Here is a 57,671-nt window from a genome sequence, read left to right as displayed (position 1 = left end):
TGAGGCCGAGGGCGTCGAGATCGACCTTGACCGGCTGACCCTGCCGCAGACCGATGGCCCGCTGGTGATCGAAGGGGCAGGGGGCGTCATGGTGCCGCTGACCCGGCAGGCCTATTACCTTGACCTGTTCGCCCGCTGGCAGGCGCCGGTGATCCTGGTGGCCAGGACGGCCCTCGGCACGATCAACCACACGACCCTGTCGCTGATGGCGCTGCGCGGGGTCGGTTGCCCGGTGGTTGGCGTTGCCTTCATCGGCGACCCCGAACCCGAGGTCGAACAGACCATCATCCAGATGTCGCAGGTGCCCCACCTGGGACGCCTCGGCCAGATCGAGAATCTGACACCCGACACCCTGCGCCATGCCTTCGAGGCGATCGACATGGACACGATCCGAGGTGCCCTGTGACCCCGCTGGAATTTGACGCCCGCCACCTGTGGCACCCCTACACGAACGTGGCCGACCCGGGCCCGATGCATCTGATCGACCGGGCCGAGGGCGTGTATCTGTTCCGCGAGGATGGGGTGAAGATGATCGACGCCATGTCCTCCTGGTGGTGCGCCATCCATGGACACCGTCACCCGGCGATCACCGCCGCCATGCAGCAGCAGCTGGACCGGATGCCCCATGTCATGTTCGGCGGTCTGACCCACCGGCCCGCCATTGATCTTGGCCGCAAGATGGTGGCCTTGCTGCCCGAGGGGCTGGACCGGATTTTCTATTGCGACAGCGGCTCGGTCTCGATCGAGGTGGCGATGAAGATGGCGGTGCAGTTCCAGATGGCCCATGGCCGCACCGACAAGGTCGAGTTCGCGACGATCCGCGGCGGCTATCACGGCGACACCTGGAAGGCGATGAGCGTCTGCGACCCCGTCAACGGCATGCACGGGCTGTTCCGCGGTGCGCTGTCGATCCAGCATTTCCTGCCGCGCCCGTCCGTTCGTCTGGGCGATGACTGGCCAGGGGACCCGGCGCAGAACGGACTCGACGCTCTGGAACAGTTGCTGCGGGACAAGGCGCACAGGCTGGCTGCGCTGGTGCTTGAACCGGTCGTGCAGGGCGCGGGCGGCATGTATTTCTATCACCCCGAGTGGCTGCGCCGGGCCAAGGCATTGTGTCAGGCCCACGACGTTCTGGTGATCTTCGATGAAATCGCCACGGGGTTCGGCCGGACCGGAGAGTTGTTTGCCGCCACCCATGCGGTGGTGACGCCGGACATCATCTGCCTGGGCAAGGCGTTGACGGGGGGGCATATCTCGTTTGCCGCAACGGTGACCACCGAACAGGTGGCTTATGGCATCGGCAACAGCGAGGCCGGCGTGTTCATGCACGGCCCAACCTACATGGCCAATCCGCTGGCCTGTGCGGCTGGCATCGCCAGCCTGGGGCTGCTTGAAGACGGCGACTGGCAGTCCCGTGTACGGGCCATCGAGACGCAGATGAAGGCCGAACTGGAACCGGCGCGCAGCCTGCCCGGCGTCGCCGATGTACGGGTGCTGGGCGCCATCGGCGTGATCGAGATGACGGACACCGTCGATCCTCGTATCGCGCATCGGCGGGCGCCGGAAACCGGGGTCTGGCTGCGTCCCTTCGCGCGAAACATCTACTGCATGCCGCCCTATGTGATCTCGGGCGACGCGCTGAGCCGGGTGACGGCGGCCATGGTCGAACTGGCGCGAGGCGACGCATGAGGCGGCACTGGCTGACCCGTGACGGCGGAGCGCAGTTGACGCTGGTGTTCGGCGGGTGGGCGCTGGGTCCTGCGCCGTTTGCGCGCCTGACCGGGGCGGCGGATGTTCTAGTGGTGGACTACTATCGCAACCTCGATGACGCGTTGCCCGAAACCGGCGACTATGACACGGTCCGCTTGCTGGCCTATTCCTTCGGCGTCGCGTCGGCCGCGCATTGGCTGGCGGGGCACGGGCTGACCTGTGTCCGCAAGGTTGCGATCAACGGCACGCTGTTTCCTGCAGATGCAGACCGGGGCATCGCGCCCGAGACTGTGGCGGCCACGGCTGATGGCCTGAGCGCGGCCAGCTTTGCCCGGTTCTGCCGCCGCGCCGGGCTGGAAGGCCCCGCGCCCGGGATCGATTTTGCCGCCGCGGCCGAGGAACTGCGGGCCATCGCGGCGCGCGGACCTGCGCCCGATCCCGGGTTCGACCGGGTCTGGATCTCCGCTTCGGACCGCATCGTGCCGACGGCTGCGCAGGAAATGGCCTGGGGCCAATCGGACACCGTGCGCCGCATCCCTGGCCCGCACCAGCCTTTCGCGGCGGGGCAGACCTGGGCGGAGTGGTTCGCATGAACGCCATGCCCACCGACCGCATCCGGCGCAGTTTCAGCCGCAGCTTCGGCAGCTATCATTGCGCCGCTGGCCCGCAGGCCCGGATCGCCCGCGCATTGGCGCAGCGGCTGGTCGATCTCGGGGCGCCCAGCCATTTTGGCACCCTGTTCGAAATCGGCTGCGGCACCGGCCATCTGACCGAGGCGCTGCACCAGCAGTTTTCGTTCACCCGGTCCACGCTCAACGACCTTATGGCCGAGGCCCAGGAAACTGCGCGGCGATGGGGCGCGGATTTCCTGCACGGCGATATCCGAAATGTGACATGGCCCGCGCGGCCCGACCTGATCGCCTCGGCCTCGACGGTCCAATGGCTGAACGATCCGGCGGCCGTGGTCCGCCGCGCCATGCATCAGGTCGCACCCGGTGGCTGGGTGGCCGTTTCGGGATTCGGCCCCGACCAGTACACCGAGCTTTCCGCGCTGGGGTCGGCCGCCCGCGCGCCCGGCTTGTGCGCCCCCGAGGATCTGGCTGCAGGCATCGGCCCCGAGGTTAAAATCCTCGACCTGTGGCAAGACCGGCAACCGCTGTGGTTCGACACGCCGTTGGACGTGCTGCGCCACCTGCGTCAGACCGGGGTGAACGGCCGCGCGGCGCAGGTCTGGACCCGCGCCGATCTGACTGACTTCAGCACGCGCTATCGCGCCGCGTTTTCCGGCCCCGAAGGCGTGCGCCTGACCTATCACCCCGTCTGGATCATCGCCCGCAAACCCGGCTAGGGGCCAACCGGTCGCATCCGGCCCCCCTACACCTGCCTGGAAACTGGTGATAGGCCTGTGCCCAGGGGAGGATCGGCTTGGACATATCCGAACAGCGCATCAAAGAGATGACCACCGCAGGGCTGAACCTGATCGGTCAGGCCCTGTCGATCTATGACGACAAGCTGCGCCTTGTGGTTAGCAACAAGCGCTTTCAGGAAATGTTCGACCTGCCCGAAGCCTTGGTGCAGCCGGGCGCGCTGTTCAGCGACACGATCCATTTTCTGGCTAGCCGGGGCGAGTATGGCCACGATCAATCGGTCGATGATCTGGTCAGCGTCCGGGTCGAACAGGCCTTGGCGTTCGAGCCGCACTACATGGAGCGCGTGCGCCCCAACGGCCAGGTGATCTCGATCGAGGGCGCGCCGCTGCCCAACGGTGGCTGGGTCGCCGTCTATACCGACATCACCAGCACCAAGCGGGTCGAAGAGCTGCTGCGCAGCCGGTCTGAGGAGCTGTCGGACCAGTTGCTGGGCCATGCCGAAGAGCTTTCGGCCACCAACCGGCAACTGGCCGCCACGATCAGCGCGCTGGAAGAGGCCAAGCGCCAGCTGACCGAGATCGAAGCGCGCACCCGCATGACCACCGAGATGATGCCGGCCCATATTGCGCATCTGGATGCCGAAGGGCGGTACGACTATTCCAATCGGCGGCTCAGTTCGGTCCTGCCGGGCCGGCCGTCGGACATCCTGGGGCTGCACATCTCGCAGGCGCTCGGCGCGCACGCCTACGAGAGGGTCCGGCCGCATCTGCAACAAGCCTATGACGGGCAGGCCTCGGTGTTCGAATTCACCGAGGATCAGGATTCGCGCCGTATCCGTGTCTCGTTCACGCCCGATGGCACGGGCGGCGTCTATATCATGTCGGTGGACATCACCGAGGAAACTCAGGCCCGCGTGGCCCTGCAGCAGACCCGACGCCGGGCGATGGCCGCGCAGATGACCAGTGGGCTGGCGCATGATTTCTCGAACCTGCTGACCATCATCCTGGGGATGCAGGCCAAGCTGGAAAAGATGGACCTGCCCGAAGACGCCGCCGAGCTTGTCGCGGCAACCCAGCAGACCGCGCGGCGCGGTGGGCAGCTGCTGAACCGCATCGCCGACATGACCGGCAACCGCACCCCGCAGCCGCAGGCCACCGACATGCGCGGCCTGCTCGAGGATCTGCGGGTGCTGGCTTCGCCTTCGCTCCCGCGTGGGGTGGGGCTGTCGGTGGTCAACACCCTGCCGGACGAGGCGTTGATGCTGGACCCGGGCATGGTTCAGGACGCGTTGCTGAACCTGGTGCTGAACGCCCGCGACGCTTGCGGCAGCAGCGGTCAGATCACCATCAGTGCCCATGCGATCGGCCGGATCTGGGTGGAAATCACCGTGTCCGATACCGGTCCGGGGTTTTCGCCGGATGCGCTGGACAAGGCGCTGAACCCGTTTTTCACCACCAAGGGCAGCAAGGGGTCGGGGCTGGGCCTGCCGATGGTTTATGACACGGTGAAGCTTGCAGGCGGAGACCTGCAACTGCGCAACACGCCCTCGGGCGCATCCGTAATGCTGCGGCTGCCCTACCGGCCCGCGCCGCCAGTTCAGTCGGGCTTGGCGCTGCTGGTCGAGGACAGCGACGATCTGCGCCACCAGTTCCGCGACATGCTGGTCGATCTGGGGCTGTCGGTAATCGAGGCGACCTCGGCGAATGAGGCCCTGGTTCTGGCCAACAGCTTGGACGACATATCGGTGATCCTGTCGGACATCCGGCTGGAGGGCGCTGCCACCGGCATTGATCTGATCGAACGACTTGCTCTACCACTTCCGGTGATCCTGATGACCTCGTTGCCCTATGATGATCCGCTGCACCGTCAGGCTCTTGCCAAGGCGCCGGTCCTGCGCAAACCCTTCACCCGCGCGCAATTGTCCGCGCTGATCCGAACCGAGGCCGCCTGATGACCCAACCCCTGGTGACCATTCTGGACGACGAACCCGAAATCCGCCGGATTCTGACTGAGGCGTTGGAGGATGCCGGGTTTCGAACGCAGAGCTTTGCCCGCGCCCGTGAATTTGAGGCGTCACTGAAACGGGTCACGCCGGATGTCTGCTTGGTGGACCTGTCGCTGCCGGATACCGACGGGCTGGCGCTGGTGCACCGGCTGGCACTGGAACAGGGGGCGGCGGTCATCATCATTTCGGGTCGGGCGCAGGTGCAGGACCGGGTGACGGGGCTGGAGTTGGGGGCTGATGACTACATCACCAAACCTTTTGACCCGGCTGAGGTGGTGGCCCGCATCCGCGCCCGTCTGCGTGCGCCCAAGGCACAGCAACACCCTTCGGATGTGGCTCGGTTCAACGGCTGGACCGCCTATTTCGATCGCTATGTGTTGGTGTCCGATACCGGCGCTGAAACACCGTTCAGCCATGCCGAAGGCGAAGTGTTGCGGTTGTTCCTGGAAAGTCCCAAACGCCTGATCAGTCGTGCGCAGATGCAGGAAACACTGGGTGGCGCGGCCGGTGAAAGCTTTGACAGGGCGATGGACGTGCGTATTTCCCGCCTGCGCACGAAGCTCGGCGAAGACCCGAAAAACCCGCGCCTTATCAAGACGATATACGGCGCGGGGTATATCTTTCTGGGGGATGTAGCATGGGATTGACCAATTCCGCGGGCTGGATTTGACTTACGCGACGCCGAACCAAACTACTGGTGAAGCGCTCCTGTTTCTTAGGCTGCCTCTGGAAATCCAGCTGAAGTGACCTTAACTTCTGCCGGCTGCACTTTTGCGGTGCAGTGTTGAAGCGCGTAGTTATGGCAGCTTGCAAACTCTGCGCTGACGCGCAAGAAAGCGTCAGCTTGATTTGGAGACCCTTATGATCAGGAAAACCTGGGCCAAGTGGCGATCCGGCCATATCGGTCGGCTGGTGGGCGACAGCTTGCGGGCGCAAGGCAAGAAATATGCGGTTGCCATGTTTGCCATGATGATCGTTGCCGCGACCACCGCAGGGACGGCTTGGATGATGGAAAACATCGTCGATGCCATGACTTCGCCTGACATGCGGTCTCAGGTTCATATCATCGCGTCAGCAGTAATCGTGCTGTTCCTGGTCAAGGCGCTGGCTTCTTACGTCCAGTCCGTGTTTCTGGCGCGCGCCGGCAACCGCATCATCGCCGAGCAACAGGAGAAGTTATACAAAAAACTGCTTCGGCGTGGAGTGGATTTCTTTTCCAAAAGCGAGTCTTCGGACCTTCTGATGCGTGTGACCCGGGGCGCGGGTGCAGCGCGAACGCTGGTCGACGTGATCGTGACCACGTTCGTTCGGGATGCGCTGACACTCGTGGGTCTCATCTTTGTGATGGTCTATCAGCAGCCTGTGCTTTCGGCGTTGTTTTTCATCGTTGGGCCGGTTGCGCTGCTGAGTGTGCGCTATCTTTTGAAAAGCGTCCGCGCGATCATGCAATCCGAGTTGAGGTCTGTTTCCGAGATCATCCGCGTGCTGCAAGAAACATCCTCAGGGATTAAAATCATCAAGGTTTTCGCACTGGAAGACCGAATGACCGAGCGGATGACCGCAGCCGTGCGCAGCGTCGAAAAGCGATCGAACGAAATTGCCAAACTGCAGTCCATCGCTAGCCCAATGATGGAATTTCTGGCCGGTGTAGCCGTTGCCGGCGTGTTGGTCGTCAGCACAATGGGAATTGCCGGAACTGAACCGCCGACCGCGGGTCAGCTGATGTCCTTTATCACGGCGCTTCTGATGGCCTATGAACCGGCCAAGCGGCTGTCCCGGATGCGGGTGACCATTGAATCCACGTTGGTTCCGATCGAGATGATGTTCGAACTGCTGGATCAGGAAGACCCAATGCGCGAAAGCCCTCAACCGCAAGAGCTGCGGTCCGGTCCGGGCGAGGTGCGCCTGCGGAACGTCACCTTTGGCTACAGCGGTGGTATGCCTGTGATCAATGGAATGAACCTGACCTTCGAGGCCGGAAAGACAACCGCTCTGGTGGGGCAGTCGGGTGGAGGCAAGTCGACCATCTTCGGGCTCATCATGCGATTCTACGATCCTGACCAAGGCTATGTCGAGATCGACGGACAGAATTTGCAGGATGTCAGCTTTGCCTCGTTGCGGCGCAAGATTTCTTATGTTGGCCAGGATACGTTTTTGTTTTCCGCGACGGTCATGGAAAATCTCCGATATGCCCGTCCCGATGCGACCGAGGACGAGATTCGCGATGCGGCCAAAGCCGCGCATGCGCATGACTTCATCATGTCGCTGCCCAAGGGATACAACACCGAAGTCGGAGAGAACGGTGCGTTTCTGTCAGGAGGGCAGAAACAGCGTCTGGCAATTGCCCGCGCCATTCTTCGGAAGGCTGAAATTCTGCTGCTCGACGAAGCCACCAGCGCGTTGGATGCTGAGTCCGAGGCTCTGGTGAAGCAGGCGTTGGACAAGCTGACGGAGAACGTGACCACGATCGTCATCGCTCACCGGCTATCGACCGTGCTTGAGGCAGACAAGATCATGGTTGTCCAGGATGGTCAGGTGATCGAACAGGGCAAGTTGGATGAGTTGATGGAACAGAATGGTAGCTTCCGCCGCCTGTTCGATCAGCAATTCAAGACACCGGCTGCGTGATCAATCCCGTAAAGCCTGGTTTTTTACCTTGAGAACAGGCTGGATGAGATAGTCGAGAACGGTCTTCCTGCCGGCCAGAATGTCAACTTGTGCGATCATTCCCGGAATGATCTCTACCGCCAGTCCAGCGGCGTCCAACAAGGTGCCGCTGGTTCGGATTTCGACCACGAAGACTTCCTCGTCCTGCCGCTCTGACCGTGTAATTGTATCCGCGCCGATGCGAACAATTTCGCCGTCCAGCGCGCCGTATCTGGCAAAATCGTAAGCGGTGATCTTGACCTTGACCTGCTGACCCGCGCGCAGGAATGCGATGTCGTCGGGGCGGACATAGGCTTCGACCAGAAGGTTGTCATCCAGCGGAACGATTTCGACCAGATCCTCGCCGCTGCGGGCCAAGCCGCCCAAGGTCGTGCGGTGGATTCGGTTGACGATGCCCCTGACTGGCGCACGAACCTGCGCGCGCGCCGCGCGGTTCTCCAACGCGGGCAGGGTGGGCTCAAGCGCCGCAAGCTGCGCAGTGGCAATGGCAAGGTCGGTCAGTGCCGCGCTGCGAAACCGGCTTTTGGTGGCCGTGATGCGGTCATCGATTTCATTCAGCCCGGTTTCCAGGCGGCTTGCAGCGGCTTCGGCTCTTACCTTCCGCCCCTTCCACTCCGCCTCGCTGCGTCGCAGGGCCAGCAGAGTTGTCGCAGGTTCCATCTTGCGGCGGACCAGAGGCTCCATCAAAGCGCGCTCTTCGGACAGGACCTTGAGTGTTTCTTCCGCAGTAACCCGGTCCACCAACCCCTCTTCCAACTCGCGTTGCCTCTGCTCACGTTGGCGTTCCAGAATGGCAATTTCGTCGGCCAACTCCGATTTTCGGCCGAGATACAGAGCCGTTTCCGAGCGAACGACGTCCGGTGCTTGTTGAACAAGCTCGGGCTCGAACCGCAAATCGGATCCGTCAATTTCGGCCTGCAACCGCTTAATACGCGCCCGTAGTCCCAATGCCCGTTGCCGCTCGGTGTCCAGCTCGCTGCCGATTTGTGTCGCGTCCAATTCCAGCAGCAAAGCGTTCTTGTCGACGATCTGACCCTCTTGAACATGAACAGCTTGAAGAACCCCAGGTTCGGTTGCTTCGATCACCTGAACGTCGCCTGACGGTACGACGCGACCGTCCGCTCGGACCACGTCGTCCAGTTCGGTGACGAAAGCCCAGACGCCGGCGGTCAACATGCAGCCCATTATGGCCAGCAGCAATACCGAGCCGCGAAACCCCGAGCCGCCGTTCATCTCGCGGGCCAGTTTTGCAAGGTCAGGATGCCGCGACATTCATGTGCCTCCGCGCGTCTTGGGCTCGGTTGGTGAGAACTGACTTGACGGCGTCAACGCCCACTTTGCCGTTTTCGATCACGATGACCCGGTCGACCAGTTCCAGCAGACTGGCCCGATGCGTAACGATGACCATAGTCGTATCCGCAGCCGCTGCTTTCAGCCGCTGAATGATGTTCGCCTCGTTCTTGAGATCCATCGCGCTGGTGGGTTCGTCCAGCAACAGGACAGGCGGCTGCCCGATCAATGCCCGGGCTAGGGCGATCGTCTGACGTTGCCCGCCCGAGAGCCCCTCGCCACGTTCGGCCAGCATCAGATCGTACCCGCTGGGATGCCGCGATACAAAGTCTTCGACGCCCGAAATGCGCCCGGCCCGGATTAGATCTTCGTCGCGCGGGCGTACGGCGCCGGCCGCGATGTTTTCGCGGACCGAGCCCGAAAACAGCCAAACATCCTGTAGGACCGACCCAATGTTGCGCCGAAGGTCCCCCGGATCAATCTGGCGGATGTCAATCCCATCCAAAAGAACCGAACCGACACGGGGTTGATACAATCCCAGAAGCAGTCTTGCGATGGTGCTTTTTCCTGATCCGATCCGCCCGAGAATCGCAACTTTTTCCCCCGGTTTGATGTCGAAGGACACGCCTTTCAGTGTGTCCTCATCCTGGTCTGGGTAGGCGAAATACACGTTGTTGAACGTGATACGCCCATTGAAGTTGGAGCGGCTGATCCAGGTGCGACCCGATGGCCGCTCGCTGTCGGCTTGCATCATTGCGTCAAGGTTCCGGTAAGCACTGCGCGCCTGATTGAACCGGGTCAGGGTTTGTGACAGCTGACCAAGGGGTGCCAAAGCCCGTCCAGTCAGCATCACTGAGGCGACCAAAGCGCCCATGCTGGTCAGGCCGTCCGCGATCAGAAAAACACCATAAAACACGATCAGAACCTGGGCCGCCTGTTGCGTGAAACCGGTCAGATTCAATGCGAATTGAGTGATGGCACGCGACCGAACACTGTTGCCGGATTGTCGTTCGATCGCCTCTTCCCAGCGTCGCCGCATCGTACCGGCCGCAGTTGTCGTCTTGATCGTTTCCAGACCGGCCAGAGTTTCGATCAGCACGGATTGCTTTGACTGGCCATCAAAAAAACTGCGTTCCGCCAAGCGGGACAAAAGCGGCTGAATGGCGAGCCCGGCGATCAGCACGATTGGTACGGCGAGAGCTGGGATCAGAACCAGCGGCCCGCCGACCATGTAGATCGTAAGCAGAAACAGACCGATGAACGGCAAATCAACCACCATGACCAGCGTAGCCGATGTGAAGAACTCGCGGAGTGTTTCGAACTCACGCACCGTGTTCGCCATGGCGCCGGTCGATCCGGTTCGGGACTTCATCTGGATATTCAGAAGTTGATCGAAAACAAGCCGGCCCATCAACATGTCGGCATTCCGACCTGCCCTGTCGATGAAACTGGCGCGCAGGATCTTCAGCACAAAATCAAAAAACAGTGCGATGCCGACACCGATGGTCAGGGCGACCAGGGACTCGACGGCTTCATTTGGCAGAACCCTGTCATAAACGGTCATGATGAAAACCGAGGTTGAAAGCCCCAGGATATTCGTCAGAGCCGCGGCCAGAGCAACCTGCAAGTACGACCAACGATTGGCCACAAGCGCTGATCGGAACCAGTGACGGCTCGGTTGGCTTGGGTTGTTTTCGATTTCCTCGGAGTATGCTCGACGAAACAACATCGCATAGCCAGAATAGACGGCGTCGAGCTGGCATTCATCCATCTCACCAATGCTGTCTCCAAGCTCTGGGTCGTGGATCAACAGACGGCCAGACTTCGAACGGCCATGGTAAACCACGGCCCGCTGGTCCTCGAGCAACAGTATCGCCGGTGCGAGGCCGGGATCAAACTCCGACAGCCGGCGCGGCCCGAAGCCCGCCTGCAATCCATGGTCATGGGCCAGTGCGATCGCGTCCTGCATCTTCAACCCACCAGAGACCGAGGATTGGGCTGCCAAAAGGCTGGCTTTGGTCAATGGCCGGCCAAGCTCTGCCGCCACATGCAGCAGACATGCCTCAAAATTGGTGAGGGGCAGGGATGTAGGAGGCTGGCTGCGTTGGGTCATGGTCTGTTGCCCCATGTTCTGAGCTGGATGCCGAGCAGATCAATGATGTCGCCCGTAAGGCTGAGCGCGGCGTAGTTCGTTAGGAAGAAATTCTGCTCCGCCATGATCAGGCGCTCCTGTGCGTTCACATAATCGCGCTGCGCGTCCAGGATTTCGATTAAGCTGCTGCGCCCGATCTGGAATTGCTCTTGAGTGGCGGCAACGCTGTCGGCATTTGCGGCAACTGCGATGCGGGCCTCGCGCAGACGCTGGGCGCCGGCCTTTTGGTCGGATCGAATGAAACCTAGCTCGCGCTGGATTTCCCGAACAAGAACCTCGCGGGCAAATTCTGCTTGTTTGACCCGCGCTTCGGCGGCGGCAATTGCCGCCCGCCGTTGACCGGTGCTGTCCAGCTCGTAGTTGACCGACAGGTCTACGCCGAAATTCGCGTCCCTGCTGTCGTCCTGGTTGGCAAATGCCGAAACCCGCACGTCCGGCTGACGCCGCGCGATTGCGGCAGAGCGGTCTGCCTTTGCCGCCAGAACCGCCGCGTCTGCGCGTCGAACCTGCGGGCTGTCCATCACGATGACGGCGTCGCTTCTCGACAGGTTGGGCGCTGGGACAGGGGGATCCAGTTTGTCCGGCGGGGCCCCAAAAATTTCTTGGAATCGCGCATTGGCGCGATCAGCCTGAGCCCGGGAATCCGCCAACTTGGTCCTGGCATCCGCGACCCGAGAACGCGCCGTCAGGACATCGGCAGCGGAGCCGGCCCCTTGCGCGGCGCGGTCGGAGATCTGTTTCTCGATCTCCTCATGGCGGCGGACGTTTTCCCACGCGATTTCAACGATTTTCCGCCGGTCGATGACCAACACATAGGATTCAATTGCGGCAAGGGCCGTCGCGGCTGCCGTTTGAAGCTGATCGCCACGGCTTACGAGCACACGGGCCCGCGCGGCTGCCAAGTCTCCGGCGGCAGCTCCCCCGTCGTATACAAGCTGAGAAACCCGCAGATATGGCGATACGTTCGCAATATCCGAGTCCACCCGTTCCGATCGGGCATTCACACCAAGTGATACCTGCGGAAGAAAGGCTCCTTCTGCCGCGTCCATATCGGCAAAGGCGGCGTCAACGCCGGTCCCGCTTTGCGCGAGGTTCGGGCTGATTTCCACAGCGCGCCGTATTCTCTGGCCAAATGAACTGCGAGTCAGATGGCCCGACGGCTTTGTCGCACCGGCGCCCGTTGATCCTTCTGAAAAAGCCATCTCAACCGGAGCAAGATCCGGGACCGGCTCACAAGCCGCAGTGAGCAGAGCCACCAAACCGACCAGCAGAGGCAAGATGAGTCGATCAGAGGTAGGCATATTTGGCCTCCACGTCCGACAAGTCTGGTTCCCTGGCAATGGCATCCAAGAACCCCACAAGGTCGGATTCCCTGCCGTTGGAGGGACTGCTGACCACGTTGGGAGAACGCCTCTGGCAATGGTGCATCCAACGAAGATGGTTGAGCGAGACTTGATGAGCGAAAATCAACTGCATCGCACCGCTTGATTGCAGAACTGCTATCTGCGCCGGCCCAAGCTGGTTGAAGCGTCGAAAGTCCACGCTCATCCAACCGTCGGGCAACTCCGCATCCTGAAAACGGGTCAATTCGACGAATAGGCCCAATTCCCTCATTAGCGCGCAGGCACGTCGGGTTACGTTGCGATCAGCCAGAAAGCTCTTGAAGAAGGCCTTCAGGGTTTCCAGTTCAGAGGAGATCAAGCCGTCCTTTGCGAAGAACGGGCTGCCGGATTGGTCACAGGACACGAGTCCGGTGGATTCGTCTACGACTAGCTTGCCTGAAGCGGCACACGGTTCCGCTTCACCACCGACCAGTTCGATTGAAAACGGATGGCATCTCAGCAAGGAAGGAACATAGGTGGCCCGCCAGCGTCCTTGGTCCAAAACGAATGGTGTTTCCGAAGAAGCTGTTGTCGCCAGAATAGCATGAGGTGATACTCCGCCCCCCGAGGATCGAAAAGCAATTGGAAAAGAGGCGGCGGCTTCTGAGACTTCCGCACTTACGATCTCGCACTCAAATCTGCAGCGCGCGAAATCGTAGGATGTAAATCTGTGCCACGAGCAATCGGAATGCCTGTCGAAAGTGACGGGTACTGGGCCGTTCTGTGCCATTTATGTCTCCGCTGGTCCGTTAGGAAGGGCCGGGGCGGCCCCACCTTTTCATGCCTGTCAGGATCAACTTGACGCGCCGGTCGGATCGGTATGCAGAATGTTGTCGCTGCTCAGACCACTCAGATCACCCAGGCCGTCAAACTGCGCGACCGCGCTGACCGTGGCGGAGGTTGGGGCGGAATAGTCCACCTTGACCAGCACACTGTCAGTTCCATCGCTGGCCAGTAGATAGATCTCATCTCCGGCGTGAGCCCCGGTAAGCGTTTCGGCGGCGGCTTCCAGAGTACCGGTTGTCAGATCGGTGAGTGTGGTTGCCAGCCCTACAAACCCTGTGTTGGTCGCGATCATGTCGCCAATCGCCAGTGTTTCGACTCCTGTTCCATCACCGCGAAGCGATGAGACATCTAACCCGCTGAACATAATGGCGTCGGCCATGTCGGCTTTGGGCCCCAGGGTGAAACCCGTTACGATGTCGGTGCCGTTCGCCGTCGGGTCCGCTTCGAAAACGATGAGATCTCGGCCAGCGCCGGACAGATCGATCACATCGTCACCGTCGCCACCGCGGATGACATCGTCGATACCAGTGGCCGCCAATGTGTCCGCGCCGTCTGTTCCCAATACCCAATGGGTGGGGCCGCCGTCGGGCGTGTTGATCGTCAACTCGATCGGCTTCGTCGGGTCCAGCACCGTCATCGTGAACGTAACGATAGGCTGGGTCAGGTCGCTGACGCTTGTCGCGGCGCCGGCAAAACCGAGTTCCGCCGCCCCGTTCGGGTTTGCCAGAAACAGATCAAAATCGGTGCTTTCGACCTCGGATCCCGTGTCATAGGTCACGACCGCAGGGTCAAAACCCAAGTTGGCCGTGAAAGCCATCCCGCTGGATGTGTCCCGGTCCGCCTCGGCATGAATTTCGAAGGTTATCGTCGACCCACTGCGACCTGCCTCTGAGATGAAATAGGCCGCTGGAACGTGAGCTGTCGCCTGGTCTGTCGCAGGTAGGGGGTTCGGTCCTACGGCAACCGTCGCTGAAACCGAAAAATCCAAAAGGTCGCCCGCCGTCGTACCTGCAAATGATGTCGCAGGTACGTTCAGGCTCCACGTGCCGTTGGCCGCAACCGTGGCTGTTCCAACAGAGACCGAGTTCTGCATCACCTCAACGGTTTGTCCCGCGGTGAGGCCTATGGATGAACCACTGACGGTCAGGCCGCTGGATTGGGCGTCACTCAGCGAAACCGCGTCGTTGGTTCCGACCTCATTCAAGGTCAGGATGGGTCGGAAGTCCGTGGTCACCGAGTTCGTTGCTTGAGAAGCGGGGTTGCCAGCCATGTCCGAAACCGATGCGGTGATAGAATAGGTTGTTCCGTCAGAAAGCGCGTTCAGATCAGCTTTAGGAATGGTGGTCGACCAGACCCCACCCGAAGCGGTGGCAGTATAGGTCTGCCCGTTTAGCCCGACAGTAATGCTTTGCCCATCTTCGGCTGTCGTTGTCCCCGATACTGTCAGGTTGCTGTCCTTTTCGGTGACGTCCAGCACGGATCCGGTTTCCAGCGGGTTCATTGAGATGGTAGGCGCGCTGAAATCGGTATTGAACCCAGTCGAAGTCGTCTGTGTATTTCCGGCTGCGTCGCTGACTGACGCGGAAACCGTGTAGGATTCGGCATCTTGCAGGCCGCTCAGGTCGAGGGGTGAAGCGGTGTAGGTCCACGCGCCACTCGTCACTGTAGCGGTGCCTGAGACATCCACAGTCCCATCCGCTCGTTGAACTTGGATCGAGACGACCGTTCCATCAGGCGCGTCGGAAAAGCCAGAGACCGTCATTCCGCCGGATTGCTCTGCCAGGTTCATGGTGCCCCCGGCCGATACCGTCGAGATTGACAGGGCGGGGGCCGTAAAGTCCGTGTCGAAGCTGCCAGTGGCCTGTGCGGCCGGGTTCCCAGCAAGGTCCGAAACATCGGCGGTCACGGTGACGGTGGCACCGTCGGAGAGGCCGACCAGATCGGCTGTGGGAATGCTGACACTCCAGTTGCCACCTGAAACGGTGGCGCCGTAGGTTTGACCGTTCATTCCAATGGTCACGACCTGGCCGTCTTCGGCGGTCGTCGTTCCGGATATGCTGAGGTCGGTTCCCTGTTCGACCGCGTTCATGACCGCGCCGTCCGAAAACGTGTCGATGCTTATCGTTGGGGCGGTCGCGTCTTTGGAAACTCCTGCACTCGCCTGTGGGGCCACGAGGCCATCGGCATCCGTCACGTCGGCGGTGATGGTGAAAGTTGCGCCGTCGGCCAGGGCAATCAAATCCGCGTTCGGCACGGTCACGCTCCACGTCCCTCCGGACACAGGGCCCGTGTAGGTCTGCCCGTCCAAAGTTATGGTGACTGTCTGGCCATCGGTTACATTCCCGGTTGTGCCGCTGATCGTCAGATCCGCCCCGACTTCGGCTGCGTTCAACACCGCACCGACGGGCAGAGGCGAAATAGAGATAGACGGTCCGCTCAGGTCCACGGGCACCGAAACCGCAGCAGGCGTGGCCGGGTTTCCGGCGGCATCGCTGATCGTGGCACTGATGTTGATGGGGCTACCGGTGACCAGAACGCCGAGGTCGGCTGTGGGAACTGTCACACTCCAAACACCGCCTGAAGCGGTTCCGCTGTAGGTCTGGCCATTGAAAGTCAGCACAACCGGTTGGCCATCTTCGCCGGTCGTCGTGCCGGTAATCGTCAGGTCCGATCCGACGTCCACAAGGTCGATCTGGCCGCCTGCGACAGGGTCTATTGTTATGGCTGGGGCGAAAAAGTCAGTATCAAAGCGGTTGGTGGCTTGAGCCGCGGGATTGCCTGCGCGATCCACTACATCAGCGGTCACATTGACTGTCGCGCCATCGGGCAGAGACGCCAGATCGGCGGCCGGAACCGTGACGCTCCAAGTGCCGCCGGACACGGTTGCGGTATAGATCTGACCGTTCAACCCCACAGTCACCATCTGACCATTTTCCGCATCGGTCGTACCACTGATTTCCAGATCGGACCCGCGCTCGGCCGCATTCATGACCGCCCCGTGGGAAAATCCTGTTATCGCGATGTTCGGAGCGATGGTGTCGATGTTGAACGTGGCTGTTTCGACAGCGACCTCACCTCCGGCTCCATCCAGGTGTCGGATCGTCACGGATGTGACCCCCTGAGGCAACCCGGCCGCCTCGACTTGGCTCAGCGAAACGCTCCAACTGCCGTCCGGCCCCGCTGAAACGGTTTTGGTGACCGAACCGATCGTCACTTCAACCGAAACGGTGCCATTAGGTGCTGTCGCCTTGGCGATGGTGCTGTTGAGCGAATTTCCCTGCAACTGGGACAGGTTCAGGCTGGACGGGCTCGGCGACTCCGCGGGTGTCGCGGCATCTTCGCCGCCACCGCCGCCAGCGGCGGCCGCGCCGGCCAAACCCAAACCACCCAGCACCGCGCCCGCGGCTCCCATGCCGCCGCCACCGGCTGCCGCTGCTCCGGCGGCTTCAGCGGCCACTGCAAGCTGCGCGACTTCAACGGCCACATCTTCGGCAATCATGATCGACCCGTTGTCCAGAACGTGCACGTTTTCCGCGGAAACCAGGACTGTGCGACCGTCCAAAAGCTTCAGTTGGACGTCACCGTTGGGCAGCAGTTTGACCGACTGGACACCGGGCAAGACATCGGCAAACTGAAATGCGCTCAACTCCTCCTCAGTGGCTTGGGCCAGCGCCGGCAAGGCCAGAAGGGCAGAGGCCAAACCACCGCCGACTCCCGATCCGGCCCATCGGCGCAGACGCGCTTTGATCCATTTGCGGACATGCTTCTCATGCCCTGCATCTGGTGAGTCCTTCTGGATGGAGACTTCGTGCGAAACAGGTTTCATCGTCATCATGTCCTCACAATTGGTGGCCGCGGATACCCGCGCGACAAGACCGAAGAAGCCAAGTTCTGTTCTTTTTTCCTGCTGCCGAGTTATTCATGCGGTCGGACCTTGAAAAATTGAGTTAATCTGGAGCCGAATTCCTCGTTTTCACCACAATTTCGTTCTCGTCTTTGCCTTGGCACCGCGTCACCCTCGAAAGGACTGCCAGCGATGGCATTGGGGGTGATCTGAGTTGATGCTTCAGTTCGAAAGAGTGGTTGCAACGGGGAGTCCGGCGCTCGATTCAGGTATCGGCGATACGGCTTTAAAAACGTTTAACAGTGTTACGTATCTGTACAGCACGACCCGGGCTGGCGGCGGCATCGTGGTCTGGCAGCTTGTGGATGGTGGGGCTCCGCAATTCCACGACGATCAGTATTTCAGCGGCACCATATCGTTGCAGGTCGGCAGCCTTGGTGCTCTGGTTGCATTGGGCGCAAGCGATCTGTTGGCACTGGACGTCGATACCGCCACGGGCCTTGTTGGGTACGAGTTAAATACGGATGGCACGTTCGGGGCGCTGCAGGAAACGGCGGCGATTCCCGGAGGCGGTGATGTCACCGCATTGGTCCAATACTCGGTCGGTGCGGTCGACTACCTGACGGTGGCCCATCAGGACAGTGGGTTCATCGGCACCTACGTGGTGAACTCGAATGGTTCGCTCAGTCATGTGGGCTCGGTCGCGGGTAATGCCGGGGCGATGCAGACCGCGGCGGTGGGCAGCAACCAGTATGTCGTCACCGCCAATGCCACCGACAATGCGATCCGGGTGTTAAGCGCCGATCAAGGAAGCGGGACGCTGATCGAAGTGGACAACACGGCAACCCAAACGCTTGGGATCAGTTCTCCGACAGCGCTGGAGACGGTTGATGCGTATGGACACACCTGGGTTCTGGTGGCCGGGTCCAGCAGCAACTCCATCAGTGTGATGGAGCTGCGCGCAGATGGAACACTGATTCCACAGGATTATGCGTTGGACACGTTGGGTACCCGTTTTGGCGCAGTTCAGGACATGAAGGTCGTCGAAGTCGATGGACGTGTCTTTGTCGTCGCCGGCGGCGGAGATGACGGGGTGACCCTGCTGACGATGACCCCTGATGGCAAGCTGATCTACCTGGACAGCTTTGCGGATACGGTGGATAGCGGTCTTCAGAATGTTGAGACCATCGAGGTGGCCCATGTTGGCGGCGACCTTCAGATCTTTGTGGCATCGCAGCAGGATGCAGGGCTAACCCAGCTGACAGTGTCTTTGGACTCCTTGGGCAATGTCATCGAGGGGAATGGAATCGTAACCGGAACCGCTCAGGACGACATGCTGAGCGCCGGCGTTCTGGACACTAATCTGCAGGGCGGTGCCGGTGACGACATTCTGATTGCCGGTCGCAGTGAAACCACCATGCAGGGTGGTTACGGCGCGGACATCTTCGTTATGCGGTTCGGCAGTGGATTGACGACGATAACGGATTTCGAGGCCGGAACCGATCGGTTGGATCTGTTTGACTACCCGATGTTGCGCAACCCCGGGCAGCTGACCGTGACGTCAACGGCACAAGGGGCTCGGATTGAGTTCATGGATGAGACTGTTGAGCTTTTTTCGGCCGACGGCGGCACACTCACTAGCGCCGAAATCTTCGGGTCCGGTTTCGAGGGGCCGGATCACATCCCTGTTGACTTTGGCGTGCTCACGGGGCCCGAGGCCTCGGCCGGTGTGACGGGTCCAGTCACGGTAGATTCTTCCGGTTCAAACCCCGCGCTGAGCGCTGCTGAGATCGTGTTCACGCCAGTTGGAAACAGCCCGATATCGGTACGGGCCGACGATCAGGGCCAATTCGATCTTGACCTGCCATCAGGTTCGTTGCCGGGTCACGTGGACATCATCAAGTCCTATTCCCATGCCAGCGGAGAGATCACGGCCCTGGATGCGCTGCAGGTTTTGCGGATAGCGGTCGGTTTGGGACCAACCTGGGGACCCGCAGCCCCCGAAAACCTGATCGCGGCCGATATCACCCGGGATGGCACCGTCAATGCACTGGATGCCCTGGCGATCCTGCAGGTTGCCGTTGGGTTGCCCACCGCACACGAGCCGGAATGGGTCTATCTGGACCAGAAGGCCGATCTTTCCTCAATCACGCCCACGAATGTCGACTATCAAACCGGCGCTGCGGTTGCCGCCCTGGATGGGATGTTCAGTGTGGACATGACGTCGATCCTACTTGGGAATCTCGAAGCGGTGTGAGCTGGCTATTCGCGGAACGCAATAGGTATCATGCTTCCGCGCAGACGTAGGCTAATCTTAGCAGAACAGCCTAGCCCGGTTTTTTAGAGATTGCCCAATGGCTACCAAGCAGATGCGGCATTTCCAACCAAAATCCGGCGCACAGGCGATGGTTCGTTCGTCACGCCTCGTGGCTGCGGAAGATCCGTGTGGTCGAGAAATAGCGCTCCAACTCCTCGATACGCTCCTTGCTTTCTTCCCAGCGCGCCTCCTGAACCTCCGCAATCAACGTTTCCGAAATGAGTTGAAGGGCGATCGTCGAATCCCAGCTTGATGGAGCTTCGACCAGAGCGTGAAAGGTATAGTTGGCCGATTTGCCGATGGGCGACCCCCATTGGTCGGTGAACAGCACGACGGTCACCCCGCGATCGGACGCAACTTGCGCCAGCTTTTCCAGATGCGCCTCGTAGCGGCGGATGTCGAAGATGACCAGAACCGAGCTTTCGTCCATGTCCAGCAGGTATTGCGGCCATACGTTGGCCGAGTTGCCCAACATCGTCACGTTGGGCCGGATGATCTGCATGTGGTTGAACAGATAGTCGGCGTTCGATCGGGTGATCCGACCGCCGACGACATACAAATGGCGCTCGGTATTGGCCAGCAACTGGGCCACCGCGTCGAACATCGACTTGTCCAACCGCTCCAGTGTGTGTCGCATGTTGGTCCAGACGGCTTGGGCAAAACGCGTGATCGGATGCTCGGTTTCATCATCCACGATCCAGGCGTCGCGCTTCGAGATCGGCTTTTGGATCTGTGCCGCAACTTCTTCACGCAGCGCCTCCTGCAGCGCCGGGAACCCATCGAAACCCAGCTTTCTCGCCATGCGAATGACCGTCGGGGTGGACACTTGCGCCGCCGCGGCCAGCTTGGTGATCGATTGCAGCCCACCCATCGGATAATCCTGCAACAGGACCGATCCCAGCTGCCGTTCCGAGCGGGTCAGGCCTTCAAGTTCGTCCTGAATGCGTTGTTTGACCGTTTTGGCGACAGAGGCCATCGGCGCCCTCATATTATTCAATTTGCTACAGGATATGAGTGATTGTAATTTTGTCTACAGAAATTTTCTTGACAGGCCCAAGGCCGCTGTAACAAATGCTACGCATGCAGTCCAAGACCGAGTCATCCCTGTTATCCCCGCTGGAAGCGCCCGCCGCACGTGTGTTGAATGCGCGTGGTGTGGCACGCGCGGTTCTGGTGTGCGAACACGCAAGCCGGTTCATACCTGCGGCATTGGATGGGCTGGGGTTGGACGACGTGGCGGCCCGTTCACACGCTGCTTGGGATATCGGGGCGCTAGAGGTTGCGGTTGAACTGGCCGGAGCCCTGGATGCACCTCTCGTACACTCGCGGGTCAGTCGGCTGGTCTATGACTGCAATCGTCCGCCCAAACGAGAAGATTCGATGCCTCCGCGCAGCGAGGTGTTTGCGGTGCCCGGCAACCACGGTCTGACGGTGGATCAGCGCGCCCAGCGAGTTCGCGCCATTTATGAACCGTTCCGGGGTCTCTTGTCGCAGACGCTGGACCGCCGCCCAGAACCGCCTGTCCTGATTACGATCCACAGTTTCACACCAATCTACAACGGCAAGACCCGGGCGGTCGAACTGGGGATCTTGCATGACTCTGATGACCGTGCGGCTCAGGTCATGCTGAACCATGCAGCGCATTGCGGGCTGAGAGTGGCGTTGAACGAACCCTATTCGCCAGAGGATGGTGTCACGCACACCCTGCGCGAGCACGGTATCGCGCGGGGCTTGCCCAACGTGATGATCGAGATCCGCAATGATCTGATCGACACACCGACCGGGGTCAATCGGATCGTGGGGCTATTGACGCCAATACTGGCCGCCACGGTCGAAACCTTTTCGGACGCAGGGCAGAACACATGAGGGTAGGGGTGCAGGTATGAGTTTCATGCGGGGATATATTGCGGTCATCGACCGCATGAACCGCTGGATAGGGCGGATCGTCATGTACAGTATCTTCGTGATGATGGGCATCCTGCTGTGGTCGTCTATCTCGAAGACTTTTTTCCTTCCGTCGCTCTGGACGCTCGAAGTCGCGCAGTTCGCGATGGTCGCCTATTACATCCTAGGCGGGCCGTATTCGATCCAGATGGGTTCGAACGTGCGGATGGACCTTCTCTACAGCGAGTGGTCGCACCGGCGACGGGCCTGGACCGACGCGTTCACCGTCCTGTTCCTCATCTTCTACCTGGGCGTGATGATCTATGGCGGGTTCGACTCGCTCAGCTATTCCCTGCAATATGGCGAGCGCAGCCCGACCGCGTGGCGCCCCTATCTGTGGCCGATCAAGGTGATCATGGTCGTGGGGCTGATCCTGATGCTGCTGCAGGCCATTTCCGAGCTTTTCAAAGATATTCTGCGCCTCAAGGGCGATGACATCCCGCGCGAGGTGATCTGATGTCGTATGAGTTGATCGCCATCCTGATGTTCTCGACCATGATGCTGATGCTGCTGACCGGTCAGCGCGTATTCGGCGCCATCGGTTTCGTGGCCGTGGTGGCTGCGCTTCTGCTCTGGGGCGACCGTGGCGGCTATGACATCGGGTTTTCGGCCGCGATGAAGCTGATGAAATGGTACCCGCTGCTGACGCTGCCGATGTTCATCTTCATGGGCTATGTTCTGGCCGAGTCCAAAATCGCCGACGACCTGTACAAGATGTTTCATGTCTGGATGGGTGGACTGAATGGCGGGCTGGCCATCGGCACGATCGGGTTGATGGTGCTGATCTCGGCGATGAACGGGCTGAGCGTGGCAGGCATGGCGATCGGGGCCACGATTGCGCTGCCCGAACTGCTCAAACGGGGCTATGACAAGAGGATGGTGACCGGAGTGATCCAGGCCGGATCATCACTTGGGATACTTGTGCCACCCTCTGTTGTACTGGTTCTCTATGCGATGATCGCGCGTCAGCCGGTGGGGCAGCTGTGGTTGGCGGGCATCCTGCCGGGCCTGATGATGGCGGGCATGTTCATCCTGTACATCGTGATCCGCTGCCGGATAAACCCGGAACTCGGCCCGGCCCTGTCCAAGGAAGAGCGCGACGTGCCGATGGCGGAAAAACTGCGGCTGCTGCGCGCGGGACTGCTGCCGTTGGCGATCTTCGCGGCGATGATGGTGCCATTCGTCAATGGCTGGACCTCGCTGGTCGAAAGCTCGGCCATCGGTGCGCTGACGGCTTTTGCGGCCGCCGTGCTGAAAGGGCGGATGACGCGGCAGGTGTTCGAGGTCTCGGTGCGCTCGACCCTGGGCATCACCTGCATGTTCATGTGGATCATCCTGGCTGCGCTGGCCTTTGGCGCGGTGTTCGACGGGCTGGGCGCCGTGCGCGCGATCGAGACCCTGTTCACCGAGCGCCTTGGCCTGAACCCCTGGCTGATCCTGATCCTGATGCAGCTGAGCTTCATCGTCATGGGCACCTTCCTGGACGACACCGCGATGCTGGTGATCGTGGCGCCGCTGTACGTGCCGCTGGTGGGGGAACTGGGCTTCGACCTGATCTGGTACGGGGTGCTTTATACGATCACCACGCAGATCGCCTATATGACGCCGCCCTTCGGCTATAACTTGTTCCTGATGCGGGCCATGGCCCCGCCCGAGATTTCGCTGCGCGACATCTACGGTTCGATCCTGCCCTTCGTGATGGTGATGACGCTGGCGCTGGCCATAATCATGACTTTCCCGCAGATCGCGCTGTGGCTGCCCGACTACATCTACAACAAATGACCCCGGACATACCGAGGCACATGCGAGAGATTGGTCTCTCGCCCATCGAAACCGACAACGGAGAGAGAAGATGACGAACAGACGCACATTCCTGAAAGGGGCCGCCGCGGCCCCGGCCGCCGCGCTGGCAACCCCGGCGCTGGCGCAATCCACGATCCGCTGGCGCATGCAGACCTATGCCGGCCCCGCGCTGGCCGAGCATGTGATCGATCCGGCCATCAAGATGTTCAACCAGATCGCCGGCGACCGGATGCAGATCGAGCTGTTCTATGCCGACCAGCTGGTGCCCACGGGCGAGCTGTTCCGCGCCATGCAGCGCGGCACGATCGACGCGGTGCAGTCGGATGACGACTCGATGGCATCGCCCACCGAAGTAACCGTGTTCGGCGGCTATTTCCCCTTTGCCTCGCGCTACTCGCTGGATGTTCCGGTCCTGTTCAACCAGTACGGTCTGAACGAGATCTGGGACGAAGAGTATTCCAAAGTGGGCGTCAAGCACATCTCGGCCGGCGCCTGGGATCCGTGCCATTTTGCCACCAAGGACCCGATCAACAGCCTGGCGGACCTTCAGGGCAAGCGGGTCTTCACCTTCCCGACGGCGGGTCGGTTCCTGTCGCAGTTCGGCGTGGTCCCGGTGACCCTGCCGTGGGAGGACATCGAGGTTGCCGTGCAGACTGGCGAGCTGGACGGCATCGCCTGGTCGGGCATCACCGAGGATTACACCGTCGGCTGGGCGGATGTGACCAACTACTTCTTGACCAACAACATCTCGGGCGCCTGGGCCGGGTCGTTCTTTGCCAACATGGACCGCTGGAACGAACTGCCCGAAGACCTGCAGACACTGTTCCGCGTGTGCACCGATCAGTCGCATTACTACCGTCAGTGGTGGTATTGGGGCGGCGAGGCATCGCTTCGCGTGAATGGTGACAAGATGAAGCTGACCTCGATCCCGGATGAAGAATGGGCGCAGGTCGAAGCCGCTGCAGTGGCCTTCTGGGATGAGATTGCAGCCGAGTCCGAGACCAAGGCGAAGGTTGTCGAGATCATCAAGAAGTACAATGCCGACATGCAAAAGGCTGGCCGTCCCTACCGGTACGGCTAATGTGAAACCGGCCTGCCCTCATACCGGGGGCAGGCCGTTGAAAACGTCAGTCCGGTAGGTGGCGCCGGCGCAGAAATAGGTGGCTCATGCTCAACTTCGACACGCTCAAGACCCAGGTTGCCGAAGGCTCGGTCGATACGGTTCTGGTCTGCATGGTGGACATGCAGGGCCGCTTGATGGGCAAACGATTCCACGCGGGGCATTTCGTGGCCGGGGCCTGGGAAGAAACCCATTGCTGCAACTACCTGCTGGCCACCGATCTCGAGATGGCGACGCCGGACGGCTATGCCTCGACCAGCTGGGAGCGCGGCTATGGCGACTATGTCATGAAGCCCGACCTCAGCACTCTGCGCCCGGTGCCGTGGCTGGAGGGCACGGTGATGGTGATGTGCGACGTGCTGGATCACCACACGCACGAGGAGGTGCCGCATTCTCCGCGCGCCATTCTGAAGAAGCAGGTCAATCGCCTGAAGGCCATGGGCTATGAGGCGATGTGCGCGACCGAGCTGGAGTTTTTCCTGTTCGAGAAGAGCTTTGATCAGATCCGCAAGGAGGGCTTCCGCGATCTGGAACCGATCTCAGGCTACAACGAGGATTACCACATCCTGCAGACCACCAAAGAAGAGCATGTGATGCGGCCGATCCGCAATCACCTGTGGAATGCGGGCATTCCTGTCGAAAATTCCAAGGGCGAGGCCGAGGCCGGGCAGGAAGAGCTGAACATCAAATACGCCCCGGCGATGCAGACGGCCGAGTATCATTCGATCGCCAAGAACGCGGTCAAGGAGATCGCATGGCAGTACGGCCATGCGGCGACCTTCCTGCCGAAATGGCATCACGACCGGGTCGGGAGTTCGTCGCATGTGCATCAGTCGCTGTGGACGGACGGGCAACCGGCATTTTTTGACAAGGCCGATCCGCTGGGCATGTCGGACCTGATGAAAAACTACATGGCGGGCCTGCTGAAATACGCGGCCGACTATACCTATTTCATGGCGCCCTACATCAACAGCTACAAGCGGTTCATGAAGGGCACCTTTGCGCCGACGCGGATCATCTGGTCGGTGGACAACCGCACCGCGGGGTTCCGGCTGTGTGGGGATGGCACCAAGGCGGTGCGCGTGGAATGCCGGATTCCGGGTTCGGACATGAACCCCTATCTGGCCATCGCGGGCATGCTGGCCGCAGGGATCGCGGGCATCGAGGAAGGGCTGGAGCTGCAGCCGCCGACCAAGGGCGATGTCTATCAGGGGGATACCGGCATGATTCCGGGCAACCTGCGCGCGGCGCGGGATGCGCTGCATGGCTCGGCCATGCTGCGGGCGGCCATGGGCGATGACGTGGTCGACCACTATGTCCGCGCCGCCGAGGTCGAAATCGAGGAATTCGAGCGCGTGGTGACCGATTGGGAGATTGCCCGCGGGTTCGAGCGGGCGTAGAGGGCGGATGTGAGGGGCCAGCCCCTCACGCTCCCCGGAATTTTTTGGCCAGATGAAGCAGCGGGTCTGCTTTGCTTGAGGATGGAGTGACCAATGGGTCAGGTGTTGAAATGTATCTCGCCGATCGACGGATCGGTGTTTGCCGAGCGGGACACGCTGGATCGTGACGCGGCATTCGCCGCAGCGGCTCGGGCGCGCGCGGCGCAGGCGGAATGGGCGGCGCGGCCGTTGCAGGAGCGGATCGATCTGGTGATGGCCGGCGTCGCGGCCGTGGGTGCTATGAATGACGAGATCGTGACGGAACTGGCCCGGATGATGGGCCGGCCGGTGCGCTATGGCGGCGAGTTCGGCGGTTTCAACGAACGCGCGACTCACATGGCGGGCATTGCGCGCGATGCGCTGGCCGATATTGCCGTGGGCGAGGACGAGACGTTCAAGCGCTACATCAAGCGCGTGCCGCATGGCGTCGTGTTTGTCGTGGCGCCCTGGAACTATCCGTACATGACGGCGATCAACACGGTGGCGCCTGCCTTGATCGCGGGCAACACGGTTGTGCTGAAACATGCCACGCAGACCTTGTTGGTGGGTGAGCGGATGGCGCGGGCCTTTCACTCGGCAGGCGTGCCCGAGGACGTGTTCCAGAACCTGTTCCTAAGCCATGACGTGACCAACGATCTGATCGCTGGCCGGGCGTTCGATTTCGTGAACTTCACCGGTTCGGTCGCCGGGGGGCAGGCGATGGAACGTGCGGCGGCTGGCACCTTTACACCCGTCAGCACCGAGTTGGGCGGTAAGGACCCGGGCTATGTCATGGACGACGCCGATCTGGATGCGGCGGCCGAAACATTGATCGACGGGGCCATGTTCAATTCGGGCCAGTGCTGTTGCGGGATCGAGCGGATCTATGTGCATGAAAGCCTGTATGACGATTTCGTCGCCAAGGCGGTCGAGATCGTCAAGGGCTACAAGCTGGGCAATCCGCTGGATCCGGAGACGACGCTGGGGCCGATGGCCAACGTGCGTTTTGCCGACGAGGTGCGCGCCCAGATCGCCGAGGCCGTGGCCGCCGGTGCCGTGGCGCATATCGAGAAATTTGCCGAGGATGATGGCGGCGCCTATTTGACGCCGCAGATCCTGACCAACGTCACCCACGACATGCGCGTGATGCGCGACGAAAGCTTTGGCCCGGTCGTGGGGATCATGAAAGTGTCCTCGGATGACGAGGCCATCGCGCTGATGAATGACAGCGAGTTCGGCCTGACCGCCTCGCTGTGGACGCGCGATGTGGCGCGGGCCGAACGCGTCGGCGACCGGATCGAGACCGGAACCGTGTTCATGAACCGGGCCGACTATCTGGACCCGGGTCTGTGCTGGACCGGGTGCAAGAATACCGGCCGTGGCGGCGGCCTGTCGATCATCGGATATCACAACCTGACACGTCCCAAATCCTACCACCTGAAAAAGGTGACGGGCTGAGGACGATTTGCCTGCCCCGGACCGACCCCCTCGCCGGGGCAGGCCTTAAACACAAGGAAAGCTGACATGAGTCTTGTTGGAAACTGGTCCTATCCGACCACGATCAAATTCGGTGCGGGCCGAATCAAGGAACTGCCCGAGGCCTGCGCGGCGGCGGGGATCAAGCGCCCGCTTCTGGTGACCGACCGCGGCCTGGTCGATCTGCCGATCACCGCCGCGACGCTGGACATTCTCGAGGCCGCCGGGCTGGGCCGGGGCCTGTTCAGCGAGGTCGACCCGAACCCGAACGAAAAGAACCTCGAGGCTGGCGTGGCCGCCTACAAGGCGGGCGGGCATGACGGTGTGATCGCGTTCGGCGGCGGCTCGGGGCTGGATCTGGGTAAGATGGTTGCCTTCATGGCCGGTCAGAGCCGGCCCGTCTGGGATTTCGAGGACATTGGCGATTGGTGGACCCGCGCGGACGCCGAGGCGATCGCGCCGATCATCGCGGTGCCGACGACGGCCGGCACCGGCTCGGAAGTGGGCCGCGCCAGCGTCATCACCAATTCGGAAACCCATGCCAAGAAGATCATCTTCCACCCCAAGGTGCTGCCGACCGTCGTGATCTGCGACCCCGAGCTGACCGTGGGCATGCCGAAATTCATCACCGCCGGGACCGGCTTGGACGCCTTTGCGCATTGTGTCGAGGCCTATTCCAGCCCCCATTACCACCCGATGAGCCAAGGCATCGCGCTGGAAGGGATGCGGTTGGTCAAGGACTTTCTGCCGCGCGCCTATGCCGATGGTACCGACATCGAGGCCCGCGCCCAAATGATGAGTGCGGCCGCCATGGGTGCGACGGCGTTCCAGAAAGGGCTGGGCGCGATCCACGCCATGAGCCACCCGATCGGCGCGGTGTTCAACACCCATCACGGCACCACCAACGCGGTCTGCATGCCACCGGTTCTGGAATTCAACGCGCCTGTGATCGCCGACCGGTTCGACGCGGCCGCAGCCTATCTGGGCATTTCGGGCGGGTTCGACGGGTTCCGGGCCTTCGTGCAGGAGTTCAACGACTCGCTGGGCATCCCGCGCGGGCTGTCCGATCTGGGTGTGACCGAAGATGCGATCCCGGAGCTGGTCAAGGGTGCGATCATTGACCCCTCGTGCGGTGGCAACCCCATCGAGTTGACCGAGGAAAACCTGGCCGGATTGTTCAGGGCCGCTCTTTAAGTGTCAGTCGGATCCGGGGCGTCGATACGCTCCGGGTCCGGTCTTATGCCGCCGGTTGTGGTCCCGGTACCTGTGCACTTGTGAATTCTGAGGGAAATTGAGCGGCGAAAGCACGTTCAGGCGCATTGCGGATCTCGGACCAAGTCGGCGCCCGCTGGAATCCTGGGGACCTGAGGGCGAGGGACAATACGGATTTGTCCTCGACATAGATCAGCCCAAGCTTCTCAAGGCGGTCCATCGCGGCTTCAAACGCGTCCACCCCGTACAAATCGGACACCTGATCGCCAAGAAGCGCCCTGCCCATGATCACTGGGCTCAGGTCAAGGATGGCCCGAGCCGCCTCGTCCAATTGGTGAACAACGCGTTGGCCTGACGCACGCCGGTCGATCACCGTGTCGCCCTCGACGTAGAGGGCTGACGTACCGGCCTCGCTTTGCCATGCAGAAAGAGCATCCAGCGTCGACGCCGCGCGCTGCGCTGGCGGGCTTGGACCGTTGTCGACGATGTCGAAATGGTAGGCGAAATTCCAGACTTCTTCGGGCGGCAGGTCGAATATGAATGAATACGGCTTCGCTGGTTCGACCTCGACCCCAAATGCTTCGGGGTGTTCAAAATAAGGGCTGAACCGGTCCGCTCGCACCGGTCCTATCGAGCCGGGTGGTTGCAGGTGATGCAGCAGCGGAATGAGCTTTGCCATCCGCTCGAAGGCTTCGGGGCTTTCACCGGGAAACCCGTAGAGGAAACACCACTCGACAAAAACTCCGACCTCGGCACACAGCTTCAGCGTCTGGATGTTCTGAATTCCGCTGACCCCTTTTCTCATATGCGCAAGGGTCGGAGTATCGAAGGTCTCGATCCCCGGCTGGATCTTTCGAACGCCGGCGTCGGCCAGACGGGCGATCACGGTCGGCGAGAGGTTCGACTTGACCTCGTAATGCATCAGGAATGGTCTGGTGTCCTGTGCAAGCTTCGGGATCAGGGTCTTGAGGTAGCGGTGATCCAGAATGTTGTCGACCACGACAAGATCCGGGCCATAGAGATCGGCAAGCGTGCAGAATTCGGCATAAGCCCGCTCGGCTGACTTGCTCCGGTAGGTCATCGATTGACCGTTCAATCCGCAGAAAGTGCAATGGTGTTTCGCTCCCCACCAGCAGCCACGCGATGTTTCGATCGTAGCAGATGGCACAAGGCGCTCTGATAGTCCCGCAGTGTTTTGAAATTGATCAAAGAAGGCGTTGAAGTCCGGTATGGGCAGCTTGTCCAGATCCGTGGTCAGGCGCGGTCGAGACTCCTCCAGCGGGTTATCCAATTGGCTCCGGTTCAGAAACCCCTCGACCACGGGCAAGGGTCTGCTGGGCCCCAGGGCTTTCAGAAACTCGGGAAAGGCATGGTCGCCTTCGCCAATGCAAACCGCGTCCAGTTCAGGATGTGCCTGTATAAGCGCGCGCCCGAGCGGCCCCTCGCAATTAGCGCCGCCCATCACTATGATCACGTCGGCTGACCGTTTCCGCACAGCCCGGGCCAGTGCGATCGAGGCCATGACCTGTTGGAACGACGACGTAATCCCGATCACGGTCGGGTTCTGTTCCACCACCGCATCGGCGCAACGTTCGACAAACGCTCCGGCTTGCTTTCGGGCTGCGATGGCGTTTTGCATGAACGCCAGCCACTCGACTCCGGATACATAGTCACCAAGCACCGTGGTCAGGTAGTCCATCGCGTCCAGATCGCTGCGCGGGTAGATCAGATCGCTGAATATCCATTCACCCAGCAGCGCCTGATAGCAGCGGCCATCAGACAGCATGAAATACTCATCGAGGCCGATCGCCTCGGCATAGTCGAAGCTGAAGTACTTCTCGGTCGTCGCAAAGCCGTTGTCCCGTGCCAGCTGCGCAAGAAGAGACATCCCAAGCCCTGGATGTTGCAGGGAAGAAAACGGCATGGACACCAGACACAGCTGATGCAGGGCTGCGCCTTGGTCCTGACTGGAGACGGTCGCGCTTTCGCTCATGCGAAGTTACGCGCAGCGGGGCCGGATCACACCGTCGGACGTATCTTCATAGGCTTTCTTGATGTCTTGCATCGCCGACTTCAGGTCGGATTCACCGGAAAAGACGTTCCCAATCGCGGCCAACAGCTTGCGCGCCTCGCCATCCTGATCGAGCGAGATTCCCAAGCGGTTTACTACGCCTTCGGGGTTGTCGATGAATTCTTTTCGAAAGGCCTCGTCAAGGATGCCGCGGCCAATGATCTGCTGAACATCTTCCAGGGTCAAACCCCGAGTATGGTGGTCACTCATAATTGTTCCTTTCGCAATACAAGGCCAATTGTTAATAGTTTTTTTACTCAATATCAATGCCGTGGATGGTCCGCGCCACCCTTGCGTGGTGTCTGGAAAAAGGCCGGGATCAGCGACATACTGTACTCGGGCAGTCGGGGGGCGCTTGAACATGAGGAAACAGGTCCAGATCGAACCGACCGAGCGCAGAATGTGCACGGTTCTGTTCGCCGACATTGTTCGTTCGACCATGATGATCGGCAGTTTGGATCCCGAAGACGCCGTCAGCCATCTGGGCCCTGCCATCGAACTGATCATGTCGATCTGCGAAAATTTCGGCGCAACGACATTGTTCACCGGCGATGGAGCGCTCGCGGTTTTTGGTTCACCGAACGCGGACGAGGATCACGCGGTCAAGGCAATAGCCAGCGCCCAGCGGATCATCGAACGCATCGGCAAGCTGGACGATCGGCAGTTGGATGTGCGGGTTGGCGTTCATTCCGGCGAATTGCTGGTGGGCCAGTTGCAACACACCCTCGGGGAAGAGCAGGCCTTTCTAGGACCGGTCATGAACATCGCCAGCAAGATCGAGGCCGCAGCCAGAAAGAACGTGGTCACGGTTTCCGGTCAGGTTTTGGAGAATGCCGGCGATCTGTTCGACCATACCCATGTGGGCGATCTCGAGCTGGACGGGGGTGCGGGTCCGATCAAACTGTTCGAAATCACCGGCCGCAAAGAACAGGTGTCGCGCTGGATGGCGCGGGCGCGCCGCGAACGTTCGCCATTTGTCGGACGCGAAAGGGAACTGGCCGAGCTTGTTGCGGCGTGGAACCAGGCGCGCGACGGCAAGGGCAACTCGGTTCTGTTGTTGGGGGCGGCTGGCGTTGGCAAATCTCGGCTGCTGCATGAGTTGGTCGAGAACTGGCCTCTGGGCGCGCACCAGGTTCTGGAGTTCAACTGCTTTTCGCTGGATCAGGAAGCTGCGTATCTGCCGATCACCCGCGTGATCAATGCCCGGTTGGGACTGTCGGACACCAAATCCGATGCAGAACTGGACCAAAAGCTGTCCGACGTTCTGGGCGGGACCAAGTTCCTGGATGCGCATACCCGATCGGCCCTGTATTCGCTGTTCAGCCGTTTCCAAATGGAACCGGCACTGTCGGCTGTAGACCCGTCTCGCCGACGGAGGCAATTGAACCAGATGCTGTCGCGGCTGGTTCTGTCGATGAAGCAGGACAAGCCCCTGCTTCTGTTGTTCGAGGATTTGCATTGGGCGGACCAGGGCACTCTGGACGTCATCGACAACCTGCTGGGTCAGGTGCGGGGAACGAATGTTCTGATCCTCCTGACCTCGCGCAACGCGAACCTGTTCACGAACGACCCGATGGGTTTGCTCAAGGTCGTTCCGGTCGCCCCGCTGGGCGAGGCGGCCTGCAAGGATCTGATCACGCGCTTGCTGGGCCAGAGCGACATCGATGGTCAGCTGGGCTCATACATCGAAGCCATGAGCGGCCGCACACCGCTTTTCGTTGAAGAATTTGCCCACCACATGCGGGACCGCATGTCGCAAGCCGGGTTCAAGGACGGAGCGATGGACAGCCTGGGCGACATCGAGATCCCCGCCCGGGTTCAACCGTTGATCGCATCCCGGATTGATGCACTGCAAAGCGAGGACCGCAAAGCTCTGCAGCTGGTTGCCGTCGGCGGGTTGCAGTGGACGTGGGGTGTTCTGGCCGACACGCTTCAACGGCTGGGCTTCGACGCCAAAACCCAGATTTCGACCTTGGTTGAACGCGGTTTTCTTGAGCTGCCGGAATCTCAGGACGGTCAGCAGCTGCGGTTCAGCCATGCGTTGGTGCAGAAGGTCGGGTATCGCAGTATTCCACGCCAGCGCCGCGCAAGGCTGCACCGTGCGATTTATGAAACTCTGCTGAGCCGCGGAACATCCGACGATCTGGACGTGGCACAGTCCATCGCCCGTCACGCGGACAAGGGCGAGTTATGGCTGGAGGCTGCCGAGGCCTATACGCGGTGCGGCGAGATGTCGATCAAACTGTTTTCATTCGAGGCCGCCGTCTCTTATTTCGAAAACGCCCTGCGGTGCATCGACCAAGTTCAAAAGCGGACCGGCACTCAGGTGGCTGTTGACCTCGGGCTACGCGCCCGGCGCGGTCTGCGCGTTTCGCTGGTGGCCAGCGGGAACTTCAACCGTATCCTGACGATCTCACGCGAGGCGGAAGCCTTGTCCGACGCGTTGGGGGACACATCCGCGCGCGTTGCGTTTCAGGTCGACCAGGCGATCATGCTGACGATCCTGGCGGATGTGCGGCAAGCGATGGAGGTGTCTGAGCGCGCGCTGCGGACCGCAACCGACGCCGAAGATCCGCGACTGCAGGCAAACGCGGCCTTTGCGCTGGCCCAGGCTGCGTGGTTTCACGGTAACTTCGCGGCCGCACGGTCGGCGATTGATCAACATGCGGACCTGTTCCAGACGGTGTTCCGTGTGGCCGAAGCGGGCACCACCGGGTCGATTTCGGTGCTTGGGCTTGCAACCCGTGCCAACGCCAACAGCATGATGCATCGGTTTGACGAAGCGGATGCCGGTATCCGCGAGGTCCTGTCGATCGCCGAAGAAACCGGCAAGGCCTATGACTTGAGTTTTGCGCTGATCGCGCGGGGGATCTGGTGCTGGCAGCGAAACGAACCGGCTGACGCCGCCATTGCGTTGCGTCGCGCCTTGCGCGTGTCGGACGATGCTGGAATCGATGTTCTGTGCTGTTTCGCAGCGGCTCCCCTCGCTCGGGTGCAGTCGGTTCTGGGTGAACTTCCGGATGCCCGGCTGGTCCTGAACCGAGGTCTCGAACTGGCGCGGGACATGGAGATGGAGGCCTTCGTCGCCTGGCTGCTGTCGGCCGAAGTGCAGGTTCTGGCGCAGGAAGGCAGAACGAAGGAGGCCAAGGAACTGCAATCCGATTTGAACGACCTGTGTGACCGCAACGGGTATTTCCAGCACGAGCAATCCAAGGCATTGAGGGCGTTTGAGACTTGAACACCCCGAAAAGTCTCGGCTGAAACGACTGCGCATTCTGGCGCTACGACTTCAGCGTTGCAGGTTCAGCATCAGCCGGCCAAATCCGGCCGGCGGCGTGGTGATCCCGGCCATTTCCATTGCCTGAAATGCCATCGCCTGATTTGAAGTGACAACGGGCTTGCCAACAGTTTTTTCAAGCCGGTCGATGATTTCCACGCTGCGCATGTCCGTACAGGACAAAACCAACACCTCGGCCTCGGGGCAGTCTGCAGCCAAACCCAGGTCAAACACTGCCTGTGGGGTCAGAGCACCTTGGCCGTAATTGTCCAGCTGGCCTGCTACTTCGGACCGCGACACGGTTGAAATGCCAGTCTCGGCCAGGAACCGGATTGCCAAGTCATTGATGTCTGCGACATAGGGAGAGGCAAAGCCGATCCGTGTCACCCCCAGCGTACGCATCGCATGCACCAGGGCGCCCGCGGCCGTAACGGTCTGCGCCCCGCTGCTCGTCCTGATACGGTCGGCAAGTTCGCGATCGAAGGCCGGGCCATGGGTCAGCGTTGCCGAGGTACACCCATAAAGAATGACATCCGGCCGGACACCGAGCAAAAGCCTGAGCGGCTCATCCAGATCGGCGGCGCCTAGACCGTGCATTTGGGCGGCATCGGGTATTTCTTCCTGATCATAGCCGCCCATCCGGGCAAAGTGCAGTGAAACGCCCTCGGGCCGCAGCATCGTCATGTCGGGTTCGAGATTGGTGTTCGTGAACGGCACGAGAACGCCGAAACGGGACCGGCCTCTGGATGGGTGGAAATCTGGCTGTGTCATGGCTGAAACTCCTCGGCCCAACGCTCCAGAACCGCGGCCATAAGTTCGAGGTCGGCAGACTGACCGATGGTGGCACGTAGGCAATTGGCAAGTCCCGCGCCGGATTGAGGTCTCAGGAAAATGCCTTTTTCCCGCAGGGCTTTGTCGGCTCTGGTCGCGGTGGATTGGTCCGCAAAGCGGATCAGAAGAAAGTTGGTATGGCTTTTGGGAACGTCGTACCCGGCGGACCGAAGGCGATTGGCAAACCGGTCGCGCAGCTCGGCAGTGAGGGCACATGTCTCGAGCATGTAGTCCTGATCGTTCAGAGCGGCCAAGGCGGCGGCCTGTCCGCACACCGACACATTGTTTGGGTTCATCACCTTGCGTATCTGGACCGCGATCTGCGGTGGGAACAGGCCCCAGCCCACGCGAAATCCGGCCAGCCCGTAGGCCTTGGACAGAGTTCGAAGAACGACCGTGTCCCCCCGCGCGACAAGGTCGAACATCGGCTCGTTCAGATCATCGGCGAACTCGCCATAGGCCTCGTCGATCACAAGCAGGGTGTTTTCACGCAACCCTTCACGAAGCCGCAGCAGATCGCGGCGGGAGATACGGGTGCCTGTCGGGTTGCCGGGATTGGCCACAAATACCAACCTAGTATCCGGCTGCACGGCTGCCAGCAGCGCGTCGAAGGATACGCATCCGTCCACCTCGGCGGCGGTGTCGAAACGGGCGCGGGCCAACTGCGCCACGGTACGAAAAAACGGGTATGCGTTCGCAGGAGCAAGAACGGCGGCGTCTGGCCCGGCAAAGGCCTGCGCCAGACCCGCAATCAACTCCATCGACCCGTTCCCGCACAACAGACCTTGCTCGGGCAGATCATGAAGCTCGGCCAGTCGCGCACACAATGCCGTCCAGTCCGGGTCCGGGTAGAGGTGGCCGTTTGCGGCCGCCTCTGCGACGGCCTGTGCGACCAAGGGACTTGGCGGGCGCAGGCTTTCGTTTTGCGATAGCGAAACAAGGCGCTGTCCTGCCGGCGGATCCAGCTGGGCCAACGCGTAGGGCGACATGGCAGCGACATGGGAAACGGGCCGGATCATGGCTTTATCCCATAGACATGCTGCGCGGCCCGGGCGCTCACAAGCTCGTCCCGCACATCCTGTCGAACGGCCACGGGTGACCTTTCATTGGGTGGCCCAAATCCGCCGCCGCCCGGAGTTTGGAAGATCAGCGTTTCGCCGCCGCCAATCCGCACCTCACCTTTGCCCGGCAAGTCCGCACCGTCGGGGCCGAGACGGATGCGACCGGGCGCGCCCGCCAGTCCGCCGTGCCGTCCCTTGGCTGGGTTTGCGATGCGTTCGACCGAAAGGAACAGCATGAAATCCTCGCTGGTGGAGGAGCGTATTTCGATGTCCTGCCCCAATCCGCCGCGGAGGCGACCGGGGCCACCGCTGTCCTGGCGCAATTCGCGACGTGTGATCAGGACAGGCGCGACAGCCTCGGTTGTCTCGACCTGGCTGCCCCAAACACCCGAGGGGAAGGCCGTCGCCGACAGGCCATCCAGGCTTGGCCTGGCGCCGGTTCCGCCGCTGAACACCAGTTCCAGTGCAAACTGCGTGCCACCGCGGGAAACCGCCTCGGGTGCGTGGCGCAGGGGCAGGTCGTACATGCACGAGGCGCCTTCGGCCGGTACAAGGTCCGGCAGGGCCTGCGACAGGCAGCCATAGACCAGATCCGGGGTCATCTGTCCCAACGTATGGCGCATGGCCACCGGAGCGGGTGGCTGCGCATTCAGAATGCAATCTGCCGGTCCGGTCACGTGGAATGGCGCCAACGAGCCTGCGTTGTTGGGGATGTCTGGGCCAATGATGCAGCGCAGGGCAAATACCGTGTAAGCCGTTGCATAGTTGAGTGGCACGTTGATGCCTTTGCGCGATAGGCCCGATGTGCCGAAAAAGTCCACCAGAACCCGGTCATCCGCGATGGTCAGGGCCGCGCGCAAGTCGATCTCGCACTCATACCCATCGACGGTCAGCACATTGTGCCAAGTACCCTTTGGCAGCGCCGAGATGGCCTCGATCGTGCCACGGCGCGAGGTTTCGATAATGTAATCGGCCAGACTGTCCAAAGTGTCGATGCCAAACTCGGCCATCATGTCGGCCAGACGCGCTGCGCCTGTTTCGCAACAGGCGATCAATGCGTAGATGTCGCCCTCATTGGCGATGGGCTCGCGCGAGTTGGCTTTGACGATATCCATCAGCAGCGCGTTCAACTGACCTTGTTCGACCAGTTTGCACGGCGGTATGCGCAGCCCCTCATCAAAGATATCCGAGCCTTCGGGACCCATACCCAAACCGCCAAGGTCGACCAGATGCGAGGTGCAGGCCGTAAACCCAACCACATTGCCACGATGAAAGACCGGCATCATCAGCAGGAAATCGTTCAAATGGCCGGATGCGATCCAAGGATCGTTGGTCAGAAAGATGTCGCCCGGCTTCATTTCGGAGCGGGAGTATCGCCCGCACAGGGTCTTCACCGCTTCGGCCATCGTATTGATATGACCCGGCGTTCCGGTAACGGCCTGGGCCAGCATACGGCCGCGTACATCAAAAATGCCGGCGGATATGTCGCCGCATTCACGAACGATCGGAGAAAAGGCGGCGCGGATCAGCGCCTGGCCCTGTTCTTCGACCACCGCTAGCAGCCGGTTCCACATGACCTGCAGACGGGTATTCGTCGTGTTCATTCGGCGTCCTCCTGTATCCGGTTGAGCCAGAGATTGCCGCCGCCATCGACGCTGGCCTGAAAATCCGCGCTGACGAATGTGGTGGTTTGAGGCTCGGTAATCAGCGCCGGTCCGCGCAGCCAATCGCCGGGTTCAAGCCCGGATCGATCGTAGATACCGGCGTCGCACCAATGCCCCCTGACATCACACAGAATCCGGCGATGGCCGCACGGGCGCACCATGCGCTGTTGGGCTGCGTCAGGAACCCGGCTGAGGGCAGGGGCTGGCGACGAGATCTCGACAGACCAGTTGAGAATCTCGATCGACATTCCCGGTACCGCGCGGCGGAACAACCGGCTGTACTCGGATTCGAAATCCCGGCGCAGGGTTTCGATGTCTGCAGGCCCCAGTGCCCGATCCGGAAGCGCGATCTCGATCTCGTGGCCTTGGCCGTGGTAACGTATGAAGGCCTGTTTGCGGATCGACAACTCGGCTTCAGGTGCACCGGCACGGACCACGGTCAGCGCCTCGGCTGTCATTTCGTCAAAAAAGGCGTTGAGGCTGTCGAGATCCAGCTGGTCCAGCGTGGCATAGCGCGACCGGACGATTTCGAAGGCGACCGGCGCATACAGAAATCCGACCGCTGACCCCACGCCCGGGTCCTTCGGGATCACGATTTGGTCGACCTGACACCGCCGGGCCACTCGCGTTGCGTGCAATGGCCCATTGCCGCCAAAGGCGATCATCACTCGGGTTGCCAACTCTTTGCCGGACTCGATCGCGTGCATCCGACCTGCGGCGGCCATGCTTTCGTCGACGATTTCGCTGAGACCACGTGCGGCCAGGTCCGGCGCCAGGTCCAGCGCGCTCCCGATTTCAACTGTGATGGCCTGTTCGGCGGCTGCCGTGTCAATCGTCAGTCGGCCTTCGGCAAACCGGCCGGGTTCGATCAGGCCCTGCACCACATCGGCGTCTGTCACGGTCGCCGCCCTGCCGCCATTGCCGAAGGCGGCAGGGCCTGGCTGTGCGCCGGCACTTTCGGGGCCAACCTGCAGGCGACCCAGCCGGTCGACTCTGGCAATCGAGCCGCCGCCTGCGCCGATTTCGATCATCTCGATCACGGGGATGCGCACCGGCATGCCTGAGCCTTTGATGAAGCGTGCGGCCCTTGCGATTTCGAACCTGCGCGCGGTCTGCGGGCGGAAAGCATCAATCAGGCACAGCTTGGCAGTCGTCCCCCCCATGTCAAAGCTGGTTACGGCGCGCGCACCGGTTTCAGCTGCGATCCGTGCGGAAAGGATGGCCCCGCCGGCTGGGCCGGATTCGACCAATCGGATCGGCAAGCGGGCGGCCGTTTCTAGTGTTGTCATGCCACCGCCGGCCGTCATCATGAGAATGGGACAGGTCAGCCCCTCTGCGGCGAAGCGGGACTGGAACTCGGCCAGATACCCGGCCATCTGGGGCTGGATATAGGCGTTGGCGATGGTGGTGCACAGGCGGTCAAATTCGCGCGCCTCGGGGCTGACTTCGTGCGAGAGCGAGATGGTCAGGTCGGGGAGCGCCCTGAGCAACTGGTCCCGTAGAGCCACCTCGTGCCTTGGGTTGGCATAAGAATGCATCAGGCATACCGCTACGGCCTGGGCGTCGCTATCCGCAATCTGGCGCACCAGATCGTCCATTCCGGCGACATCCAGCGGCGTCAGTTCGTCACCACGTGCATCCATTCGCCCGCCGATCGTGAAGGCACGGGCGCGCGGGACCAGCAGGTCGGGCTTGACTAGATTGATGTCATACTGGCTGTAGCGACGTTCATACCCAATCTCGAGTATGTCCCGAAACCCGTCGGTGGTTATTGTCGCAACCGGGGCACCGCGCCTCTCGATCAGGGCATTGGTGGCCAGAGTGGTGCCGTGAATCAACCCGGAAACCTGCGAGAAACTGGCGTTGGCGTTATCCAGAACGCGCGTTGCACCAGTCAAGGCGCCGGCGGTTGGATTGTCCGGTGTCGTCGGAGTTTTCGTCGTTGCGAGAATATTGGATTGCCCGTCCATCAGAACGGTATCGGTAAACGTGCCGCCAATATCGACGGCCAGCCGAAGCCCAGCGTGATTGTGCATAAAACGAAGCCATGGACAGAAGTTTCAGATCATTCCAGGGTGCTGGTTCAGCATCCGGAGACTGCGAAAAAGATCCGCCTCTCGTCAGACGACGAGGTTACAACCGGTTGCCCGGCGGCCTTGGGTGTCTTTGGCGCAGTCAATCACGGCTTGGTCACTCTGATAGTCGATCCGATGGAAAAATGCTGCCCATCGCGGGATCACCTGTCAACAGAAATGCGACCGGGCTAGGCGACGTCTCCCTGCAATTGTCGGCTTGGGTTGTCGGCGGCATCCGGGGCATGCCGGTCGATCAGGGCACCCAATTCAGGCCGGCAAGACCCGCAATTTCTTCCGGCGTTCAACGCCGCGCCGATAGCGTCGACACTCATCGCTTGCCCGCACGAGATCGCGTCGACGATCGTCTTCAACCCGACGCCAAAACAGGCGCAGATGATCGGTCCGGTGTCCTTGGCATCTGCGGGCCCGCGGCCGGTCAGAACCTGTGCGGGTGGTATGTCCGGCATCGTCGCAAGATAGTCCCGCATCAAGGGCAGGGGGCGCGGCGAAACGAACAGTGCCGCTTGCAGGCATCCGTCCTGCGACAACGCAATGCGGAAAGACCCTCGGGCCGGATCACCTGCCGTGACCGCGTCCGTATCGGCCAGCGCAAACCATTCGCGGGCGGTTTGTTCCCAATCCTGTATCCGGGCATGATCAGCCAGCTCTGTCCTGTAACCGTTGTCCGTTCGGACCGTCGCGCGGTAGGCGACCGAGGGGGTCAGCAGGGGTCTCCTGGAGACGGCGAAGGCGTACCACGCCGCCTGCATGACCGAGATCGAAACGGGTGTGGCCTTGCTTTCAGGTTGTCCGGAAATCGGATCAGTGGTGCCGGGAACCAGCATGTCCACCCGGCCCGAAGGGGCCGTTTCCGCAGTCCAATGGATGGGAGCAAAGACGTGACCGATGCGAACATCTTGGGTGATGCGCGCGCGAAAAATACCACGCCCAATGCGGCTGGTGACCTCGACAAGATCTGCGCTGGATATCCCCTCGCGGGCGGCGTCCTGGGGATGAATGTCCACAAACGGCTCGGCCAGATGTGCGGACAGGCGGGCTGAAAGACCGGTCCGGGTCATGGTGTGCCATTGATCCCGTGTGCGTCCGGTGTTCATCACAAAGGGATATTGCTGTCCGGGCAGGGCTGCCGGACGCCGATGGCCAACGGGAACGATCCGGGCCTTCCTGTCGGAGTGAAAGAAGTGTCCGTCACCGAAAAACCTCCCACCTGCACGCTTGCGACCCAATGGCCAGCGGGTGGGTTCCAATTCGGCATAGCCCGCCTCGTCAATGTCGGAGAAGCCCGAAATGTCGAGGTCTTTCCCGAACCGCGCGGCGATTTGGGACATGGCGGCGTATTCCCGGAATATCTCGGCCGGTGAAGCGTAGTCGAACGCGGTTTTCCATCCCATGCGGCGGCCAACTTCGGCCAGAATGTCCCAATCCGGGCGCGCTTGGCCGGGCGGCTGCAGAACGGCGCGTTGCCGGCTGATGGTTCGGTCCGAATTCGTGACCGTTCCGTTCTTTTCGGCCCACCCGGCGGCAGGCAGCACAACGTCGGCCAGACGCGCCGTATCGGTGTGCAACGTCAGATCACTGACGACCGTGAACGGGCAGGCGGCGATTGCGCGGGTGACCCTGCCAGCTTCGGGCATGGTTACCGCCGGGTTGGTGTGGATGATCCAAAGGGCCTTGATCTGCCCATCTTCGACCGCGCGTAACATGTCCACGGCCTTCAACCCCGAAGACTGCGGTATCGCAGGGGATTGCCAATACGCCTGAACCGCGGCGCGATGATCGGCGTTTTCGATGTCCAGATGGCAGGCCAGCGTGTTGGCCAGACCACCCACTTCGCGCCCACCCATCGCGTTGGGTTGGCCGGTGACCGAGAACGGGCCCATTCCCGGCCGCCCGATCCGACCGGTGGCCAGATGGCAGTTCAAGATGGCGTTTACCTTGTCGGTCCCGCTGGAAGATTGGTTCACTCCCTGGCTGAAGATCGTCACGACGCGCGGGGTATTGATCCATAGATCGAAAAAGGCGGCGAGTTTTTCGGCGGGCAGGCCGGTTTCCGAGATCTGGTCGTTTCCGGCCGTTTCCAGAGCGGCTTCCAGACCCGAGGTTTGCTTCACGAAGTCCGGGTCCACGGCCCCGCGCCGATGAATCTCGGTCAGTAGCCCGTTGAACAGCGCCACGTCGCTGCCCGGGTTCAGCGCCAGATGCAGATCGGCCTGATCGCAGCTGGCGGTGCGGCGCGGGTCGATCACCACGATCCGGGTGCCGCGCGCCTGCCGTGCCGCCAGAACGCGCTGATACAGAACCGGGTGGCACCACGCCAGGTTCGACCCGACCAGCACCACCAGATCGGCCTGATCCAGATCCTCGTAGGTACCGGGCACGGTGTCGGTGCCAAAGGCCCGCTTGTGCCCGGCCACGGTCGAGGCCATGCACAGCCGGGAATTGGTGTCGATATTGGCCGATCCGATGAAGCCCTTCATCAGCTTGTTGGCCACGTAGTAATCCTCGGTCAGCAACTGCCCCGAGACATAAAAGGCCACGCTGTCGGGACCATGTGCTGCGATCGTTTCGCGGAACCGGTCGGCCACCAGTTGCAGCGCGTCGTCCCAGCCCACGTTCCGGCCAAAGGCGCGCGGGGCCAGCAGGCGGTGGTCCAGCCCGACCGTTTCACCCAGCGCGGTGCCCTTGGAACACAACCGTCCGAAATTCGCCGGGTGGTCCGGGTCGCCCCGCACGGTCAGACCGCCGGCCCCGTCCGGGCGCAGCAGCACGCCGCAGCCCACGCCGCAATAGGCACAGGTGGATCGGACCTCGGGCAGGTTCGAGCCGTCCATCAGGCGGCGCTCCGCTCGGTGATGGCGCGGGCGTCCAGCAGGATGCGCCCGCCCTCCAGCCGAACCGGATAGGTGGTGATCCGTCCTTCGTCCGCGCCTTGGGCCTCGCCCGTATTCAGGTCGAACACCCAGTTGTGCAGCGGACAGGTCACCGACTGGCCATGCACGATGCCTTCGGACAAGGGGCCGCCCTTGTGGGGGCAGGCATTGCTGGCCGCAAACAGTTCTGCCTCGGCCGTGCGGAAGATGGCGATGCAGCCAAGTCGGGTTTTCACCAGACGCGCGCCCCGCAGCGGCACGTCGTCGATATGTCCGATGTCGATCCAGCTCATTCCGCGGCCTCCAGGGTGAAATCTGCAATTGGGGCATAGCTCGGCGCCTTGTCGCGCACATGCTCGGCCCAGGGGTCTTTGCGATAGATGCTCTGCGACAATTCGAACCGCTCGACCAATGCCCGACGGTTTTCGAGGTCGTCGATCACATTGGCCCTGACCCAGTCCATGCCGACCTTGGCCAGCCATTTGTACAACCGGTCCAGATACTTACCGCCCTCGCGATAGGCCTGGGTGACGGCCATCACAACCTCGATCGCCTCGTCCTCGGTCAGGACCTGGCACAGCAGCTCGGTTTCCTTGACGTCCATCCCGGCCGCCCCGCCGATACCGATCTGATAGCCCGAGTCCACACAGACCACACCGATATCCTTGCAGGTCGCCTCGGCGCAGTTTCGCGGACAACCCGAGACCGCCAGCTTGAGCTTGTGCGGTGTCCACGACCCCCACAGGATCTGTTCCAGCTTGATGCCAAGGCCGGTGCTGTCCTGGGTTCCGAACCGGCAGTGATCGGTGCCGACACAGGTTTTGACCGTGCGCAGGCCCTTGGAATAAGCGTGCCCCGAGACCAGGCCGGCCTTGTTCAGATCGGCCCAGATCGCGGGCAGGTCCTCGCCCTTGACGCCCAGCAGGTCGATGCGCTGACCGCCGGTGACCTTGACGGTCGGCACGTCGTATTTCTCGGCCGCGTCGGCGATGGCGCGCAGCTCGGCCGGGTTGGTGATGCCGCCCCACATGCGGGGCACGACGCTGAAGGTGCCGTCCTTCTGGATGTTGGCGTGTTTGCGTTCGTTGACGAACCGGCTTTGCGGGTCGTCCTGGTATTCCAGCGGCCAGTCGGCCAGCAGGTAATAGTTGATCGCCGGCCGGCAGACATGGCAGCCATTGGGCGTTTTCCAGCCCAGCTCCTGCCAGACGGCGGCCTGGCTTTTCAACTCTTGCGCCTTGATCAGGCGGCGCACGTCCTCATGGGTCAGGTCGGTGCACCCGCAGATCGGTTGCGCCGCCGGCATCTGGAACTCATCGCCGAGCGTGACCTGCAAGACCTGTTCGACCAGACCCGTGCACGTCCCGCAGGATGCGCTGGCCTTGGTGCCGGCGCGCACGGCGGCCAGATCGGTGGCCCCGGCGGCGATCGCCTCGACGATGGTACCCTTGCATACGCCGTTGCAGCCGCAGATCTCCGCCTCAGGCGGCAATGCTGCAACGGCTGACAGAGGGTCCGCGGTGTCGCCCCCCTGATAGGCCGGGCCGAAGATCAACGTGTCGCGCATCTCGTCGATGTCGGTACCGTCCTTGATCAGGCCGAAGAACCAGCTGCCATCGGCGGTGTCGCCATACATGACCGCGCCAATCAGGCGGTCATCTTCGATGACCAGCCGCTTGTAGACCCCGCGCGCCGGGTCGCGGAACACGATGTCCTCGCGCCCCTCGCCCTCGGCGAAGTCTCCGGCGCTGAACAGGTCGCAGCCGGTGACCTTCAGCTTGGTGGCCAGTTCCTTGACCACGAAGGCATCCGGCTGGCCCAGCAGGGTATTGGCCGCGACCTTGGCCTGATCGTAAAGCGGCGCGACCAGACCGAACAGGTGGCCGTCGAATTCGACGCATTCGCCCACGGCCAGCACATCCGGGTCCGAGCTCTGCATCTGCGCGTTCACCTCGATCCCGCGGGCCACGTCCAGCCCGGCATCGGTGGCCAGCCGGGTTTCGGGGCGGATGCCGACGGCCATCACCACCAGATCGGCGGGCAGCGTTTCGCCGCTTTCCAGCAGCACCGCCTCGGCGCGCCCCTCGCCCAGAATGGCCTTGGTCGAGGCCTGGGTCCGCACGGTGATCCCGCGTCGTTCCAGATCCTTGCGCAGCAGGTATCCGGCGGCCTCGTCCAGCTGCCGTTCCATCAGGTGGCCCATCAGGTGCACCACGGTGACGGTCATGCCGCGCTCGGCCAGCCCCGCCGCGGCCTCGAGCCCCAGCAGCCCGCCGCCGATCACCACCGCGTTGCCACCCTTGGCGGCCGCGTCGATCATCGCGTTGGTGTCGTCCAGATCGCGATAGGTGATGACGCCGGGCAGGTCCTTTCCCGGAACCGGGATGATGAACGGCGCCGAGCCGGTGGCGATCAGCAGCTTGTCATAGGGCACATGGCCGTTTTCGCCCTCGACCACCTTCATCTCGCGGTCGATCTTCACCACATGCTCGCCAAAGCGGCAGGCGATGCCCCGCTGCGCGTACCAGTCGCCGGCATGGGTGACGATGTCCTCATAGGCCTTATCGCCCGAAAGAACCGGGCTGAGCATGATGCGGTTGTAGTTTCCGCGCGGTTCGGCGTTGAAGAGGGTGATGTCGAATGCATCCGGCGCGGTCTCGGTCAGATGTTCAAGCACGCGGCCCGACGCCATCCCGGCACCGATCACGACAAGTTTCTGTTTCATGGGGTCACTCCGCTGCAATGGCCTTGGGGGCGGGCGATTTCGGCTTGGCGCCGTTTTCGTATTCTTCGAGGAAATCCAGCACTTCCTGCCGGTAGGCGTAGTAGTCGGGATGTTCGAGCAACGCTTTGCGGGTGCGCGGGCGAGGCAGGTCCACGCGGGTGATCTTGCCGATCGTGGCCTGTGGGCCGTTGGTCATCATCACCACCCGGTCGGCCAGCAGGATCGCCTCGTCCACGTCATGGGTGACGCAGATCGCGGTGACCTTGGTGCGCGACCAGACCTCCATCAGAACCTCCTGCAGCTCCCAGCGGGTCAGGCTGTCGAGCATCCCGAAGGGTTCATCCAGCAACAGCAGCTTGGGCGACAGGGCAAAGGCGCGGGCGATGCCGACGCGCTGTCGCATGCCGTTCGACAGGTCGCTGGCCTGCTTGTCCATCGCATCGGCCAGACCGACGCGTTCAAGGTAGTACTCCACCACGTCCTGCCGTTCGGCCTGGCTTGCGTTCGGGTAGACCTTGTCGACACCGATCGCCACGTTCTCTTTCGCGGACAGCCACGGGAACAGGTTAGGCGACTGGAACACCACCGCGCGTTCAGGGTCGGCACCTTCGACGTGACGGCCATCCAGCTTGATCGCGCCTTTGGAAATCTCGTTCAGCCCCGCCGCCATGGTCAGCACCGTGGATTTGCCACAGCCCGAATGGCCGATCAGCGAGATGAACTCGCCCTTGTCGATCTTCAGATCGAAGTCCTCGACCACGGTCAGCGGCCCCTTGGGCGTGGGATAGACCTTGTGCAGCTGCGAGAAATCCAGGAACCGGCTGTCGATCATGCCCTTCTGCGCCTCGGTCACGGCGGCGGGCACGCCGTGGATCGGCGTGACCTCGGGCAGGATGCGGGTGCCTTCGACCTTGGCCTCGATCCCCACATCCATCAGGTATTTGGTGACCTCGGCGCGCAGGCGCTTGAAGGTTTCATCGGTGTTCATCGCCGCCCGGTCGCGCGGGCGCGGGCTCGAGACGCAGAACTCCTGCCCCAGCGTGCCGTCGGGGTTCAGGGCGATGATCCGGTCGGCCAGGATGATCGCCTCGTCCACGTCATTGGTGATCAGCACGCAGGTCTTGCGGTCGGCTTCCCAGATGCGCTCGATCTCGTCGGCCAGGTTGGCGCGGGTAAGGGCGTCCAACGCCGACAGAGGTTCGTCCAGTAACAAGACCTCGGGGTTCATGGCCAGCGCCCGGGCCACGTTGACCCGCTGGCGCATCCCCCCCGACAATTCGGCCGGACGGCGCGACGCCGCGTGGCTGAGGCCGACCATCTTGACGTAATGGGCCACTTTCGCGGCCTTCTCGGCCTTGGGCAGGCCCGGAAAGACCGTATCGACCGCCAGCCCGACATTGCCGCTGACCGTCAGCCACGGCATCAGCGAGTAGTTCTGAAAGATCACGCCGCGTTCCGGCCCCGGCCCCTTGATCGGCGCACCCTTGAAGGTGACCTGCCCGCGGCTGGGCATGTCCAGCCCGGCCAACAGGTTGATCAGCGTGGTCTTGCCAGTGCCGGAAAAGCCCAGGATCACCAGGAACTCGCCCTCCTGCACTTGCAGGTCGATGCCGTTCAGAACATCGGTGCGCCCGGTGCCTTCGCCAAAGGATTTCGAGACGTTTTCGAAGCTGAGAATGCTCATCACGCTCACCGGTTGTTGGTAAAGGTAAACAGGGACTGCAGCGCGTACATCACTCGGTCCAGCAGGAAACCGATGATGCCGATGGTAAAGACCGCCACCATGATCCGGGCCAGCGAGCTGGACGAGCCGTTCTGGAACTCGTCCCAGACGAATTTGCCCAGGCCCGGGTTCTGCGCCAGCATCTCGGCCGCGATCAGAACCATCCAGCCCACGCCCAGCGACAGGCGCAGGCCGGTGAAGATCAGCGGCAGCGCCGAGGGCAGCACCAGCTTGGTGATCTTGGTCCAGGTGTTCATCTTCAGAACCTTGGACACGTTCACCAGATCCTTGTCGATCGACGCCACGCCCAACGAGGTGTTGATCAGCGTGGGCCACAGCGAACACAGCGTCACAGTGATGGCCGAAATCAGGAAGGATTTCGCGAACCAGCCATCATTGGTGACATAGACGGCCGAGACGATCATCGTCACGATCGGCAGCCAGGCCAGCGGCGAGACCGGCTTGAACACCTGGATCAACGGGTTCAGCGCCGCGTTTGCGGTGGGCGACAGACCCGCCGCGATGCCCAGCGGCACCGCCACGACCGTGGCGATCAGGAATCCGAAGAACACGGTTTTGATCGAGGTCCAGATCTGCTGGTAGTAGGACGGCGCGCCGGTATAGGCGACCTGCTTGACCTCGTCCGCGCGGCCGGCCTCGATCAGCTTCTGGTTCCGCTTTTCGACCATCGCCTCGAACTTGGCGCGTTTGGCGGCCTTGGCCTGAGCATCCTGATTCAGGTTGACCATTTCCTCCCAGACCTGCGCCGGGCCAGGCACCGCCCCAAGCGAGGTCTGCACCTTGGGCGCCAGCGTAGCCCATAGCAGCAAAAAGGCGCAGATCGACAGGATCGGCACGATCAGCAGCCGCCAGATCTCGGCCATCTGGGCGCGGGGATTGTCGCCGGCGGCGGCCTTCAGAACCGGGGTGGCCCAGCTGAGGCCTAGCACCTGGAACCATTTGTCGGCGGCGTTGATGCGGGTGAAAAGACGGGCGCGGCGCGCGTCCCGTGCGGCGTCTGCGTTGAATTCCGGATCGACCGTTGTCATCTGATGCGTCCTTGCGATGGCGGGGCGTTTCAGGGGCCCTGCCCGACCGCAGCCGGGCAGGGCGGTTCGGGGTCAGCCTTGGACTTCGGTCCCGACGACCTTCTGGTCGCCCTTCAGGCCGATCGGTAGGCTTTCGAGATAGGCGTTCGGCGCACGGCCATCGAAGGGAATGCCGTCGATGATGTCCTCGGCCGGGGTGGGTGCCTTGTAGCCGTCGCTGTCCCAGGGGAAATCAGCCTCGTCCGCCAGGCCTTCCTCGACCAGAAGGCGCGCGGCCTGCAGATAGATCTCGGGCTTGTAGACCGATTTGGCGACCTCGTCATACCAGCTGTCTGCCTTGGCCTCGGGGATCTGCCCCCAGCGGCGCATCTGGGTCAGGTACCAGACCGCGTCGGAATAGAACGGATAGGTTGCGTTGTAGCGGAAGAACACGTTGAAATCAGGCACCTCGCGCTTGTCGCCCTTTTCATATTCGAACGTGCCGGTCATCGAGTTGGCGATCACCTCGTAATCGGCCCCGACATATTCCGGGCGGCTGAGGATCTCGACCGCCTCGGGACGGTTGGCATTGTCGTTCTCGTCCAGCCACATCGCCGCGCGGATCAGCGCCTTGGTTACGGCCAAGGTGGTGTTCGGGTATTCCTCGGCGAATTCGGCGGTGATGCCGAATACCTTTTCAGGGTTGTTCTTCCACAGCTCGTAGTCGGTGATGACCGGAACGCCGATGCCCTTGAACACCGCCTGCTGGTTCCACGGCTCGCCCACGCAATAGCCATGGATCGTGCCGGCCTCGAGCGTCGCGGGCATCTGCGGCGGCGGGGTGACCGACAGGAACACGTCCGCGCCGATCTGGCCGGTCACGTTTTCGGGGCTGTAATAGCCCGGGTTCAGACCCCCGGCGGCCAGCCAGTAGCGCAGTTCGTAATTGTGGGTCGAAACCGGGAACACCATCCCCATGTTGAAGGGTTTGCCCTCGGCCCTGTACTTCTCGACCACCGGAGCCAGCGCCTCGGCGCTGATCGGGTGCTGCGGGCGGCCGTCGCCCATCACCGGGATGTTGGGTTTCATCTCCGCCCAGACCTCGTTCGATACCGTGATGCCGTTGCCGTTCAGGTCCATCGAGAAGGGCGTGATGATATGCGCCTCGGTTCCATAACCAATGGTCGCCGCCAGCGGTTGACCGGCCAGCATATGCGCACCGTCCAGCTGGCCGCCGATCACGCCGTCCAGCAGAACCTTCCAGTTGGCCTGCGCCTCGAGCGTCACGAACAGGCCTTCGTCCAGGAAATACCCCTGCTCATAGGCCACGGCCAGCGGCGCCATGTCGGTCAGCTTGATGAAGCCGAAGGTCAGTTCGTCCTTTTCCAGCTCCAGCATTTCTGCGGTGGCCGGCGCAACAAGGGCTGTCGTCGCAACAAGACTCAGAATGAGTTTTTTCATCTTTGTTCCTTTCGGTCCGGCCCAAACCGGGCTGGGTGGCGACCCGAGCAACGTTCGGGCCAAAAAAAAGCCGCCGACACACACCGCCGGAAGGAGAAGGCGGTTGGTCGAGCGGCTTTGCTCAGAAGTTTTGCCCAAGACATCGGGCGAATTCCTACGGTGGGCGACGTTGCCTGCCGTTGTCCTGATAAACGCACCGGTGAGCAGATGAGTCATCCAAAATTGACGGCCATCAGGCGAAAATTCTGCAACGCAGCATAATTTGACGCTGCAGTGCAAAAAAATTAGGCGCACTTACTGGGAAGGCTCAAAAATCCGACTGTCGAAAAAGACATTTCGCGGCAACATCAGCTTTCCGCCCGGGCCGGACACTAGCGCCGGATCGTCGCCGGCACCCTCGGGCTTTTCAGAATCGGCGGGCATGACAACACCGATTCCCTGCAGCTCGCGCCGATACAGGTCACTTTGGAACACATCGGCTGCCGTACGCTCGGCATCTGACGGATCCAGTCCATATCTTCGCGCCATGTGGTGCGCGATCCATTTGGCCTGACTGCGCCACGGAAAACCCGTTGCGCCTTCATGAAAAGTGACAAAACGGTCGACCTGACGCTGGTCGCCGCGCGCTGAAATCGCAAATTGGCCGGTCAATGCCCGGTCGACCAGGTCCGCGGGAACATCAAGATAGAGCCTTTGCGCCAGCATCTCCGACGCCGTGGTCAGGCTTTCGGACTTTGAAAGCCACCGGCCCGCCCGCCAGATCGCCCGCAGCAATGCGCCTGTCAGATGTGGTTCCGTCTGTGCCCAATCCGTTCGCACGGCCAGGACCTTTTCCGGGGCACAGGACCAGATCGCGTTTCCCGGCAGCAGGAGCGCACCCACCCGGTCATCGACGGAAAACGACCCCCAGGGTTCACCCACGCAGAAAGCATCGATCTCACCGGCGGCCAGGGCTTGGGCCATCAGCGGTGGGGGAACGGTGCGGATCTCAACCTGGGTCGAGGCGAGTTCCGTGCCGCTGACCCAATATTGCAGCAGTTCAACATGCATGGAAAACGGAAACGGAACCCCAAAGGTCAGCGTTCCACCGGCCGCCTTTGCCAAGGCCGCTCCGGCCGCAGTGGCGTTGCTGAAATCGAAGGTATAGCCATTTTCGCGTAGCCGCGCCTCCAATTGGCGGCCGACGCCGATCACGTTTCCATTGACTGACAAGACCGATACGGCCGAAAGGGGCGTGACGATCCCCCCAAGCCCCAGGGCCATGGCCACCGGGACAGGGGACAGCAGATGCGCCGCATCAACATGTCCGAAGGCCAGCATGTCCCGCAACGAGGACCAGGACGGGGCAGGGCGCAGGTCCAAAGAGATGCCTTCGGCCTGATCATATCCCATCTCGTGCGCCACGATCAGGGGGGCTGCATCGACCAACGGCATATAGGCCGCTCGGAGCGAGACCGCCCTCATGACAACAGCCCCGAAGCGGTCACCAATGCCTCGGCCACATCGGCCACCCGGCGGTTCTGATTCATGGCGGTCTTGCGCAGCAGGGCATAAGCTTCATCTTCCTGAATGCCCTTTGCTTTCATCAACACCCCTTTCGCGCGGTCGATCACCTTGCGCTCTTCCAATGCGCGTCGGGTTTCGGCCAACTCGGTCCGCATCTGGCGCAGTACTTGGAAACGGGCGATGGCCGTGTCGATGATGGGCTTGACCCTTTCGGGATGCAGACCGTCGACGACGTAGGCCGAGACACCTGCTTCGACCGCAGCTTTGGACAGGCCGCCTGCAGCGCCGGATACGAACATGGCAACCGGCCGCTCCATCGGGCCAGAGGCGGTTGTCAGTTCTTCAAGCATGTCCCGAGATGGATTGTCGATGTCGATTAGAACGACATCGGGATTGTGGACAGCAATCTTGCGCGGCAATTCAGACACGCCATCGATCACGTGCGCCTCGACGCTCCCCGCCGCTTTCAGGGCCTCGAGGATCGCATCGGCGCGGTCCGGATTCTGTTCGACAACAACAACGGTCAACGTGTGGTTCATGGCATCGAACTGACCAGGCAGGCTGGGCGAGGCAATGCCACCCCCGGGGCACAACGCTCAATTCTCCGGAAAGCGCCTATCCTGATGGCAGATTGCGCGCAGATGCCGCTTAATTCAGCACGTTGCTGCCCCGGACTTTTTTGGAGATACGGACAGCCAACAAAAAAGGCGCCACAGGGCGCCTTGTTTTATTGGTCGGAGTGAGAGGATTCGAACCTCCGACCCCTGCCTCCCGAAGACCGGGGGCAATGGCCAAGTTGTTGTTTTTTGGTCAAGAGAGCCCTGTTTTACACAGCGTTTTTCCCATAAAATCAGTTTAGTCCTGGTGCCTCAGGTTCAATGAACCAAAGAGCACTGTCTACATGACTTCCGAAAGGATTGGATAAACGGCTTTCTTTGCCTTCAAGGCCCATGTTTAATCCAGAAGGGCAGGCGCAAGGTCTCTGCCTCGGGTCAAGTTGCTCACTGCTTCAACGATGGCTTTCGCATCTATGAAATGGTGTCGATAGAGATCACCGATCGTGCCAGTTTGTCCGAAGTGCTCGACGCCCATCGGAATTGTTTGGTGGCCTTGGACTGAACCGAGCCAAGCCAGCGTCGCGGGGTGTCCGTCGATCAAGGTGACCAACTTGCAGTGGCTCGGCAGCTGTGACAGCACGGCCTCGATGTGCGATCTAGCGCCGGTGTTCCCACGCATTCTCGCCCGCTGTGCGGCTGTCCATCCTGCATTCAACCTGTCCGCCGAGGTGACAGCCAGCACCCCGATGTCCCGGCGGCCTTCTCCGATCATTCCCGCTGCCTTGATCGCCTCCGGGGCGACAGCGCCTTGGTAAGCGATCACGACTTCACAGTTTGGACCCGGCGGGCGCAACCAATACGCGCCGTCGATGGTGCCCCGCCGGAAGCTGTCATCAACGCGCCTACCCGGCTGTTCGATCGGGTTCGTTGTCAGGCGCAAATAGACCGAGCCCCCTGTTTCGCCCCTCAACCAGGTGCGTTCGTCAGGCTGGCCATCACCAGCGCGCTGGACGTAATCAAAGCTCCATTCCATGATCACCGCCAGTTCATCGGCAAATGCCGGTTCGAAGGCTGCCAAGCCGTCCTGGCTCATTCCAATCAGCGGTGTGCCAACGGATTGGTGCGCTCCGCCTTCCGGCGCTAGTGTCACGCCTGACGGTGTGCCTACAAGAATGAAACGTGCATCCTGGTAGCAAGCATAGTTCAACGCGTCGAGACCGCGGGAAACGAACGGGTCATAGACCGTGCCGATGGGGATTAATCGCTTGCCGAACAGGGAATGCGACAAGCCTGCCGCTCCCAGCAGCAGCATCAGGTTCATTTCGGCGATTCCTAGTTCGATATGTTGTCCATCGGGGGTGAATTCCCATTTGGCCGTTGATGGAATCCGATGCTCGATAAAGGTGTCGGCCCGCTCGGTCCGGGCAAACAGCTTGCGACGGTTGACCCACGGGCCAAGGTTTGTTGTGCCGGTGACATCCGGAGAGGTCGTGACGATCCGCTCGGCCAGGCGGCTGTCGCCTTTTGACAGGTCATCCAGAATTTTTCCGAACGCCATCTGGGTTGAAATCTCTCGACCGGTGTCGACTGCTATCGCGGGCACATCCAGCTTTTCATCGGTGTATCGGCGTGGCCCCTTGGCAAAGAACGGCACCCGGGCCAGGAAACGTCGGAACGCGGCAGGGTCCTTGACGGTGGCGAAGGGCTCCCATTCATCGCCCGTTGGCACACCCATATGCGCCTGCCACTCTGCGAATTGGCGGGTATTCATCAATCCGCCGTGATTGTCCTTGTGGCCTGCGATCGGGGTGCCCCAACCCTTGACAGTGTAGGCCAGAAAACACGTCGGTCGGTCATGGTTGATTGCGGCAAAGGAATGAGCCATGGTCTCAACGCAGTTGCCGCCGAGATTTTCCATCAATGCGGCCAGTTCGACGTCGCTGCGCCGCGCGATCAAGGCAGAAACCTCCCCCTGATCCCCAAGATCATCCAAAAGGCGCTGTCGCCAGACCGCACCTCCCATAAATGTCAGGGCCGAATATTCCTGGTTCGGACAAGAGTCGATCCAGTCCCGTAACCGGTCACCGCCGGGTTCAGCAAAAGCCGCGCGCTGCAGCACCCCGTATTTTATGCGGATGACATCCCACCCGAAGGCATCGAAGATCTTCTCGATACGCTCGAACAACCCTTCGCGCACGATCCCGTCCAGCGACTGGCGATTGTAGTCTATGATCCACCAAGTGTTGCGCAGGTCGTTCTTCCAACCTTCCTGCAATGCCTCGTAGACATTCCCCTCGTCGAGCTCGGCATCGCCCACTAAGGCAACCATCCGCCCTATGGGGGCGTCAGCGCCCCAAGTCTTGGCTTTTATGTAGTCCTGAATGATCGAGGCGAACGAGGTGGTTGCAACGCCAAGCCCAACCGAACCGGTTGAAAAATCAACGTCGTCGACATCCTTGGTTCGGCTGGGATAGCTCTGCACGCCGCCAAAACCGCGGAAATTCTCCATCTTTTCGCGGGTTTGGTTCCCCATCAGATATTGCATCGCGTGAAATACGGGTGATGCATGTGGTTTGACGGCAATTCTGTCCTCGGGCCGCAAGGCCGAAAAATACAGTGCCGTCATGATGGACACCAAAGACGCCGAAGAGGCCTGGTGCCCACCGACCTTGATCCCGTCGACCTTGGGTCGGACATGGTTGGCATGATGGATCATCCAATGCGACAGCCACAGCAGCCGTTGTTCGACGATCTTCAACTGGGTCGGATCAATGGGCATGGAACTCTCCGGTGTCAGGCGGCGTTGCTGGCGGGGTGGGGCAGGGCCTGTGCAAGATCGGCAAGTATATCCTCGACATCCTCCAGCCCGATCGAGAGGCGGATCAGCCCGTCACTGATCCCGTGTTCGGCTCGTTCTTCGGGCGCGTAGGTCGAGTGGGTCATCGAGGCCGGGTGCTGGATCAGGGTTTCCGCGTCGCCGAGTGAAACGGCTCGCTGAATCATTTTCAGACTGTTCATGAAGGCGATCCCGGTGGACAGGCCGCCGTTGACTTCGAATGCAATCATTGCGCCTGGCTGTGACATCTGTCGCTGCGCGAGATCGTGCTGGGCAAAGCTTTCCAGACCCGGGAAAAACACGTTTCGAACGGCCGGATGTCCCTCGAGAAATTCAGCGACAACCCGGGCTGACGCGCAGTGTCGATCCATGCGCAGATTCAGAGTTTTCAACCCGCGTAGTATCAGCATCGCGTTGAAAGGGGCCATGACCGCGCCAGTCATGTCCTTCATCCCAACCAGCCGAATTTCCGCGATTTGGTCGGCAGACCCGACTACCAGACCAGCGACCACGTCACCATGACCGCCCAGATATTTGGTTGCCGAATGCAGGACTATATCCGCCCCCAATTCGATCGGGCGCGTCAGATAGGGGGTGGCATAAGTGTTGTCGACGACAACTTGTGCGCCGACCGAATGTGCGATTTTGGCGCAGGCGGCAATGTCAACAAGGCGCATGTTGGGGTTGGCTGGCGTTTCGAAATACACCACGCGCGTCGTTTCCGAAACTGCGGCACTGAGGTTCTTCGTATCGGTCATGTCCACATGGGTTATCTTCACGCCCCATTTCGCCAACCCGTGCCGCATGAAGGCAAAGGTGCAGCCATAGAGCGTCTTGTCCACGATGATCTCATCCCCCGGCGATAACAGCGTCCACAACACAGCAGTGATGGCTCCCATGCCACTGGACAACGCCAGTCCGGCCTCCGCCCCCTCGAGGCTGGCTATGCGTTGCTCCAGAAGATCGCATGTAGGGTTTGAAATACGGCTGTAGATATGACCCTGACGTTCTCCCGCGAACATCTCACCCCCGGCTTCAGCCGTTTCGAATGAAAACGTCGAAGTCAGATGTAGTGGCGGGGTCAAGGCACCGCCATTTTCCAGCGGATCATAGGCGTGGTGGATGGCGCGGGTGGCAAATCCTGTCGAACTGGTCATGGCTAGCTCCTGGTTCATGTTGAAACCAGTTTGCGCCAATACATGAGGTAATAGATTGCGAAATATGCCAACCTATGACCAAATATTGGCAGAATCTGCTAAGGAGGTGGAAAATTGGACGCCAAGGACAGACAAATCATCCGAGCGCTGCAGAGATACGGACGTATGACAAACCAGGATCTTGCCGATGAAGTGAATCTTTCCCCATCGCCGTGTCTGCGCCGTGTCAAAAACCTTGAGGCAAGCGGGGTAATAAGGGGATACAGCGCCAACGTTGACGCAGCCGCCTATGGATTGCCTATCACCGTCTTCGTTCGCATTCGTTTGGAACGTCACAATGAAACGGATGTGCAGAAATTCGAGAAACAGGTTCGGTTGATCGACGAAGTGCTCGAATGTCATGTTCTAACTGGAGCAATGGACTATCAGTTGAGGGTCTTGGTGTCTGATCTCGAAGCCTATGAAAGCTTTATCCGCAACCGGATCCATCCAATTGGCGGGATTGCTTCGATCGATACCGGTTTTGTCTACGGAACCGTCAAAGAGACGGAGGTTTTTCCATCGTAATCAATCGGTTCGTTTTCCGAGCTGCTAGTCGGTTGGATGATCACTGCCTCTGTTTTCCAGTTTTCCCTCGGCGCAGTCCCAAGGTCGCCGTCGCTATAGAGAAGACATGCAGTAAGCGCTGCGTTACTTCAGGAAGGAAAGCGATGCGCAAGAAACCGTATGATAGCTCGCGTCTGGCAAAGTTCGTTGAACGCCGGGTGCTTGAACTCAAACCGACCAAGAGCCAGGCCGATATTGCATCACAGGCAGGTTATACCAACGCCAACATGATTACGATGATCAAACAGGGCAGTTCAAAGGTTGCGCTTGATCGCGTGCCTGCTCTCGCCAAGGCTTTGGAGTGCGATCCTGCCTACTTGATGCGTCTTTCATTGGAGCAGGCTATCGGAGAAACCGCTGCAGCGTCCGTTGTCGAGATTTTCGGAGGTCCGGTGACCGAGAACGAGCGATCCTGGCTGAAAGCGGTTCGTGAGGCCTCCGACAATTCCGATCCCCGGCTGACCAGCCGGTCACAGGCCGCGATCAAGTCGATCTTTGGAAAGTGAGAGACGAGAGCATGCACAACGAAGAATTGACGTCCAACGAGCAGGCTTGGTTACGCTTCCTGCGTGAGTTGAGCAATCACAGCGACCCGGAACCCACTTTGCATCGGGTCCAGCTGTTGAGACGCGTCTGTTCTCGTAGACCGAGATAAAGCCGTGAGCGCCGGGGCGGTTCTAGCCATCATTGTCTGGGCTGCCTCCTCAATCCGGCTTGGAAACCCCGGCCGGGTTGCGCAAGGTTGACAAAGGTTTACATCGCCTCTGCCTAGCGCTCTCAGTAGTAAACCTTTTTTGCTTCCTAAGCCGGATTTTTAGCCAAAAGGTTTACATTAAGTTTACCCTAAGTTGACAGATTTGCCCGAGAATCCGGTTTTTTCGTCGAAAATGTAAACCTTGATACAGCAACCCAGCGCAAAAGGTTCGACCTTGCAGTGAATGACTTTGGATTGGCGCAGTTGTTCGTTTTTCTGATGTGCGGTCGCGGAGCTCAGTGTCATTGGCAAGACGGTTTCCCGCACTCTGTCGCATCCAATGGCTTGTTGTCTTGCTTAGTCATGCGGTGGATGTTTCGCTCGGCACAAACCGCGCCTAGTCGAGTATCGAACGATGTAGCGGAGGCTTGGTTGGCGAAGAGCGAATGGAGCGATGAGCGCTGGAACTGCTCAAACTTCCTCAACGTTCGATTTCCGTCGCCACATTAGCATTTGGCAGCGGTTTGACTGGCGTCCGTGGAGCAAGCGTCACCGGCGACAGGCGCTTGCTGCGATAGAGACGCTCGTATTCGAGCCACAACAGATGCGAAATGCCCCCTCTGCTGTCCTTGTGTTACGGTGTAGAAACCGATGAAAACAGGCCAGAGATGTGCGCAGACCGACAATAAGGAGCCATTCGACAAAGGCCTCCAGATTACGGTAGAAAAGCCAGATTTGCCGACGCTGCAAGCTGAACAAACGACAATCAAGGGCGGAAAGTGTGAATTCGCGGCCGTGCAGCGTGTAACAGATGAGATCGCAAAAGGGGACCTTCATTCCCGCGACCTGTGGCCCGTCCTGCCCAGAGATCCTGCCCAGAGATAGTGCGTACAAGGCACGCCCAGAAAGGCCTTCTCGGCTTTCAATCCCTAAGCGCCGACAAAGTCTTTTCTTGTAGTTTCTCCGCCGGGCCAATCTGGGATGCGAGCGGTTGAACGGGCGCACTCCATGA

General features: G+C 61.1%; 40 protein-coding genes (1 of these 40 running past the window's edge). 18 read left to right on the top strand and 22 right to left on the bottom strand.

What is annotated here, in order from left to right:
* From bioD to AC2FNL_RS10285, 7 genes are all read left to right on the top strand, one after another.
* Window positions 1-406 carry the 3' portion of a dethiobiotin synthase gene (gene bioD, locus AC2FNL_RS10315; protein ID WP_496833475.1) on the top strand. 215 nt of this gene lie to the left of the window's left edge, so the window shows 406 of its 621 coding nt (coding positions 216-621); its start codon lies off the left edge, out of view; the stop codon is at window positions 404-406.
* Entirely contained in the window at window positions 403-1,689 is a 1,287-nt protein-coding gene (gene bioA, locus AC2FNL_RS10310) for an adenosylmethionine--8-amino-7-oxononanoate transaminase (protein WP_496833473.1), read from the top strand. The genes bioD and bioA overlap by 4 nt, the downstream gene beginning before the upstream one ends.
* Window positions 1,686-2,303 carry a pimeloyl-ACP methyl esterase BioG family protein gene (locus AC2FNL_RS10305; protein ID WP_496833471.1) on the top strand — a complete coding sequence of 206 codons (618 nt, stop codon included), beginning with the start codon at window positions 1,686-1,688 and terminating at the stop codon, window positions 2,301-2,303. The genes bioA and AC2FNL_RS10305 overlap by 4 nt, the downstream gene beginning before the upstream one ends.
* Complete coding sequence (locus tag AC2FNL_RS10300) at window positions 2,300-3,058, top strand: methyltransferase domain-containing protein (protein WP_496833469.1); 759 nt, start codon at window positions 2,300-2,302, stop codon at window positions 3,056-3,058. Before AC2FNL_RS10305 ends, AC2FNL_RS10300 begins: the two co-directional genes overlap by 4 nt.
* 77 nt (window positions 3,059-3,135) lie before the next feature.
* Complete coding sequence (locus AC2FNL_RS10295) at window positions 3,136-5,031, top strand: PAS-domain containing protein (protein WP_496833467.1); 1,896 nt, start codon at window positions 3,136-3,138, stop codon at window positions 5,029-5,031.
* Complete coding sequence (locus AC2FNL_RS10290) at window positions 5,031-5,732, top strand: response regulator transcription factor (protein ID WP_496833465.1); 702 nt, start codon at window positions 5,031-5,033, stop codon at window positions 5,730-5,732. Before AC2FNL_RS10295 ends, AC2FNL_RS10290 begins: the two co-directional genes overlap by 1 nt.
* 214 nt (window positions 5,733-5,946) lie before the next feature.
* Window positions 5,947-7,713 carry an ABC transporter ATP-binding protein gene (locus tag AC2FNL_RS10285; RefSeq protein WP_496833463.1) on the top strand — a complete coding sequence of 589 codons (1,767 nt, stop codon included), beginning with the start codon at window positions 5,947-5,949 and terminating at the stop codon, window positions 7,711-7,713.
* On the opposite strand, the gene AC2FNL_RS10280 is transcribed toward AC2FNL_RS10285, so the two are convergent.
* The 5 genes from AC2FNL_RS10280 to AC2FNL_RS10260 form a co-directional block, all read right to left on the bottom strand.
* Window positions 7,714-9,024 carry an HlyD family type I secretion periplasmic adaptor subunit gene (locus AC2FNL_RS10280; protein ID WP_496833461.1) on the bottom strand — a complete coding sequence of 437 codons (1,311 nt, stop codon included), beginning with the start codon at window positions 9,022-9,024 and terminating at the stop codon, window positions 7,714-7,716.
* Window positions 9,008-11,155, bottom strand: a complete 2,148-nt coding sequence (locus AC2FNL_RS10275; protein ID WP_496833459.1) for a type I secretion system permease/ATPase — start codon at window positions 11,153-11,155, stop codon at window positions 9,008-9,010. Before AC2FNL_RS10275 ends, AC2FNL_RS10280 begins: the two co-directional genes overlap by 17 nt.
* Window positions 11,152-12,303, bottom strand: coding sequence for a TolC family protein (locus tag AC2FNL_RS10270; RefSeq protein ID WP_496833457.1), 1,152 nt, complete (start codon window positions 12,301-12,303; stop codon window positions 11,152-11,154). Before AC2FNL_RS10270 ends, AC2FNL_RS10275 begins: the two co-directional genes overlap by 4 nt.
* A gap of 178 nt (window positions 12,304-12,481) precedes the next feature.
* Entirely contained in the window at window positions 12,482-13,306 is an 825-nt protein-coding gene (locus AC2FNL_RS10265; RefSeq protein WP_496833455.1) for a SapC family protein, read from the bottom strand.
* Window positions 13,307-13,369: 63 nt separating this feature from the next.
* Window positions 13,370-17,188 (bottom strand): Ig-like domain-containing protein, encoded by a 3,819-nt coding sequence (locus AC2FNL_RS10260; protein WP_496833453.1) that lies wholly within the window; start codon window positions 17,186-17,188, stop codon window positions 13,370-13,372.
* 364 nt (window positions 17,189-17,552) lie between these two features.
* Between AC2FNL_RS10260 and AC2FNL_RS10255 the strand changes: the two genes are divergently transcribed.
* Window positions 17,553-19,463, top strand: coding sequence for a dockerin type I domain-containing protein (locus AC2FNL_RS10255; RefSeq protein WP_496833451.1), 1,911 nt, complete (start codon window positions 17,553-17,555; stop codon window positions 19,461-19,463).
* 160 nt (window positions 19,464-19,623) lie between these two features.
* Here AC2FNL_RS10255 and AC2FNL_RS10250 read toward each other — a convergent pair whose 3' ends face one another.
* Complete coding sequence (locus AC2FNL_RS10250) at window positions 19,624-20,499, bottom strand: MurR/RpiR family transcriptional regulator (RefSeq protein ID WP_170341384.1); 876 nt, start codon at window positions 20,497-20,499, stop codon at window positions 19,624-19,626.
* A 104-nt stretch (window positions 20,500-20,603) separates the two neighbouring features.
* Between AC2FNL_RS10250 and AC2FNL_RS10245 the strand changes: the two genes are divergently transcribed.
* The 7 genes from AC2FNL_RS10245 (at window position 20,604) to AC2FNL_RS10215 (ending at window position 28,478) form a co-directional block, all read left to right on the top strand.
* Complete coding sequence (locus AC2FNL_RS10245; RefSeq protein WP_496833449.1) at window positions 20,604-21,389, top strand: N-formylglutamate amidohydrolase; 786 nt, start codon at window positions 20,604-20,606, stop codon at window positions 21,387-21,389.
* A 16-nt stretch (window positions 21,390-21,405) separates the two neighbouring features.
* Window positions 21,406-21,924: a TRAP transporter small permease subunit gene (locus AC2FNL_RS10240; RefSeq protein ID WP_496833448.1), complete on the top strand. Its 519-nt coding sequence runs from the start codon at window positions 21,406-21,408 to the stop codon at window positions 21,922-21,924.
* Window positions 21,924-23,249 carry a TRAP transporter large permease gene (locus tag AC2FNL_RS10235; protein ID WP_170588808.1) on the top strand — a complete coding sequence of 442 codons (1,326 nt, stop codon included), beginning with the start codon at window positions 21,924-21,926 and terminating at the stop codon, window positions 23,247-23,249. Before AC2FNL_RS10240 ends, AC2FNL_RS10235 begins: the two co-directional genes overlap by 1 nt.
* Window positions 23,250-23,319: 70 nt before the next feature.
* A complete protein-coding gene (locus tag AC2FNL_RS10230; protein ID WP_093963096.1) occupies window positions 23,320-24,351 on the top strand; it encodes a TRAP transporter substrate-binding protein in 1,032 nt (343 codons plus the stop codon).
* An 86-nt stretch (window positions 24,352-24,437) separates the two neighbouring features.
* The gene (locus AC2FNL_RS10225; RefSeq protein WP_093963095.1) at window positions 24,438-25,790 is read left to right on the top strand and encodes a glutamine synthetase family protein; all 1,353 of its coding nucleotides are present in this window, start codon (window positions 24,438-24,440) and stop codon (window positions 25,788-25,790) included.
* Between the two features lie 93 nt (window positions 25,791-25,883).
* Window positions 25,884-27,266 carry an aldehyde dehydrogenase family protein gene (locus tag AC2FNL_RS10220; protein ID WP_093963094.1) on the top strand — a complete coding sequence of 461 codons (1,383 nt, stop codon included), beginning with the start codon at window positions 25,884-25,886 and terminating at the stop codon, window positions 27,264-27,266.
* Between the two features lie 66 nt (window positions 27,267-27,332).
* Entirely contained in the window at window positions 27,333-28,478 is a 1,146-nt protein-coding gene (locus AC2FNL_RS10215; RefSeq protein WP_093963093.1) for an iron-containing alcohol dehydrogenase, read from the top strand.
* 43 nt (window positions 28,479-28,521) lie between these two features.
* On the opposite strand, the gene AC2FNL_RS10210 is transcribed toward AC2FNL_RS10215, so the two are convergent.
* Both AC2FNL_RS10210 and AC2FNL_RS10205 read right to left on the bottom strand, forming a co-directional pair.
* The gene (locus tag AC2FNL_RS10210; protein ID WP_496833777.1) at window positions 28,522-30,420 is read right to left on the bottom strand and encodes a RiPP maturation radical SAM C-methyltransferase; all 1,899 of its coding nucleotides are present in this window, start codon (window positions 30,418-30,420) and stop codon (window positions 28,522-28,524) included.
* Window positions 30,421-30,495: 75 nt separating this feature from the next.
* A complete protein-coding gene (locus tag AC2FNL_RS10205) occupies window positions 30,496-30,777 on the bottom strand; it encodes an Os1348 family NHLP clan protein (protein WP_170341959.1) in 282 nt (93 codons plus the stop codon).
* A gap of 151 nt (window positions 30,778-30,928) precedes the next feature.
* On the opposite strand from AC2FNL_RS10205, the gene AC2FNL_RS10200 reads away from it, so the two are divergent.
* Entirely contained in the window at window positions 30,929-33,805 is a 2,877-nt protein-coding gene (locus tag AC2FNL_RS10200) for an ATP-binding protein (protein ID WP_496833445.1), read from the top strand.
* 51 nt (window positions 33,806-33,856) lie between these two features.
* Here AC2FNL_RS10200 and AC2FNL_RS10195 read toward each other — a convergent pair whose 3' ends face one another.
* The 14 genes from AC2FNL_RS10195 to AC2FNL_RS10130 form a co-directional block, all read right to left on the bottom strand.
* Window positions 33,857-34,615 carry a maleate cis-trans isomerase family protein gene (locus tag AC2FNL_RS10195; protein WP_093963089.1) on the bottom strand — a complete coding sequence of 253 codons (759 nt, stop codon included), beginning with the start codon at window positions 34,613-34,615 and terminating at the stop codon, window positions 33,857-33,859.
* Window positions 34,612-35,694 (bottom strand): pyridoxal phosphate-dependent aminotransferase, encoded by a 1,083-nt coding sequence (locus AC2FNL_RS10190; protein ID WP_496833444.1) that lies wholly within the window; start codon window positions 35,692-35,694, stop codon window positions 34,612-34,614. The genes AC2FNL_RS10195 and AC2FNL_RS10190 overlap by 4 nt, the downstream gene beginning before the upstream one ends.
* Window positions 35,691-37,340, bottom strand: a complete 1,650-nt coding sequence (locus tag AC2FNL_RS10185) for a hydantoinase B/oxoprolinase family protein (protein WP_496833443.1) — start codon at window positions 37,338-37,340, stop codon at window positions 35,691-35,693. The genes AC2FNL_RS10190 and AC2FNL_RS10185 overlap by 4 nt, the downstream gene beginning before the upstream one ends.
* Window positions 37,337-39,436, bottom strand: a complete 2,100-nt coding sequence (locus AC2FNL_RS10180; protein WP_496833442.1) for a hydantoinase/oxoprolinase family protein — start codon at window positions 39,434-39,436, stop codon at window positions 37,337-37,339. The genes AC2FNL_RS10185 and AC2FNL_RS10180 overlap by 4 nt, the downstream gene beginning before the upstream one ends.
* A gap of 227 nt (window positions 39,437-39,663) precedes the next feature.
* Window positions 39,664-42,327: a molybdopterin-dependent oxidoreductase gene (locus AC2FNL_RS10175; RefSeq protein WP_496833441.1), complete on the bottom strand. Its 2,664-nt coding sequence runs from the start codon at window positions 42,325-42,327 to the stop codon at window positions 39,664-39,666.
* A complete protein-coding gene (gene nirD / locus AC2FNL_RS10170) occupies window positions 42,327-42,659 on the bottom strand; it encodes a nitrite reductase small subunit NirD (RefSeq protein WP_475146074.1) in 333 nt (110 codons plus the stop codon). Before nirD ends, AC2FNL_RS10175 begins: the two co-directional genes overlap by 1 nt.
* On the bottom strand, window positions 42,656-45,091 hold the full coding sequence (nirB, locus tag AC2FNL_RS10165; protein WP_496833439.1) for a nitrite reductase large subunit NirB: 2,436 nt from the start codon (window positions 45,089-45,091) through the stop codon (window positions 42,656-42,658). Before nirB ends, nirD begins: the two co-directional genes overlap by 4 nt.
* A gap of 4 nt (window positions 45,092-45,095) precedes the next feature.
* Complete coding sequence (locus tag AC2FNL_RS10160; protein ID WP_496833438.1) at window positions 45,096-46,775, bottom strand: ABC transporter ATP-binding protein; 1,680 nt, start codon at window positions 46,773-46,775, stop codon at window positions 45,096-45,098.
* A 5-nt stretch (window positions 46,776-46,780) separates the two neighbouring features.
* Entirely contained in the window at window positions 46,781-47,863 is a 1,083-nt protein-coding gene (locus AC2FNL_RS10155) for an ABC transporter permease (protein ID WP_068345377.1), read from the bottom strand.
* 72 nt (window positions 47,864-47,935) lie between these two features.
* Window positions 47,936-49,303 carry a CmpA/NrtA family ABC transporter substrate-binding protein gene (locus tag AC2FNL_RS10150; RefSeq protein ID WP_496833437.1) on the bottom strand — a complete coding sequence of 456 codons (1,368 nt, stop codon included), beginning with the start codon at window positions 49,301-49,303 and terminating at the stop codon, window positions 47,936-47,938.
* Window positions 49,304-49,597: 294 nt separating this feature from the next.
* Window positions 49,598-50,767 carry an ABC transporter substrate-binding protein gene (locus AC2FNL_RS10145; RefSeq protein ID WP_496833436.1) on the bottom strand — a complete coding sequence of 390 codons (1,170 nt, stop codon included), beginning with the start codon at window positions 50,765-50,767 and terminating at the stop codon, window positions 49,598-49,600.
* On the bottom strand, window positions 50,764-51,348 hold the full coding sequence (locus AC2FNL_RS10140) for an ANTAR domain-containing response regulator (RefSeq protein WP_496833435.1): 585 nt from the start codon (window positions 51,346-51,348) through the stop codon (window positions 50,764-50,766). The genes AC2FNL_RS10145 and AC2FNL_RS10140 overlap by 4 nt, the downstream gene beginning before the upstream one ends.
* A gap of 415 nt (window positions 51,349-51,763) precedes the next feature.
* On the bottom strand, window positions 51,764-54,145 hold the full coding sequence (locus tag AC2FNL_RS10135) for a thiamine pyrophosphate-binding protein (protein ID WP_496833434.1): 2,382 nt from the start codon (window positions 54,143-54,145) through the stop codon (window positions 51,764-51,766).
* A 14-nt stretch (window positions 54,146-54,159) separates the two neighbouring features.
* The gene (locus AC2FNL_RS10130) at window positions 54,160-55,359 is read right to left on the bottom strand and encodes a methionine gamma-lyase (RefSeq protein WP_496833432.1); all 1,200 of its coding nucleotides are present in this window, start codon (window positions 55,357-55,359) and stop codon (window positions 54,160-54,162) included.
* A 114-nt stretch (window positions 55,360-55,473) separates the two neighbouring features.
* On the opposite strand from AC2FNL_RS10130, the gene AC2FNL_RS10125 reads away from it, so the two are divergent.
* Window positions 55,474-55,926: an Lrp/AsnC family transcriptional regulator gene (locus AC2FNL_RS10125; protein ID WP_496833431.1), complete on the top strand. Its 453-nt coding sequence runs from the start codon at window positions 55,474-55,476 to the stop codon at window positions 55,924-55,926.
* 143 nt (window positions 55,927-56,069) lie between these two features.
* Window positions 56,070-56,471 carry a helix-turn-helix domain-containing protein gene (locus AC2FNL_RS10120; RefSeq protein ID WP_093963074.1) on the top strand — a complete coding sequence of 134 codons (402 nt, stop codon included), beginning with the start codon at window positions 56,070-56,072 and terminating at the stop codon, window positions 56,469-56,471.
* Window positions 56,472-57,671: the final 1,200 nt, after the last annotated feature.

Source organism: Ruegeria sp. CRTD044, from assembly GCF_059613485.1.
Note: the sequence above shows the minus strand (reverse complement) of the source record. Positions and strands in the feature narration are given on the sequence as shown.

Coding starts and splice junctions, on each gene's coding strand:
- AC2FNL_RS10305 (WP_496833471.1), top strand. CDS start 1,686: ATGAGGCGGCACTGGCTGACCCGTGACGGCGGAGCGCAGTTGACGCTG.
- AC2FNL_RS10300 (WP_496833469.1), top strand. CDS start 2,300: ATGAACGCCATGCCCACCGACCGCATCCGGCGCAGTTTCAGCCGCAGC.
- AC2FNL_RS10290 (WP_496833465.1), top strand. CDS start 5,031: ATGACCCAACCCCTGGTGACCATTCTGGACGACGAACCCGAAATCCGC.
- AC2FNL_RS10285 (WP_496833463.1), top strand. CDS start 5,947: ATGATCAGGAAAACCTGGGCCAAGTGGCGATCCGGCCATATCGGTCGG.
- AC2FNL_RS10280 (WP_496833461.1), bottom strand. CDS start 9,024: ATGTCGCGGCATCCTGACCTTGCAAAACTGGCCCGCGAGATGAACGGC.
- AC2FNL_RS10275 (WP_496833459.1), bottom strand. CDS start 11,155: ATGACCCAACGCAGCCAGCCTCCTACATCCCTGCCCCTCACCAATTTT.
- AC2FNL_RS10265 (WP_496833455.1), bottom strand. CDS start 13,306: ATGGCACAGAACGGCCCAGTACCCGTCACTTTCGACAGGCATTCCGAT.
- AC2FNL_RS10260 (WP_496833453.1), bottom strand. CDS start 17,188: ATGAAACCTGTTTCGCACGAAGTCTCCATCCAGAAGGACTCACCAGAT.
- AC2FNL_RS10250 (WP_170341384.1), bottom strand. CDS start 20,499: ATGGCCTCTGTCGCCAAAACGGTCAAACAACGCATTCAGGACGAACTT.
- AC2FNL_RS10245 (WP_496833449.1), top strand. CDS start 20,604: ATGCAGTCCAAGACCGAGTCATCCCTGTTATCCCCGCTGGAAGCGCCC.
- AC2FNL_RS10240 (WP_496833448.1), top strand. CDS start 21,406: ATGAGTTTCATGCGGGGATATATTGCGGTCATCGACCGCATGAACCGC.
- AC2FNL_RS10235 (WP_170588808.1), top strand. CDS start 21,924: ATGTCGTATGAGTTGATCGCCATCCTGATGTTCTCGACCATGATGCTG.
- AC2FNL_RS10230 (WP_093963096.1), top strand. CDS start 23,320: ATGACGAACAGACGCACATTCCTGAAAGGGGCCGCCGCGGCCCCGGCC.
- AC2FNL_RS10225 (WP_093963095.1), top strand. CDS start 24,438: ATGCTCAACTTCGACACGCTCAAGACCCAGGTTGCCGAAGGCTCGGTC.
- AC2FNL_RS10220 (WP_093963094.1), top strand. CDS start 25,884: ATGGGTCAGGTGTTGAAATGTATCTCGCCGATCGACGGATCGGTGTTT.
- AC2FNL_RS10215 (WP_093963093.1), top strand. CDS start 27,333: ATGAGTCTTGTTGGAAACTGGTCCTATCCGACCACGATCAAATTCGGT.
- AC2FNL_RS10210 (WP_496833777.1), bottom strand. CDS start 30,420: ATGCCGTTTTCTTCCCTGCAACATCCAGGGCTTGGGATGTCTCTTCTT.
- AC2FNL_RS10205 (WP_170341959.1), bottom strand. CDS start 30,777: ATGAGTGACCACCATACTCGGGGTTTGACCCTGGAAGATGTTCAGCAG.
- AC2FNL_RS10200 (WP_496833445.1), top strand. CDS start 30,929: ATGAGGAAACAGGTCCAGATCGAACCGACCGAGCGCAGAATGTGCACG.
- AC2FNL_RS10195 (WP_093963089.1), bottom strand. CDS start 34,615: ATGACACAGCCAGATTTCCACCCATCCAGAGGCCGGTCCCGTTTCGGC.
- AC2FNL_RS10190 (WP_496833444.1), bottom strand. CDS start 35,694: ATGATCCGGCCCGTTTCCCATGTCGCTGCCATGTCGCCCTACGCGTTG.
- AC2FNL_RS10185 (WP_496833443.1), bottom strand. CDS start 37,340: ATGAACACGACGAATACCCGTCTGCAGGTCATGTGGAACCGGCTGCTA.
- AC2FNL_RS10180 (WP_496833442.1), bottom strand. CDS start 39,436: ATGCACAATCACGCTGGGCTTCGGCTGGCCGTCGATATTGGCGGCACG.
- AC2FNL_RS10175 (WP_496833441.1), bottom strand. CDS start 42,327: ATGGACGGCTCGAACCTGCCCGAGGTCCGATCCACCTGTGCCTATTGC.
- nirD (WP_475146074.1), bottom strand. CDS start 42,659: ATGAGCTGGATCGACATCGGACATATCGACGACGTGCCGCTGCGGGGC.
- nirB (WP_496833439.1), bottom strand. CDS start 45,091: ATGAAACAGAAACTTGTCGTGATCGGTGCCGGGATGGCGTCGGGCCGC.
- AC2FNL_RS10160 (WP_496833438.1), bottom strand. CDS start 46,775: ATGAGCATTCTCAGCTTCGAAAACGTCTCGAAATCCTTTGGCGAAGGC.
- AC2FNL_RS10155 (WP_068345377.1), bottom strand. CDS start 47,863: ATGACAACGGTCGATCCGGAATTCAACGCAGACGCCGCACGGGACGCG.
- AC2FNL_RS10150 (WP_496833437.1), bottom strand. CDS start 49,303: ATGAAAAAACTCATTCTGAGTCTTGTTGCGACGACAGCCCTTGTTGCG.
- AC2FNL_RS10145 (WP_496833436.1), bottom strand. CDS start 50,767: ATGAGGGCGGTCTCGCTCCGAGCGGCCTATATGCCGTTGGTCGATGCA.
- AC2FNL_RS10140 (WP_496833435.1), bottom strand. CDS start 51,348: ATGAACCACACGTTGACCGTTGTTGTTGTCGAACAGAATCCGGACCGC.
- AC2FNL_RS10135 (WP_496833434.1), bottom strand. CDS start 54,145: ATGCCCATTGATCCGACCCAGTTGAAGATCGTCGAACAACGGCTGCTG.
- AC2FNL_RS10130 (WP_496833432.1), bottom strand. CDS start 55,359: ATGACCAGTTCGACAGGATTTGCCACCCGCGCCATCCACCACGCCTAT.
- AC2FNL_RS10120 (WP_093963074.1), top strand. CDS start 56,070: ATGCGCAAGAAACCGTATGATAGCTCGCGTCTGGCAAAGTTCGTTGAA.